Origin of the sequence: Streptomyces sp. NPDC057623 (genome assembly GCF_042800355.1) — a bacterium.
GTDB lineage: Bacteria > Actinomycetota > Actinomycetes > Streptomycetales > Streptomycetaceae > Streptomyces.
In genome coordinates this window covers 281,888-338,055 of sequence record NZ_JBHVGZ010000002.1, presented here as the reverse complement: position 1 = coordinate 338,055, position 56,168 = coordinate 281,888, and the positions used below count along the sequence as shown (strand labels likewise).

Genomic DNA, 56,168 nt, shown 5'->3' with positions numbered 1-56,168 from the left:
TTCCCTGGTCCGCGAGATCGCTGAGGAGCACGCGGACCACGCCGAGCGGCATCTTCAGCAGCGCGGCGATCTCGGCCACCGTGCGCATACGGCGGCACAGTTCGACGATGGCCCGCATCTCCGGCATCACTTTGGTGGTGAGTGATCCGTTCGTCAGTTCCCTGCGCTCCTCGCCGGCCTCCAGCGCGGCCGTGCTGCTGACGAACGTCTCGACGAGCAGGACGTGGCCGAAGCGGGTGCGGCCGCCGGTGAGCGAGTAGGGGCGCACGCGGGCGGGCTTGCGGTCGCCGCCGCGGACGGGGAGCTGGGGCCTGTGCTGGGGGGCGTTGTTCATCGGGTACTCCCTGCCGACGCGGCCTCCAGCGACTTCCGTAGCTCGCTGCGGAGTTCGGGGGTCAGGACATGGCCGGCGCGGCCGACGAAGAGCGCCATGTGGTAGGCCACCACGCTCATGTCGCAGTCCGCGGAGCCGTGCACGCCGAGCAGCGAGCCGTCGCTGATGGACATCACGAACAGGCTGCCCTCCGCCATCGCGATCATCGTGTGCTTCACCCCGCCGAACTGCATCAGCTTGGCGGCGCCGATGGTGAGGCTGCCGATGCCGGAGACGATGGTGGCCAGGTCGGCGGAGGAGCCGCGCGGGCCGGTGGGCTTGCCGGTCCTGGCTTCTCGGGCCTCGGCGTTGCGTTCGTGGTCCGAGGAGAGCAGGAGCAACCCGTCGGAGGAGACCACCGCGACTGACTGGATGCCCGGCACCTCCTCGACCAGATTCGTCAACAACCAGTGCAGGTTGCGGGCTTCACTGCTCAGTCCGAAGGTACTGGGCGCGGTCAACTGCTTGCCTCCTCGACTGTGCCCCCCGTGGCTGCTTCGGATTCTGCTGTCGGGACCTTGTTCTGGCCCGTGTGTTCGGCGATCTCCGCCTGTACGTCGCGGTGTCCCGCTTCCGCTCCCCTGCGGAAGCCGCCGAGTCTCCGGCGGAGGGCTTCGGCGTCGACGGTGCCGGTCCGCTGGCGCGGGGCCTGGGCGGGGGCGGTGATCTTCGGAGTGCGTTTGGGGAGGCCCTTGTCGGTGAGGGGGTCCTCCGGTGCGTCCGGGACGCGTTCGTGTTCCGCCTCGGCTTCGCCTTCGGCGGGGATCTCGTTCCCACCCGGACCGCCCGTGCGGGCGTCGTCGTCGGGTGCGGGCGGCCCCAGTGGGGCGTCCTCGCCGTCGGCGAGCTCGGCGGCGGACTCCGCGGTCGTGGGCTCGGCGCCCTCCGGACCGGCAGCCGTCGGCCCCCCGGCCGTCGGCCCCGGCTGTGCCGGGATCAGGAGTTCCATCGTGGTCTCGGCAGGGTGCTCGCGCTCCTGCTCGACCTCGGGCACGGCCGGCGGGCTGTCCTGCGCCGTCTCCCGTACGGCCTTCTCCGCCAGGGCCACCAGCGGGTCGACGCCCTTGGCGCGGCCGTGCAGGACGTTGGAGTTGGCCTCCGCGTCGGCGCCGGGGAGGGAGAAGGTCTGGGAGCCGGTGGCGTGCGGTGAGGCCGAGGGGACCGCGGCCGCGGGGGCGGCGGCCAGGAGGCCCTTGGGCAGCACCGCGACCGCCGCGATGCCGCCCTGCTTCTGCTCGCGGAGCTGCACGCGGACGCCGTGGCGGTGGGCGAGGCGGGCCACGACGTAGAGGCCGAGGCCCAGGCCGTCGTCGCCCTCCTGGTCGTAGGTGTTCTCGGGGTCGAAGTCGGCGAGGCGGGAGTTGAGGCGGGTCAGGCGCTCGCCCGTCATCGCGATGCCCTCGTCCTGGACGGAGAGCATGACCTCGCCGCTCTCCAGCAGCCAGCCGGAGACCTCGACGGGCAGGTCGGGCGGGGAGAACGCCGTCGCGTTCTCCATCAGCTCGGCCAGCAGGTGGGAGAGGTCGTCGGCGGCGAAGCCGGCCACGTGGGCGTGGGGCGGGAGCGCGGCGATGCGGACGCGCTCGTACCGCTCGATCTCGCTGACCGCCGCGCGGACGACGTCGACGAGCGGGACCGGTCCCGCGTGCTGCTGGACATGCTCGGTGCCCGCCAGGACGAGGAGGTTCTCGCTGTGCCGGCGCATGACCGTGGCGAAGTGGTCGAGCTTGAAGAGCGTGGAGAGGCGCTCGGGGTCCTGCTCGCGCTCCTCCAGGCCCTCGATGACGGCGAGCTGGCGCTCGACGAGGCCGAGGGTGCGCAGGGCGAGGTTGACGAAGGTGTTGCCGATGCTGTCCCGCAGGCGGTCCAGCTGGGCGGCGGAATCGGCGAGTTCGGTGCGCAGCCCTTCGCGGGCGTCGGCCATCTTCTGGCGCTGGCCGACGAGGTGCTTGCGGTCGGACTCCAGGGTGGTGATGCGCTCGTGGAGGGCGACGGTGTGGGCGTGCAGGGCGTTGACGGAGTTGACGACCTGGGCGAACTCGTCCTTGCGGCCGTTGAACTTGACGGGTTCCTCGGCCGCCGGGTCCTCGGCCCGGGCAAGCCGGGCGGAGCCGAGCCGCAGGACGGCGAGGGGCCGGGTGAGGCTGCGGGCCATGCCCGTGGCGACGCCCACGGCGAGCAGCATCAGGGCACCGAGGATCGCGATACGGATCTCCAGCGCGGTGACGTCGTCGTCGCGCAGCAGCTCCAGGTCCTTGGTGCGGCGGTCGTAGAGGGCGGACTCCACGCCGCGCATCAGGTCGACGCGGGCGGAGAGGGCGGCCTCGGCGCGCTTGGTGTCGGTGGCCAGGTCCCGGTCGGAGAGCGTGGCCTGGTCGGTGAGGGCGGCCAGGTACCGGTCGGCGGTGTTGACCTCGTGGCCGGTGACCGTGGAGTCGTACGAGGTGCGCGCGGTCTTCGGCGCGGTGTCGCGGAAGTCGGCGAGGGCGGCGTCGGAGCGCAGACGGGCCTGCTGGGCGGCGGCCGCGAGGGCGGCGCGCTGCCTGGCGTCGGCGTCCGAGGAGGTCTCCCGGGTGCTCGCGATGCCGGTGACCGGGTCGACGACGGTCTCGGTGGTGGTCGGCACGCTGAGGGCGGCGAGCAGCAGCCCCCGGGCGGCGGCGGCCTGCTGGACGGCGGAGTCCAGCTCGGCGAGCGCGTAGGCGCCGGCGCCCGCGCGGGGCGGCGTCTGTGCGGCCAGGCGGTCGGCGAGCCGGTGGAGTTCGGTGATGACGGCCGAGTAGGCGGTGTGTGCTTCCAGCGCGCTGCTCTGGCCGGTGAGCGCGCCCCTGCGCAGTGCCGCGATGCCGTCGAGGTCGTCGCGCAGCGAGGCGGGCGTGATGGGGGTCCCCCCGCGCGAGTCGGGCGAAGCCGGTTCGAGCGTGGGGGAGTCGGCGCGCAGTTCCTCGACCTGCCGGTCGACGCGGACGCTGCGCTGCTCGCTGGGCGCCTTGGACTTGGGGCGACCGGCCGCGATGTACGAGGTGACCTCGTCGCGTTCGTCGGCGAGGGAGTGGGCGAGGGTGAGCGCGTCCTCGGTCTGCTCGGCGAGCGTCACCAGCTCCTGGGAGTCGTGCAGTTGCCCGGAGGCGGCGACGACCGAGGGGACGCCGGCGCCGGCGATGGCGGCGGCCACGACGGCCACGGCGACGATCAGCCGGTTCCGTACGTGTGTCGGGCGCCCCTTGCCGGCGGGTGCGGCGTCGCTGGTGGCGCCTGTCGTGGCACCGGGAGCGGGCTGCGCGCCCCCCGTGGAGGGCGTCTGCTTGCCTGAGCGACGTGGCCGCATCTTCTGCACCGGTGCTCGCATTCCTGACTCGTGATACCCATGGGTCCGGATGACGCTCCGTCAACTACCGCCGACCTTGCGTACACCCCTCCCCCAAGCTCTCGACTTCGCTCGAGCAGGGGGTGTCCTCACCGGTCCCCGACCCTCCCAGTGCCGGTGGGCAACGGCCGCGCATCACCTGACCCGCCACCCGAAGGAGTGAACCCCGGAGGGGAGTTGGCGGGCAAGTTCCTCCGGCGCGTGCACGCGCTGCGCCCGGCGGGCCGGTTGGACGTCTGCGGCGGGCGGTGGCAGTATTCGCCGCCACGTCTTCCCGGAGCCATTCATTCCACCCCAAATCAGACGCCTGACCTGCGCGGCCGCACCCTTTCGGCAGCTGATGCGACCCCTTCGCGAACCTTGTGAAGGGCTCGTGCAGACTGGCTGAATGCGAACAGAGCTTGTTTCGGAGCCCGGTGATCCGGCCCGCCCCAACGAGGACTTCGCGAGTGTCGGCCTCCCCGTCTCGGGACAGGGCGGCGTACTGGTGGTCCTGGACGGAGTGACCCCGCCGAGGGGCGAGACGGGCTGTCTGCATTCGGTCCCCTGGTTCACCGCGCGGCTCGGCGGAGCCCTGACCGAACTGACCGTTTCACTCCCCGATGTTCCCCTCGCCGACGCGCTGAGCGCCGCCCTCACGCGTACCGCCGAGGCTCATACACAAACCTGTGACCTTTCTCACCCACGCACCCCACAGGCAACGGTGGTTCTGGCCCGCTGGTCGGCGGAGACGGTGGAGTACCTGATCCTCTGCGACTCGGCCCTGCTGCTGGAGTCGCCCGACGGCACGGTCACCGCGTACCTGGACGACCGGCTGGCCCGCCTCCCGCGTGCCTCGCTGGCCACGGACGCCCTGATCGACGCTCACATCCGCAACAAGGAGGGCGGCTTCTTCACGGCCGCCGCGGATCCGTCGGTGGCGGCGCGGGCGGTGACGGGGGTGCTGCCGCGCGGGGAGGTCCAGGCCATGGCGGCGCTGACGGACGGGGCGACACGCTGGGTGGAGAAGTTCCGGGAGGGGGACTGGGGGGACTGCTTCACCTTCCTGCGGAAGGAAGGAGCGCGGGCTCTGGTGGACCGGGTACGGATGCTGGAGCGGGCCGACGCGCAGGAGCGGACCTGTCTGGGGCGGAGCAAGACGCACGACGACGCGACGGTCGTGTACGTGGAGGGGTGAGCGGCGGGCGTCGCTCGCTCCGGGGCGGCCCGGGAGCCCGGGGAGCCCGCTCCTCCGGCTTCCCCCTCTTCCCGGCTTCTCCCCTCTTCCCGGCGCCCGTCTCATCCCGGCGCCCGTCTCTTCCTCTACTTCTCCATCCCCCGGTTCAGCTGGTTCAGCAGCCGGGCCAGCTCCGCGACCTCGCGCGGGTCCCAGTGGGAGAGTTGCTCGACGTAGCTCGCCCGCCGCGCCTCCCGCACCTTGGCGACCCGGCCCCGCCCCTCCTCCGTGAGGTGCACCAGCCAGGCCCGCCCGTCGGCGGGGTCGGGCTCGCGGGCGACCAGGCCCAGATCCTCCAGGGCGCGCAGCTGGCGGGACATGGTGGCTTTGCCGACGCCGATGTAGGCGGCGAGTTCGGTGGCCCGCAGCCGCGTGGACTCGTCCAGGCGTACCAGCAGCCCGTACGCCGCCGACTCCAGGTCCGGATGGACCTCGCGGGCCATCTCGCCCTGCTTGGCCCGGGCGCGCCGGAACAGGACCGTCAACTCGCGCTCCAGATCGAGGAACTCGGGCCGGCCCAGGCCGCCACCGGGCGCTCCCACAGAGGGGGCACCCTCGGACTCGACTCGCCGTCCGTCCCCGTTTCCGTCTTCCCGCACGTCAGCCCCTGCCTCGAATTTCCCGGTCCGGAGAGTTTCCGCCGACCGTCGTCATTGCCGCAGCTCCGCCAGTATTTCGCAGGCTTGGACCAACGGCAGCCTCCGGACCCCCTTCCACCTGCCCTTCTGCGTGCCTGGCTGCTGTGACCAGGCACTCCTATGGCATGCCCACGCCATGACCACGACGGTCGCGGCGCGCGTTTCCCCAACGAGCGTCACCGAGCCCGCGGAGGCACGCTATGCCCGTGCACAGACCCGAACCGCCCCGCCCCCGGCGCCCGCACCTCGCCGGGCTCCTGCTCACCGCCGTCCTCTCTCTTCTACTCGCCACCCAACCCTCCCCCGCCTCCGCCGACGACACCCCGCCGGCGAGCGACACCCCGCCCCGCGGCTCCGCCCACATGGGCATGGGCGTCCTGGCCCATGACGGCACCGACGGCGTCCCCGACGCCGCGCTGGCCGCCGAGACCGAGGGCGTCGACGTCTCCAGCCACCAGGGGAACGTCGCCTGGCCGACCCTGTGGGACAGCGGAGTGAAGTGGGCCTATGTGAAGGCCACCGAGGGGACCTACTACACCAACCCCTACTTCACCCAGCAGTACACCGGCTCCTACGACGTCGGCATGATCCGCGGCTCATACCACTTCGCCACCCCGGACACCACCAATGGCGCAACCCAGGCCGACTACTTCGTCGACCACGGCGGCGGCTGGTCCCGCGACGGCAAGACCCTGCCGGGCGCCCTCGACATCGAGTGGAACCCGTACGGCGACGCCTGCTACGGCAAGACGCCCAGCGCGATGGTCGCCTGGATCCGCGACTTCCTGACGCGGTACAAGGCCCGCACCGGCCGCGACCCCGTCATCTACACGGCCACCAGCTGGTGGAAGCAGTGCACCGGCAACCACAGCGGCTTCGCCTCCGCCAACCCGCTGTGGATCGCCCGGTACGCCTCGGCCGTGGGCGAGTTGCCGGCGGGCTGGAGTTACCACACCGCCTGGCAGTACACGTCCTCCGGACCGACCGTCGGCGACCACAACAGGTTCAACGGGACGCTGGACCGGCTCCAGGCCCTGGCGGACGGCTGACCCACGGCCGCACAGACGGCACGGCGAAGGCCCGGGCCCCTCACGGGGCCCGGGCCTTGTCCTCCGGCCCCCGCGGGCAGAGCCCGCTGATGGACCAGGTCGTCACGCCGCGACCGGAACCTCCGGCGCCGCGCCGTTGGTGGCCGGCGACAGTGCCAGTTCCAGGACCTGGCGGACATCCGTCACGGCGTGGACTTCGAGCTTGTCCAGCACCTCGGCGGGGACGTCGTCCAGGTCGGGCTCGTTGCGCTTGGGGATGACGACGGTCGTGACGCCTGCCCGGTGGGCCGCCAGCAGCTTCTGCTTCACGCCGCCGATGGGCAGGACGCGGCCGGTCAGGGAGACCTCGCCCGTCATCGCCACGTCCGTGCGGACCAGGCGCCCGGACAGGAGCGACGCGAGAGCCGTCGTCATCGTGATGCCCGCGCTCGGACCGTCCTTCGGCACCGCACCGGCCGGGAAGTGGATGTGCACGCCCCGGTCCTTCAGGTCGGCGACGGGCAGCTCCAGTTCCGCGCCGTGCGAGCGCAGGAAGGACAGGGCGATCTGCGCGCTCTCCTTCATCACGTCACCCAGTTGGCCCGTCAGGGTCAGGCCCGCCGCGCCCGTCTCCGGGTCGGCCAGCGACGCCTCCACGAACAGCACGTCACCGCCTGCGCCGGTCACCGCCAGGCCCGTCGCCACGCCCGGCACCGCTGTACGGCGCTGCGCGGGGTCCTGGGCGGACTCGGGCACGTGGTGCGGCCGGCCGATCAGTGCGCGCAGGTCGCCGTCCGCGATGGTGAACGGCAGCTTGCGCTCGCCCAGTTCGTGCTGGGCCGCGACCTTGCGCAGGAGCCGCGCGATCGACCGCTCCAGCGTGCGGACGCCGGCCTCGCGCGTGTACTCGCCGGCGAGCTTGCGCAGCGCGCTCTCGTCGAGCGTCACCTCGTCCTTCGCCAGGCCCGCCCGTTCCAGCTGACGCGGGAGCAGGTGGTCGCGGGCGATGACGACCTTCTCGTCCTCGGTGTAGCCGTCGAGGCGGACCAGCTCCATACGGTCGAGCAGGGCCTCCGGGATGGCTTCCAGGACGTTGGCGGTGGCGAGGAAGACGACGTCCGACAGGTCCAGTTCCACTTCCAGGTAGTGGTCGCGGAAGGTGTGGTTCTGGGCCGGGTCCAGGACCTCCAGGAGCGCGGCCGCGGGGTCGCCCCGGAAGTCGGACCCCACCTTGTCGATCTCGTCGAGGAGGACGACCGGGTTCATCGACCCTGCCTCCTTGATCGCGCGCACGATCCGGCCGGGCAGCGCGCCGACGTACGTACGGCGGTGGCCGCGGATCTCGGCCTCGTCGCGGACGCCGCCGAGGGCGACCCGGACGAACTTCCGGCCCATGGCGTGCGCCACGGACTCGCCGAGCGAGGTCTTGCCCACGCCGGGCGGGCCGACGAGCGCGAGCACGGCACCGCCGCGCCGCCCGCCGACGACGCCCAGGCCCCGGTCGCTGCGGCGCTTGCGCACCGCCAGGTACTCGGTGATGCGCTCCTTCACGTCCTCGAGCCCGGCGTGCTCGGCGTCGAGGATCCGCTTGGCGCCCTGGATGTCGTACGCGTCCTCGGTCCGCTCGTTCCACGGGAGTTCGAGGACGGTGTCCAGCCAGGTGCGGATCCAGGAGCCCTCCGGGGACTGGTCGCTGGACCGCTCCAGCTTGTCGACCTCCTTGAGGGCCGCTTCCCGCACCTTCTCGGGCAGGTCGGCGGCCTCCACGCGGGCGCGGTAGTCGTCGGACTCCTCGCCGTCCTGTTCGCCGTTCAGCTCGCGCAGTTCCTTGCGGACGGCCTCCAGCTGACGGCGCAGCAGGAACTCGCGCTGCTGCTTGTCGACGCCTTCCTGGACGTCCTTGGCGATGGTTTCGGCGACGTCCTGTTCGGCGAGGTGGTCGCGCAGTTGCTGGGTGGCGAGCCTGAGGCGGGTGACCGGGTCGGCGGTCTCCAGCAGCTCCACCTTCTGCTCGGTGCTCAGGAAGGGCGAGTAGCCGGAGTTGTCGGCGAGGGCGGACACGTCGTCGATGGCCTGGACGCGGTCGACGACCTGCCAGGCGCCGCGCTTGCGCAGCCAGGCGGTGGCGAGGGCCTTGTACTCCTTCACCAGTTCGGCGACCTGTCCGGGCAGCGGCTCGGGCACGCTCTCGTCGAGCCGCGCGCCCTCGACCCAGAGTGCGGCTCCCGGTCCGGTCGTCCCGGCGCCGATCCTGACGCGGCCGCGACCGCGGATCAGGGCGCCCGGGTCGCCGTCGGCCAACCGGCCGACCTGCTCGACGGTGCCGAGCACGCCGGTGCCGGCGTAGGTCCCGTCGATGCGCGGCACCAGGAGCACCTTCGGCTTCCCGGGTTGCGCACGGGCGGCCGCCTGGGCGGCCTCCACCGCGGCGCGTACATCGGCGTCGTTCAAGTCCAGCGGGACCACCATCCCGGGCAGCACGACCTCGTCGTCGAGCGGCAGCACGGGCAGGGTGAGCGGTGTGGACGTCGAAGCCATGATCTCCCCTTAGGCAGTCAAGTTGAGTTATGCCGACTCAATGCACGGGGAGGCCCGAATGTTCCCGGGTCTCGGTTCGCTGTGAGTGATCAGCCGCCTCACACCCGGTGACCTCGGCTTTCGTGAATAAACGGTTGCCGCGGGTCGATCCTTCCCGCACCGTCTCCCCGTGACAGATACAGAGATCCTTCTCGCGGCCTACGACGACCAGATGCGCGGCGCGCCCCCGACTCCGCCCGTCGGCGTGACGTATGAACAGGACGGCCCGCTGCTGCGGATCGTCGGCGGATTCCGCGGCCTCGTCAGCGGCCCGCGCTCCCTCGGCGTGCGCGGCGCCGAGCTGGACCGGCTCATCGCGCGGCAGCGTGACTTCTTCGCGGCGCGCGGCGAGGCGGTGGAGTGGAAGACCCGCTCCCACGACGACCCGGCCGACCTCACCGACCGGCTGCGCGCGGCGGGCTTCGTGCCCGAGGACCAGGAGACGGTCCTGGTCGGACGTGCCGCCGACATGGCCGTACGGCAGCCGGTCCTTCCCGAGGGCGTGACGCTGCGCCGCGTCACGGCGGACGCGGACATGCGCCGGATCGCGGCGATGGAGTCGGTGGTGTGGGGCCAGGACTGGAGCTGGCTCGCCGAGGATCTGACCGGCCGGGTCGCGTCCGCCCCGGACGAGATCTCCGTCCATGTCGCCGAGGCGGACGGCGAGGTCGTCTCGGCCGCGTGGCTGGTGTTCCGGAAGGGGACCGCGTTCGCGAGCCTGTGGGGCGGGTCAACGCTGGCCGAGTGGCGGGGCCGCGGTGTCTACCGCGCGCTGGTCGCCACCCGCGCGGCCCTCGCCGTCGCCCGCGAGGTCACCTATCTGCATGTCGACGCCTCCGACGACAGCGCGCCCATCCTGCGGCGGCTGGGCTTCGCGGCGGTGACGACGACCACCCCGTACGTGTGGTCACCCCCGGCCGGCTGAGACCGGCTTCGCGTGCACGGCGCGCCGGCGCCGCACCACCGGCCACATCGCGATCCCGATGACCAGGGAGATCAGATGCCCCCAGTTGGTCAGCGGATCCGTGAGGTTCAGCAGGTCCTGGACCAGCATCGCGCCGAACAGGACCAGCACCGGCCACCGCAGCCACGGCCGCAGCAGCCCGGCCAGCGCGCCGGTGCTCGCGGCCACGCCGAAGCTGATGCCGTAGTCGAGGCGGTACAGGGAACTGTCGGGCAGGTGGCCGACCAGCACCGCGAGCCCCACCGGGACCTCGGTCGCGAGGGTGGCCAGGACATGTCCGCCGAGGAAGACGGCGGCGGTGCGCGCGCCGCCGATCCGCCGCTCCAGGGCGGTGAGCACAAGCAGGAAGCCGAGCGTGTACGGCGCCAGGAAGCCGCCCGCGATCCACAGCGCGCTGGCGAGCAGCACCAGCACGGGTGTCCGCACGAGGTGCGCGACATCGGTGCTGGAGCCCTGGTGCAGGGCGTGGACGAGGTCGGGGTCGGCGTACGTGGCGATCAGTGAGGTGACGGCCAGTACGGCGGCGTAGGCGAGGGTGAACGGGGTGCCGGTGGGGGTGGGAAGCAGGCGCCAGGGGCGGAAGGCGCGGATCGCGGGCGCGGGGGCCCCGCTCGCCGTGGCCTCGGTGAGCACCGGGGGCAGGGGCGGCAGCACCGGGGGCAGGGGCGGCGGCGCGGGCACCGTGGCGGCGCCCAGCGGTCCGCGCTGCCGTGGCATCCCGTCCAGCAGTTCGGCCACCTCGGGCGCCGGAGTGGAGCCCGTCACATCCCCGACCGCGGTCCGTTCCAAGGTGAGGCGCTCCTTCCGTTTATCCCACCCTCGGACCACCGCCCCGCCGTGTCTGTGATCAGCGCCACACCGAGGCCGATTCTCAGCAACCTCTCAAGAAGTTCTCGCGTCTCTATTGGGTTTCGCACCCTGAGAGGCCGGGGCCGCCGCGGGCAGCCCCGCCCCGTGACCCCAATTCCCCGGCCGCCCCGGCCCGGACCTGCCAGGATGGCCGGATGCCCGCTTCGTACGACATCCCCGAAGTCCTGGACCGTCGCGAGGGCCCGCACGGCGAGATCGTGCTGCGACGGCACGGAGAGCTGCTCCAGATCATCGCGAACGGCTGCTTTCTGATGGACACCTCCGACGGCCGCTCGGAGCGGCTGCTGATCGACGCGGCGCTCGGCGCGCTGGACGGGCGGCCGGCGCCGGAGGTACTGATCGGCGGGCTGGGCGTGGGGTTCTCGCTCGCACATGCCGCCGCCGATCCGCGCCCGGGACGGATCGCCGTCGTGGAGCGTGAGCACGCGATTATCGACTGGCATCGTGACGGCCCGTTGTCCGACTTCTCCGCCTCGGCCCTCGCCGATCCGCGCACCGAGATTCTGGAAACGGATCTCGTGGCGTACGTACATGAGACATCCGCCACGTATGACGCCCTGTGCCTCGACATCGACAACGGCCCCGGCTGGACGGTCACCGAGGGCAACGACAGCCTGTACTCACCGGCCGGACTGGCGGGCTGCGCAGGGGTGTTGAGGCCGGGTGGGGTGCTTGCCGTATGGTCCGCCCAGCCGTCTCCGGAATTCGAAGAAACCTTGTGTAATGCCGGATTCCAACAGGTGCGTACCGAAGAGATCCCCGTTGCCCGGGGCGTTCCGGACGTCGTACATCTCGCCGTACGACCTGGATAGCCGTGGCACGGTGACTCCCCGTACTCTGCTCACCTGACGCGGATCATTCAAGCGTCAATCGCAAGCATGCGCAGGCATAGCCAGATAGCGGGATCACCCCACGGATTCCGGAAAGCAACTTTGGGGCGGGCGATGGAGCAGACACACACCTCCCACAACGGCACGGCGGCGACCCCTGGTGCACAGCGCCGGGTCCTCGTGGTCGAGGACGATCCGACCATCGTGGACGCCATCGCGGCCCGTCTGCGCGCCGAGGGTTTCCTCGTGCAGACCGCGGGCGACGGTCCGGCGGCCGTCGACACGGCGGAGGCATGGCAGCCCGACCTGCTGATCCTCGACATCATGCTGCCGGGCTTCGACGGCCTGGAGGTATGCCGCCGGGTGCAGGCCCAGCGGCCGGTGCCGGTACTGATGCTGACCGCGCGTGACGACGAGACCGACATGCTGGTCGGGCTCGGGGTCGGCGCCGACGACTACATGACCAAGCCGTTCTCGATGCGGGAGCTGGCGGCGCGCGTGCATGTGCTGCTGCGCCGCGTCGAGCGGGCCGCGCTGGCCGCCACGACCCCCCGGTCGGGCATCCTTCGGCTCGGCGAGCTGGAGATCGACCACGCGCAGCGGCGGGTGCGGGTGCGCAGTGAGGACGTTCACCTCACCCCCACGGAGTTCGACCTCCTGGTGTGCCTGGCGAACACCCCGCGCGCGGTGCTCTCGCGTGAGCAGCTCCTCGCCGAGGTGTGGGACTGGGCCGACGCCTCCGGCACCCGGACCGTCGACAGCCACATCAAGGCGCTGCGCCGGAAGATCGGCGCCGAGCGGATCCGCACGGTGCACGGCGTGGGCTACGCCCTGGAGACCCCGACGCCATGAGCGACGGGCCGGCGCGGAGAGGCCCCGGGGAGCCCTGGGGCGGCGTAAGTCCGTTCTCGATCAAGACCAAGCTGGGCGCGCTGGTCATCATCGCGGTGCTGATCACCACCGGCCTGTCGATGATCGCCGTGCGCACCCAGACGGAGCTGCGCTTCATCACGGTCTTCTCGATGATCGCCACACTGCTCATTACGCAGTTCGTGGCGCATTCGCTCACCGCGCCGCTGGACGAGATGAACGCGGTGGCCCGGTCCATCTCGCACGGCGACTACACCCGCCGGGTACGCGACAACCGCCGGGACGAGCTGGGCGACCTCGCCGGGACGATCAACCTCATGGCCGACGAGCTGGAGGCCCAGGACCAGCAGCGCAAGGAGCTGGTGGCGAACGTCTCGCACGAGCTGCGCACGCCGATCGCGGGCCTGCGGGCGGTCCTTGAGAACGTCGTCGACGGCATCGCCGAGGCCGACCCCGAGACGATGCGTACGGCGCTGAAGCAGACCGAGCGCCTCGGCCGGCTCGTGGAGACGCTTCTCGACCTGTCCCGCCTGGACAACGGCGTCGTACCGCTGCGCCTGCGGCGCTTCGAGGTGTGGCCGTACCTGTCCGGTGTGCTGAAGGAGGCCAACATGGTCTCCTCGGCGCGCGGGGGCATGGCGTCGGGCTCCGGCAGCCACACCCGTACGGACGTCCATCTGCATCTCGACGTCTCCCCGCCGGAGCTGACCGCGCACGCCGACCCGGAGCGCATCCACCAGGTCGTCGCCAACCTCATCGACAACGCGATCAAGCACAGCCCGCCGCACGGCCGCGTGACGGTCAAGGCGCGGCGCGGGGCACACGCCGAGTCGCTGGTGCTGGAGGTCCTGGACGAGGGGCCGGGCATTCCGAGGTCGGACTGGCACCGGGTCTTCGAGCGGTTCAACCGGGGTGCCGTGAGCCGGCCGCACGGGCCGGGCAGCGACGGCGGTACGGGACTGGGGCTGGCGATCGCGCGCTGGGCCGTCGATCTGCACGGCGGCCGGATCGGAGTGGCCGAATCCGAGCGGGGTTGCCGGATTCTTGTCACACTCCCGGGGCAGCCATCCGTACCAAGTTGACGTAAAGTTCGAAGCGGAGCGCCAAGATCCACGTCTGTCCTGGCTGACGGACACGTGTGATCAGCGAGAGCCCCACGCCGTAGGCGTGCCGGGCGATGATCGCGCCATCCCACATGAACCGGAACCTCGCTTGTTTCCCGCCATTTCCAGGCCCGAAACACGCTTTCCGGTGTGACTTACACGACGATGACCTTGCTCAGCCTGACCTTCCCGGCCATGGGGGCGTAGCCTTGATTCCCGCTGTCCATCACCTTGTGAAGCGGAAGAGGGCGGTTGCCGCCGTGTCGCCACAGTCCCCCAGTAACTCGAGCATCTCGACCGACGACCAAGCGGGCAAGAACCCCGCTGCCGCGTTCGGTCCGAACGAGTGGCTCGTCGACGAGATCTATCAGCAGTACCTCCAGGACCCCAATTCGGTAGACCGAGCCTGGTGGGACTTCTTCGCCGACTACAAGCCGGGGGCGCCCGCCGCCTCGGCTCCGGCGGGTACTGCGGCCGCGGGGGCCGCAGAGACCACCACCACGGCTCCGGCCGCACCGGCTGCTCCGGCCACCCCGTCGGTCCCCGCGCCGGCCCCGAAGCCCGCTGCCGCCGCTCCGGCTCCGGCAGCCGCCCCGGCCCCGGCGAAGCCCGCCGCGCCCGCTCCGGCCGCGAAGCCGGCTCAGCCGAAGAAGGCCGAGCCCGCTGCCGCCGCTGCCGGCGGTCCCGAGCTCGTGACGCTGCGCGGCCCCGCCGCCGCGGTCGCGAAGAACATGAACGCCTCGCTGGAGGTGCCCACGGCCACGTCCGTGCGCGCGGTCCCGGTGAAGCTGCTCTTCGACAACCGCATCGTCATCAACAACCACCTGAAGCGCGCCCGGGGCGGGAAGATCTCCTTCACGCACCTGATCGGCTACGCGATGGTGCAGGCCATCAAGGCCATGCCGTCGATGAACTACTCCTTCGCGGAGAAGGACGGCAAGCCGACCCTGGTCAAGCCCGACCACGTCAACTTCGGCCTCGCCATCGACCTGGTGAAGCCCAACGGCGACCGTCAGCTGGTCGTCGCGGGCATCAAGAAGGCCGAGACGCTGAACTTCTTCGAGTTCTGGCAGGCCTACGAGGACATCGTCCGCCGCGCTCGCGACGGCAAGCTGGGCATGGACGACTTCACCGGCGTGACGGTCTCCCTGACCAACCCCGGTGGCCTCGGCACCGTCCACTCGGTCCCGCGTCTGATGCCCGGCCAGTCGGTCATCATGGGCGTCGGCTCCATGGACTACCCGGCGGAGTTCCAGGGCACCTCCCAGGACACCCTGAACAAGCTCGGCATCTCGAAGGTCATGACGCTCACGTCGACCTACGACCACCGGGTGATCCAGGGCGCCGCCTCCGGCGAGTTCCTGCGGATCGTCGCGAACCTCCTCCTCGGTGAGAGCGGCTTCTACGACGACATCTTCGAGGCGCTGCGCATCCCCTACGAGCCGGTTCGCTGGCTCAAGGACATCGACGCCAGCCACGACGACGACGTCACCAAGGCCGCCCGGGTCTTCGAGCTGATCCACTCCTACCGGGTCCGCGGCCACGTCATGGCCGACACCGACCCGCTGGAGTACCAGCAGCGCAAGCACCCCGACCTGGACATCACCGAGCACGGCCTCACCCTGTGGGACCTGGAGCGCGAGTTCGCCGTCGGCGGCTTCGCCGGCAAGTCCCTGATGAAGCTGCGCGACATCCTCGGTGTGCTGCGCGACTCGTACTGCCGCACCACCGGCGTCGAGTTCATGCACATCCAGGACCCCAAGCAGCGCCGGTGGATCCAGGACCGCATCGAGCGCGCGCACACCAAGCCGGAGCGCGAGGAGCAGCTGCGCATCCTGCGCCGGCTGAACGCGGCGGAGGCCTTCGAGACCTTCCTGCAGACGAAGTACGTCGGCCAGAAGCGCTTCTCCCTGGAGGGCGGCGAGTCCGTCATCCCGCTGCTGGACGCGGTCATCGACAGCGCGGCCGAGTCGCGTCTGGACGAGGTCGTCATCGGCATGGCCCACCGCGGCCGGCTGAACGTCCTGGCGAACATCGTCGGCAAGTCGTACGCCCAGATCTTCCGCGAGTTCGAGGGCAACCTCGACCCGAAGTCGATGCACGGCTCCGGTGACGTGAAGTACCACCTGGGCGCCGAGGGCACCTTCACCGGCCTCGACGGCGAGCAGATCAAGGTCTCCCTGGTCGCGAACCCCTCCCACCTGGAGGCGGTGGACCCGGTCCTGGAGGGCGTCTCACGCGCCAAGCAGGACATCATCAACAAGGGCGGCACGGACTTCACCGTCCTGCCGGTGGCGATCCACGGCGACGCGGCCTTCGCGGGCCAGGGCGTGGTGGCCGAGACCCTGAACATGTCGCAGCTGCGCGGTTACCGCACCGGCGGCACGGTCCACATCGTCATCAACAACCAGGTCGGCTTCACGGCGGCTCCCGAGTCGTCGCGCTCCTCGATGTACGCCACCGACGTGGCCCGCATGATCGAGGCGCCGATCTTCCACGTGAACGGCGACGACCCCGAGGCGGTCGTCCGCGTTGCCCGTCTGGCCTTCGAGTTCCGCCAGGCGTTCAACAAGGACGTCGTGATCGACCTCATCTGCTACCGCCGCCGCGGTCACAACGAGTCGGACAACCCGGCCTTCACCCAGCCGCTGATGTACGACCTGATCGACAAGAAGCGCTCGGTGCGCAAGCTCTACACCGAGTCCCTCATCGGTCGCGGCGACATCACCCTGGAAGAGGCCGAGCAGGCGCTCCAGGACTACCAGGGCCAGCTGGAGAAGGTCTTCACGGAGGTCCGCGAGGCCACATCGCAGCCGGCCGCCGCGGAGCCCTCGGACCCGCAGGCCGAGTTCCCGGTCGCCGTGAACACCGCGGTGACCTCGGAGGTCGTCAAGCGGATCGCCGAGTCCCAGGTCAACATCCCCGACCACATCACCGTCCACCCGCGTCTGCTGCCGCAGCTCCAGCGCCGGGCGTCGATGGTCGAGGACGGCACCATCGACTGGGGCATGGGCGAGACCCTCGCCATCGGCTCCCTCCTGCTGGAGGGCGTCCCGGTCCGGCTGTCCGGCCAGGACTCGCAGCGCGGTACGTTCGGCCAGCGCCACGCGGTCATCATCGACCGTGAGACGGGCGAGGAGTACACGCCGCTGCAGTACCTCTCCGAGGACCAGTCGCGGCTGAACGTCTACAACTCGCTCCTCTCCGAGTACGCGGCCATGGGCTTCGAGTACGGCTACTCGCTGGCCCGCCCCGAGGCGCTCGTGATGTGGGAGGCGCAGTTCGGCGACTTCGTCAACGGCGCCCAGACGGTCGTGGACGAGTTCATCTCGTCGGCCGAGCAGAAGTGGGCCCAGACGTCGGGCGTCGTCCTGCTCCTGCCGCACGGTTACGAGGGCCAGGGCCCGGACCACTCGTCCGCCCGCCCGGAGCGCTTCCTCCAGATGTGCGCGCAGAACAACATGACGGTCGCCATGCCGACGTCGCCGTCGAACTACTTCCACCTCCTGCGGTGGCAGTCGCACAACCCGCACCACAAGCCGCTGGTCGTCTTCACCCCGAAGTCGATGCTGCGTCTGAAGGCCGCGGCCTCGAAGGCGGAGGAGTTCACGACCGGGCAGTTCCAGCCGGTCATCGGCGACTCCTCGGTCGACCCGGCCGCCGTCAAGAAGGTCGTCTTCTGCGCGGGCAAGGTCTACTACGACCTCGAGGCCGAGCGGAAGAAGCGCGGCGTCACGGACGCTGTAGCTGCCGAGACGGCGATTATCCGCATCGAGCGCCTGTACCCGCTGCCGGGTACCGAGCTCCAGGCCGAGATCGCCAAGTACCCGAACGCCGAGAAGTACCTGTGGGCCCAGGAGGAGCCGGCGAACCAGGGTGCGTGGCCGTTCATCGCGCTCAACCTGATCGACCACCTGGACCTGGCGGTCGGCGCCGAAGTCCCGCACGGCGAGCGCCTGCGCCGGATCTCCCGTCCGCACGGGTCGTCCCCGGCGGTGGGTTCGGCCAAGCGCCACCAGGCCGAGCAGGAGCAGTTGGTGCGTGAGGTGTTCGAGGCGTAGTCCTCGGGCGGTTCAGCCGAACCTCAGGGCCCGGTGCCGAGTTCATCCTCGGTGCCGGGCCCTTTCGCCTGCCCGTGGGGGTGGTGGAGAGCGTGCGCGGTGGAGTCGGCTGATCAGATCGGCTGCGGCTCGAAGTCCCAGTACGGGCGCTGTCGTTCGAGGATGTGGCGGGTCTGGGGGTGGTCGGCGCCGAGCCGTGAGGTCAGGCGGGCCACCGTGTCCTGGTACAGCGCCTCGGACTCGTCCCGTTCGCCCAGCTCAGCCAGGTCCAGTGCGAGCCCGGCCCGCAGGCTGATGGTGAGCACATGCGCGTCGCCCAGGACGCGCGCGGAACGGTCGGCGGTCTCCCGGCCCAGCGCTGCCGCCGCCTCGATCTCTCCTACGCCGGTCAGGGCGGCGACCTCGTTCTTGGCGCAGCCGATGGCCCAGGGGTGGTCCCGGCCCACCGCCCGCCGCATCTGACGGGCGGTCTGCCGGGACACCTCCAGCGCGGCCCGGTTCTCGCCCATGTCACGCATGACGGTGGCGACGTTGTCCCGCGCGCCGATCGCGTACGGGTGACGGTCGCCGAGCTGGGCGGCGTAGTGGGTGGCGGTGGCTTCTGCCAGGTCCCTGGCCTCCTCCGTACGCTCCAGGTCGCGCAGCAGCATCGCGTAGTCGCAGGACACCATCAGGGTCTCCGGGTGCAGCACGCCCCGGCGGCGGATCAGCTTCTCGCGGACGCCGCGCAGCATGGCGTGCGCGAACTGGAGGTCTCCGACCCGGCGGGCGCACAGGGCGAGGTTGTGCTCGGCGAGCAGGGTCTGGCTGTGGGTACGGTCCAGGACCTGGCCGTGGACACGGGAGTTGTGGCCCTGGATGGTCAGGGCCTCGCGGTAGCTGCCGAGCAGCCGCAGCATCCAGGCGGTGCGCAGCGAGGAGTTGAGGGTGAGGGCGTCGCGTTCGCCGAGTAACTCCAGGCGGGCCTCGTAGATCCTGCGGTGCAGGGCGAGCGACTCGGTGTAGTGGCCCTGGAGGCCGAGGGCGACGGCGAGGTTGCTGCGGACGGCGAGGGTGCGCGGTACCTGTGCGCCGCCGAGTTCCGCGGCGGCGCTCGCGGCGGCCTCCTCGAACAGGGCGCGGGCCTCCGGGTAGCGGCCGAGCGCCATGAGGGTGCCGCCGAGGCCGTCCTTGGCGCGGATCACCTCGATCGGCCGGACGTCGGGGGCGCGTTCGAGCCGCCCGAGGATCTCCCGGCCGACCGTCTCCGCCTCCGCGTACTTGCCCGCTCTGCGCAGCATGTTGGCGAGCTGGTGGACGGCCACGAGCACCGAGCGGTCGGTGTCGCCCGAGGTGGCCCGCCAGTGCTCCACGGCCTTGCGGCTGAGCAGCCATCCGTCGTGGTACTCGCCCCGCATCCGCAGGTACTCGATGCAGTTGAGGACCAGTTCGCGCGCGTCGTCGTCGTCCGACTCCAGGGCCCCGGAGGGTTCGAGGTGCGGGATGAGGGCGGCGTAGCGGGCCCAGTTGCCGGCCGAGGAGGAGTCGCGCGGGTCCGCGGAGACGAGGACCTTGCGGGCGGCGGCCGAGTAGCGCTCGGCGTCGGCGGGCGACTGGATGGACCGTACGAAGCGGTGGAAGAGGCGGTGCATGCGCAGGGTGCCGACGGTCTGGGTGTCCATCCGCGGCCCGGGTTCGTACTCGATCCGCATGGAGGTGATCTCGGACAGCCGGCGCAGGGCGGTGTTCCAGCTGCTGGGCTCGGCGATCAGCTCGTCCAGTTCGGCGGGCAGGTCGCCGTGCCGGGCGGTCTGGAGCAGCCGTACCGGCACCACGTCGTGCGAGAAGCAGACGAGCAGGTTGAGCAGCTGCCAGGCGGACTCCGAGCCGTCGCGCAGGGTGTTGACGAGCTTCGCCCAGGCGACCTCGAAGCTCTCCGGGTACTGGCCGGAGGCCATGACGCCGAAGCGGTCCGGGCGGCCGTCGCGGATGTCCCGGATGTAGTCGTCGACCGGCACGGTCGGGTTGATGTCCAGCCAGGCGGCCGTCTGGTCGAGCAGCAGGGGCATGTCCTCCACGGCCTCGGCGAGGCGCGCGGCCTGGTTGTCGCTGAGACGTTCCGTGCGGCGCCCGGCGAAGGCGACGCTCTCACGGCGTTCGAAGACGGGCACGGCGATGTTCTCGGCGTGGGCGCCCCACTCGCTGCGGTGGGTGGTGACGAGGATGTGGCCGCGGCCTTCGGGCACCAGGTCGATCACCCGCTCCGGGTCGCCGGCGCCGTCCAGGACGAGCAGCCAGGGCCGGGCGGTGTGGTCGAGTTCGCGGCGGACGGCCGTGATGGTGGCGGCGAGGTCGCCGGAGTCCCGCAGGTCCAGGGCGGGTGCGAGGTCGGCGAACTGCTGGCGGGCGGTGACGCGCTGGGCGGCGTTGATCCACCAGACGATGTCGTACTCACCGGCGAACCGGTGGACGTACTCCAGGGCCAGCTGGGTCTTGCCGAAGCCGCCGGGGCCGAGCAGCGCCACGGCGGCGCCGTCGGGTCCGGCGGCGGAGAGGGCGCCGTAGACCTTCTCCAGCAGTTCGGTGCGGCCGATGAAGCGGCGGTTGCGGCGCGGGACGTGCCAGACGTCCGGCGGATCGTCGGGGAAGCGGGGGCCTCGGCGCAGGTCGATCAGGACGCCCGGGGCGGGTATGCCCGCGCACTCCAGGACCCGGCTGCGCGCGACCTCGGGCCGCAGACCGCGCAGTTCGACGGGGGCCAGGGCGATGACGGCCTCGGGCATGGGCCGGGCGGTGATGCTCACGGCGGCTATGCGGTCCTGGTAGGCCGGCAGCACCTGTCGCAGGGCCTCGGCCCAGGCGTCGAACCGCTCGTCGCCCAGTCGCTCGTGCCAGTCGTCGATCACGAGCAGGACGCGTCCCGGCGCGCTGAGCAGGCTGGTGAACGCCTCGGCGGTCGGCGGTCGGCGCAGCGGGTTCCACCTGATCAGCGTGGTGCCCCGTCCCGCGGCCCGGATCTGGTGGTCGATCCACTTGGCCCAGGACTCGCTCTGTCCGGCGAAGACCACCGTGACGTGTCCGAGTTCCGCCGCCATCTCGCCGTATCCCCTCGACTGAACCTGGTCACGACTGTGCACAGGTTATTCAATTGTGCGTCAAATCGGTTCCAGAGGTAATGAGTTGAGCATTGTTCCAGTCACCGGGCCGGGCGGGACGTCCGCTCCAGCCGGTGCGCGACGTGCCGGACGAGCCGCTCCAGGTCGGCGCAGTAGACACTGGGATGCCGGAACCCGGTCCCGGGAGCGTACCGGTGCACGTAGTTCCCGCCCCCGCACACCTTCCCCACGGGGCAGCCCAGACACTCCTCGGCCAGCGCCCGCTCCCCCAGCTGCCGTGCGGCGACGCCGGGATGGCGCAGGGCCTGGTCGAACGGGTGCCGGTGGACGTCGAGCCCGGTCTCCGAGGCGCCCGCGTACGCCGACCTGAGTGAGTCGACCTGCTCGATGGCACCGTCCGTCTCGACCACGACGGCCGCCATCGGTGACAGCCCCACGGCCTCGGCGCGGCTGGGAGAGCCGAGCAGCAGCCCGGCGATCTCCTGGAACAGCCGTACGCGCGTGCTGAGCCGTCCCTCGTCCCACCAGGCGTCGAAGACGGTGGCGAGCCAGTCGCCGTAGGGCGTGGGGTGGGGGCGGTGCCTGCCCGGGGGCCGGCTCGTCGTACCCGGGGGCGGCTGGGCCCAGTTGGCGTGCGGGAGGAGGAAGTCGACGCCTGGCGGGTGCAGCGCGAGGAGCGAGCGGTAGACGTCCAGGGGGTCGGCGGCCAGGTCGATCGTGCAGAGGATTCCGGCGTACGACTTCGGTCGCGCCGCGAGCCGGCGCGCCGCCGCGTGGGCGGCGGGCCAGGCGGGGCGCCCGGCGTGGTCGGTCCGGCGGGCGTTGTGCGCGGCTCGCCCGCCGTCGAGGCTGAGGCCGACCCGGATGTCCGCGTCGGCGAGGCGGTCGAGGGCCTTGGCCGTCAGGAGGGTGCCGTTGGTCTGGACGGTGGCGGTGACCCGGCAGTCGACGGCCTCGCGTACCGCGGCGGCGTAGGCGAGGACGGGGCCGGGGCCGGTGAGGAGGGGCTCGCCGCCGTGGAGTTCGATGCGGACGGTGTCGAGGCGGTGGGCGCGGACGTGCTCGGCGATCCGGTCCGCGGCGCGGCGCATGGTGCGCTCGGAGACGCGGGCCGGGCGGTCACGCCAGCCGTGGTCGGGGCCCTGGTAGAGGTAGCAGTAGGTGCAGTCGAGGTTGCACCGGCCGTGCACCTTCAGCACGAACTGCCGGAAGGGGACCGGCCGGTGGGCCGTGGTGTCGAGGAGGGCGTGCGGCCACGGCGGGTGGGGGCGGGTCGTCATGGGGCGTCTTCGTAGTGGGCGACGACGGGGTTCTCCCCCTCACGGGTACGGAGTTCGGCGAGGATCGCCGCCAAAACCGGGTGGTCGGTGTGGTCGGGTGGCGCGATCTCCGGGAGGGGTATGTGGGTGTCGTCGGTGGGGAGGGTCACTCGTCGGCCGTTTCGGGGGACAGGCGGGAGATGCGCGAGCTGAGGAGGCGGATGCTCTCCCGGTCGGCCGTCCGGCGCAGGGCACGCCGGTAGTCGGCGAGGGCTTCGTAGGCCCTGCCCATCTCCTCTCGCGCCCGGCCCCGGACCATGAGGGCCCCGGCGACCAGCTCGCCGTCATCCGCCTCCTCGGCGAACTCGACGGCCTGTCCGCACAGGTCGATCGCCGTGTGCAGATGGGCGAGCGCGTCCGTGCGCTCGTACAGCAGCCGGGACACGGCTGCCCGGCTGATCAGACCGTGCGCGAGGAGCACCGGCTTCTCGGAGCCGCGAACGGCTTCCGCGAACAGCCAGTCGGCCTCGTACAGGTCGGTCAGCACACGGGTCTGGAGGTAGCGGTGGTGGTAGGCGCGGCCCAGGTTCCAGCGCCGCCACGGCAGCCGGGGATCGTCCGGCAGGGACTCGTCGACCGCCTGGCGCAGATGGTCCACGCTCCTGGCGATGTCCACGGCCTCCGCGCTCAGGACGGACCTGGCGTAGAAGGCCAGGCCGAGGTCGGTCAGCACCACCGGCCGCCGTGGGTCGTCCTCGTCGAGCAGCGGTACGGCCTGTCCCCAGGCGTCGACGGCGCGGTACAGCTCGGCCGGGTCCGCGGACTGCTCGTAACGGTCGCGATAGATCTTCCCGGCCCGCACCAGACCGTCGAACCGCAGCTCCTGGTCGTCGCCGGCGGCCTGGAGGGCCTGCTCCACCGCGTACAGCAGCAGCCCCTCCTCGCGCTCGGTGTGCGGGATCTCGACGGCGACCGCCACGTCCAGCCAGATCCGGCAGCGCTCGGCGGCCGGCAGGGCGCGCTCGTCCCGGACCGCCTCCATGAGGTCCTCGGCGGCACTCGCGGCGGCGTCGGCGGCGACCCCGTCGTGGCCCTCGCGCTCCCGGGCCAGTTCGAGCCACAGCCGTCCCCGGGCCACGAGGGCGAGCACGGCGCCGGACAGCTGGAACCACACACTCGCCGCGTCGACGGCCCGCCGCAGCTGGAGCAGGCGCCAGTCCGGGGTGTAGGGCCCGACGTCCCCCAGCGCCCGCCGCACGCCGGTCAGCGCCTCCGCGGCGGCACTCCTGCGGGCCCGTGCCGCCGCCTCCGGGTCCTCGTCCGCCAGCACCGCGCCGAGGTTGAGGTCGGCCAGGTACAGCAGGACGTCCCGCGCCCGCTCCGTCGCCCGCGCCGGTTCGCCCCGGGCCCAGTCCCGCAGGCTCCGCGGAATCCCGTCGAAGTCGGCCCCGCTCTCCGGCACCTCCTGCGCCTGGGCCCAGCACACCAGTCCGAGTACGAGCCGTCCGCGCATCGTGACGGCCTGCCCGTCGAGCGCCTCCCACGCCTCCAGCAGGTCCTCGCCCACGCGGCGCACCCGCCACCGGGCGAGCAGCGCGTGGGCCAGTTCCTCGCCGGCGGCGATCCGCTCACCGCCCGACCCCGTGACCGCGACGGCCTGCCGTGAGTACTCCACCGCGGCGTCGAGTTCGCGGGTGAGGCCCTCGCCGTCGAACCGCGCGAGCGCCTGCCGGCCCAGGTCGAGCAGTTCCGTCGCGCTCTGCCCGGCGGCCATGGCTCCCGCGGCCATGGCTCCCGCCACCGCGGGCAGCCGCGCCCCCAGATCCCTCAGCACCTCGGCCGACACCTCGGCGAACGCCCGCAGCCCGGCCGGTTCCCGCTCCCCCGAGGGACCGGCCGGCCCCTCCCGGTGCGCGCCCGGCGGCACGGCGCCCCGCAGAAACGCCCCGGCCAGCGCGGGGAAGTTCCGCGCGCTGCGCCCGAACTTGCGCTCCACGTACTCGGAGCAGTGCTTGAACAGCAGCTCCACCTCGCCGACCGTCAGCCGGGACCGCAGCTCGCTCGCCACCCCCGGCAGGAAGTCGTAGCGGACGGCCCGTGGATCGTCCGCGTCCTCCCGGCGCCGCAGCAGCCCGCTGAGCAGCACTTCGGACAGTACGTCCGGCCCGCTTCCGGCCAGCATGGCGTGCTGGACGAGCTGCATCACCGGCAGGTACAGCGGCACCGCGGACAGATACACGGCCAGTCGGCGCGCCTCGGACGACGCCGGACGCCAGAACGCGCGCACGCGCTCCGCACCGCTGCGTTCCTGCGCCGCCCGCACCGGTGCGGCGGACGCGGGATGGCCGGCCCGCACCCAGGCGGCCGCGGCGGACAGCGACTGTCCCGTGGCGCCGGACACCAGTCGCGCCCAGCCCTCCACCGACTCCCGCCGCGGCGCGAGCACGGGGACGGGCAGCGCCCCGAAGGCCACCGGCTCCTTGTCGGGCCGGAACAGCAGCGACCCGGCGGGCCCCTCACGCCGGTGCAACATGCCCCGCCGGGCGGGCAGATGGGTGCGCAGCCACATCCGCTGCGGCAGCGGCTGCACGACGGCCACGGGCGCGGTGGTGGCCCAGCGGTGCAGCAGCCGCTGCATCTGCCCGCTGCGCCACATGGGTCCGGCGCAGTCGCTGAGGAGCAGCGTGACGCGCCGTCCGGTCGGGTCGCTGAGCTGCTCCGGTGCGTGGAGGACGGCACCGGGCTCCGGGGTGGCCGCGCAGCCGGGCAGTCCGCCCGGCGCCTCGTGCAGATAGCGCACCTGCACCTCACGGAAGGCACCGGCGCGGGCGCAGACCTGGCGCATCTCGTCGAGGGCCTGCTGCCATACGACCGTGGAGGTGGAGACGTCCATCAGGAGCAGCAGGCGGGCCTCGCGGCGCCGGTCGGTGCGCAGGACGGGCAGGACGAGGCCGGACTCGGCGGCGCGTTCGGCGGTGGCGTGCTCGTCGAGGGTGCGCGGGACGGGGCGCACGGGGGCGCGGTAGCGCTGGAGGGGCCGTAACCCCCGTTGCAGGGCGAGGGGTTCGGGCAGGGCGGGTGCGGCGGGGACACGGACCGGGGTCATCCGGACGTCGGTGTCGTCGCCGCCGGGTCCGGGCGCGAACAGGCGGGCGCTGTCCGGCTGCAGCAGGCCGTCGTCCCCGGCGGGCGGGCGGGGGGCCCGGGGCGGGTGCGGGGGCGGGGTGCCGGTGCCGACGGCCGCTCCCGGACCGGAGGGGGGAGGCCCTCCCGCCCTGTCGGCCTGTGCCGGGGCGGACGGCAGCCAGCGGGCCAGCCACAGCGCGTCCGCCAGCTCCTCGACGCCGGGCGGGATGCCCGCGTCCCGCATACGCGCGACCAGCGCCGTGAGCACGGGGCTCACGCCGCTGGCCGGGATGCCGGGAGCGGGGGGCGTCATCGGCTACCGGGGCCCTCGGTCGAGGGGCTGCATCAGCAGTTCCGAGATCTCCTCGCGCCGCCGGTCGGCCTCCCGGGCGGCGTGCTGGGCGAGGAAGATGGCGTTGAGCAGCTGGTCGGTGGGGCGCAGCGCGCCGTCGGCCTCGGACCTGGTGAACTGGTCGACGAGGTCGCGGTTGGCGTCGTAGGCACCCTGCCCGAAGTGGGCCTGGACGAGGGCGGCGAGCCTTTCGTCGCGCGGGGCCTTGAGATCGAGCGGGATGCAGCGACGCAGCAGCGCGGCGGGGAACTCGCGCTCGCGGTTGCTGGTCATGATGACGAACGGGAAGGCGTGACAGTGGACCTGACCGCCCGTCACCGTCACCCGGCGCCCGTCGTCGGTGAGGACCCGCACCTGAGGGTCGCGGTCGGCGATGCGCTCCAGCTCGGGGATGGCGAAGCGGCCTTCCTCCAGGACGTTGAGCAGGTCGTTCGGCAGGTCGATGTCGCTCTTGTCCAGCTCGTCGATGAGCAGTACCCGGGGCTTGTCGGCGCCGAGCAGAGCGGTGCCGAGCGGGCCGAGCTTGATGTACCGGCCGATGTCCCCGGCGCCTTCCTCACCGGGCAGCTGGGCGTCCTGGAGGCGGCCGATGGCGTCGTAGGTGTAGAGGCCGTCGCGCAGCTCGCTGCGGCTGACGATCGGCCACTCCAGGACGCGGCCGAGGTCGAGCTCGTAGGCGACGGAGTGGGCGAGCGTCGACTTGCCGACACCCGGTTCGCCGGTGACGAGGAGCGGGCGGCGCAGATACAGGGCGGCGTTGACGAGTTCGAGGGCGTCGGGGTCCTGGACGGGCAGCGGGACGGCCCGCTCGCCGAGCCTGCGGTGGGTGGCGGAGTCGAGTTGCGGGACGTCGTAGTCGACGGTCGGGGCGTCGAACTTCCGCCAGGGCGGTGGTTCCGGCAGCGCGTCGATCCTGGCCGGATCCGGCTGCCCGACACCCCGGTAGATGAACCACTCGCTCATGGTGCGCTCCTCGTCGACGGTCGGCGGTAGTCCACGTCCTGGCCGACGGGAGCGTCGTGCGCCCGCAGCGGGCCCCTGAAAACATACCCGCAACTGCCTTGGTACACCTGAGATTTCGGCCAGCCGTGGATGCTGTTCACAGGGGCGCGTCCACCGTCTCGGTCTCCTCGGCCGGCAGGGGCCGGCGCGGGTCGTCGTAGAGCAGGGCGAGCGGTTCGGCCCAGGTGCTGCCGGGGCGCTGCTCGCTGATGTCCTGCCGTACGTGCCGCAGCCGGTCGGGGAGTTCGGCGAGGGAGCCGAGCGTTTCGAGGAACTTCTCCACGCGCGCGTGGAGCGTGTCGCACTCCGGCAGACAGGCGCCGCGCTCCGGGTGCGGGCCGATGTGCCAGAGGGCCACGGCGTGGCCGCTGCTCAGCGCGTGCTTCATGGCGACGTTCCCGGTGCCCTGTCCGGCCGGGCGGCACATCACGGGGATGCGGTGGCGCTCGGCGGCGCGGTAGCCCGAGGGGTCCACGGCGCCCGGCGGGGGCATGCGCCAGCCCTCGAAGCGCCGCCCGGCCGTCATGCCCTGCCAGCGGTCGCGCCAGAGGTTGTCCGGATATCCCCGGCGCTCGAGAGCGCGCAGCACGAGGCGACGGCGTGCGCCCAGGTGACCGGGGTCGTTCAGCGCGGCGATGTCCGCGAACCGCCAGCGGTGCACGGCGGTGTCGAAGTGCTCGGCGGGCAGTCCGACTTCGAGCGGTACGGGGTGGCCCTCCCGGTCCTTGGACTCCAGCAGTCCGCCCAGCGGGACGCGCAGCGCCTGGACGAGTTCGTCGGGCCGGCAGCCGTGCACGGAGGGGTCCGTCTCGTGGACCTCGGGCAGGCCGTCGCCGTCGTCGTACCAGATCTGCCAGAAGAACCGGACGGGCTGCGCACCGATCACCGGGTCCAGCAGCAGGGCCACGACGGGGCCCTCCCCCGGGCCGGGGTAGGAGATCACCACGCGCTCGGGGCCGGTGCCCCCGGAGGGCGGCCGGAGTTCGTCGGGCAGGGCGACGTCCCTGGCCAGCGCGTGCAGATGGCGGCGGGGGTCGTGGCGCAGGCGCTTGGTGATCCAGCCTGCGAGGAGGGGACTGCCGGTGTCCCGCGCGCAGGCGTGGGCCTCGACGAGCCTGAGGTAGCGCAGGAAGGTGAGCGGGTCGAGCGGGGCGGTGCCCTCGTAGAGCAGGCCGTGGCCGTCGCGCCAGGTCCGCAGCTCGGGCGTGCTGCCGGACCACTGGCTGCCGCTGCGCGCCTCCTTGGCGATGAGCTTGACGGTGGGCTCGTCGGGCGGCGGCGGCAGCGCGGCGAGCAGGGCGAGCGCCTTGCGGCGGTCGCGGGGCGTCCAGACCGCGCCCTGGTCGGCCGTCGGCCCGCCCTGGAGGTCGATCCAGTTGTCCCCGCTCTCCGACATCGGCTCCTCGCCGTGCCAGCGGTCGTGGGCGGCCATGACCGTGCGGTATGTCTCCCCGAACCGGCGCAGCGCGGCGATGGCCACCGCCTTGCCGCCGTCCTTCTCCCTGCGCCGCGACTTGATCAGCCCTACGACGGCTCCCGTCGCCGGGTCGAACAGCGGACCACCCGACATCCCGCTCGGGAGGTCGATGTCGGGCTTGATGATCAGCCCGTGTGTGTCCTCCTGGCCGTTGATCACGGCGTCCACCACGCGGAAGTGGGCCTCGGGCGGCCCGGGGTAGTAGCCGCAGGCCTTCAGGGCCCCGAAGTGGCGGGCGGCGCGGTCGGTGAGCCACACGCACTCGTGCGGATGCTCACCGACCAGCCGGACCAGGGCCAGGTCCTCGGCCAGCGGGACCTTGGGGCTGCGCGGGTCGGTGATCAGCCACTGCGCGAGCCGGGCCTCGGCGTCTACGCCCTCGCCGCGCACCCGGAACACGACCGTGCGGTCCGCCGCGAGGTACGGGCGCAGCACATGGGCGGCGGTCAGCACCCAGCCGGGCGCGACGAAGAAGCCGCTGCCCCACAAGGGGCTGTCCTTGCCTCCCGCGGGGAGCAGATGAACGGTGGCGGCCCTGACCAGCTCGAAGAGACGATCGTCGCGCTCGCTCATGTGCCGACCGCTCTCTCGTCGCCCTCCCCCGCGCCCCCACGGTCGAACTGCCAGGTGAGGGTGACCTCCAGGGACGCCTTGGCCTCTCCGCGTGCGAGCACGGCGACCGCCAGGCCCTCCTTGGCGGTCAGCTCCACGCCGAAGGTGATGGATGCCTCGTCCGGCCCGGCCGACCGGGCCGCGTCGAGGACGGTGCCGCCGACGGCCTTGATCAGGTCCTGGAGCTGTTCGACCTTGGCGACGGCGGTCTCGGTGAAGCCGACGTCCTCCTGGTCGTCGTAAGGGTCGGCCGCGCCGATCCGGGCGGTGATCACCTCGCCGTTCGGCAGTTCGATGTCCTGGATGTGACTCATACCGCTCCCCCGAAGAGCCGAGCCGTCAGGTCAACCGATCCTGGACGGCGCCCACTTGAACAGCGACGAGGCTAATACCCAGGTTGGTTGCAGGAGTATGCGGGACGGGGCCGGTCGGCCGGACCGGTCCGTCGGAGGGGCCCTACTCGTCGTCCTCGTCGTCCAGGCGTGCCAGCCACGTCGCCAGCCGCTCCACCGGCACTTCGAAGTCCGGGTTGAGATCGACGAACGTCCGCAGCTGCTCGGCGAGCCACTCGAAGGTGACCTCCTCCTCGCCGCGCCGCTTCTCCAGTTCTTCGATGCCACGGTCGGTGAAGTACAACTCTTGCTCCTGATACTGACGGGACTGGCCCTTGGGCCACTGCCGGACTGACCCTCGGGGCCTGCTCCCTCAGGGTATGCCGCACCGGGCCGGCCTTTCCCCGGTGTCAGTCGGGTACGTGTGTGACGTCGTACGCCAGCGCCAGCGCGCCGTGCGCCAGCAGTACCGCGCCCGCCGCGATCCAGCCGCCACTGTGCCGTCGCAGACCCCAGATCGTGAGGGGCAGGCCGGCCGCGACCTGGGCCAGGGCGAGGGTGGGGGTGGGGGCCCGGGGACCGCCTGCCCAGGGCAGCCAGGGGCCGAGGCGGCCGCCCTCGACGGCGTCGAGTTCCGCGCGCAGGGCGTCACGCCAGCCCGACCACTCGATCAGCCGGATGTGCGGCTGGACGCGGGCGGCCGCCTGGAGGCTGTCGGCGTCCTCGCCGGGCGCGAGGCCGAGGGGCAGCGACACGCCCGCGCGCGTGAGGACGGCGATCAGGCCACGCATGCGTGCCCATGCGTCGGCCGCGGAGTCGGGGCGCGTCAGCTCGTCGAGGGACTGCACGTCCAGGACCGGATCGAGACCGAGCCGGCCGGCGAAGGTGCGCATGGCCTCGTCCTCGCCGGCCGGGGTGCCGTTGGCGAGCCAGACGTAGCCGACGGGGCGGCGGAAGCCCGCGGCGAGGGTGTATCCGGCGTGGTCGGCGTCCCACCACAGGGCGAGGACGGGCCAGGGGGCGCCGACGGCGAGGGCGGTGGCCCAGCCGGTGAGAACCTGGTCGACGGGTTCGCCGCGTTCGAGCCACGGTCGCCCCTCGGGGACGAGCACACTCCACTCCCCGCCGGCCGACGCGAGCAGCATGTCCTCGCGCAACAGCCGGGCGGCGGGGGCGACGGACTCGGGCTCCGCGCGGCAGAGCAGCAGGGCTCCCGGGGCGGGGCGGGCCTGGCGAGCGGTCCTGGACTGTTCCGTCGACATGACAACACGCTAGGCCGTTTTGTCCCTCTCGGGAGATTTGTGATCACCAGAACGAGTGCCTTGACTTTCGATGTCCACGATATATCGTGTTTCTCATAAGACGCGATATGGCGTGTCGTGTTCAGATCGGCCGTGCGGCCGAGTCCGGTCGCCCAGGAGGTCCGCACCATGTCCGAGTGGTCCGTAGCAGAGTCCGAGAAACTCACCTTCGACGAGCCGGTGAGCGAGCTCCAGGTGCGCATCGCCGGCGGAACGGTCAACGTCGTGGGGACGGACGAGGGTTCCGCCCGCCTGGAGATCTCCGAGATCGAGGGCCCGCCCCTGGTGGTGACCCAGCGAGACGGCACCCTGACCGTGGCGTACGAGGACCTGCCCTGGAAGGGCTTCCTGAAGTGGCTCGACCGCAAGGGCTGGCGCCGCAGCGCGGTGGTCTCCCTGGCCGTACCGGCCGACACGCGCGTCGAGGTGGGCGTGGTCGGCGCCGGCGCGGTGATCTCCGGGATCCACGGCCCGTCCGTCGTCAAGGGCGTCACCGGCGACACGACACTCGTCGGCCTGTCCGGCCCGGTCCGCGCCGACACGGTCTCCGGGAACGTGGAGGCCCAGGCCGTCACCGGTGAACTCCGCTTCAGCTCCGTCTCCGGCGACCTCACGGTCGTCGACGGCTCCGGCCCCTCCGTGAAGGCCGACTCCATGAGCGGCTCCATGATCGTCGACCTCGACCCGGAGGGCCCGACCGACGTCCGGCTGACCAGCGTCTCGGGCGAGATCGCCATTCGCCTGCCGGCCCCGGCGGACGCGGACGTCGAGGCCAACACCGCGAGCGGCAGGATCTCCAACGCCTTCGAGGGCCTCCGGGTGCACGGCCAGTGGGGCGCCCACAAGATCACCGGTCGCCTCGGCGCCGGCACCGGCAAGCTCCGGGCGACCACGGTCTCCGGCTCGATCGCGCTGCTGCGCCGCCCGCCGAGGGAGGAGGAGCCGTGGGAGGCTCAGGCCCGGGAGGAGCCCGAGCCGTCGGCCGAGGACGCGACGACCGACCCGCTGCCCCGCGCCCCTCACCTCTCGGGGGACAATTCCGTCTCCGGCCAGAGCGACGACCCGACGGACACCCCGCCCGGCACCCCACCCCACGCCCCGGCCGACGGCACGACCGACAAGAAGGTGCTCTGACATGCCTCCCGTCTTCGCCCACGGCCGCCTGCGCCTCTACCTGCTGAAGCTGCTGGACGAGGCCCCGCGCCACGGCTACGAGGTGATCCGCCTCCTCGAAGAGCGCTTCCAGGGGCTGTACGCACCGTCGGCCGGCACCGTCTACCCCCGGCTGGCCAAGCTGGAGGCCGAGGGCCTGGTCACCCACACCACCGAGGGCGGCCGCAAGGTGTACGCCATCACGGACGCGGGCCGCGCCGAGCTGGCCGACCGCTCCGGCGAACTGGCCGACCTGGAGCTGGAGATCAGGGAGTCGGTCGCCGAACTGGCCGCCGAGATCCGGGCCGATGTCCGCGGCGCGGCAGGCGACCTGCGCCGCGAGATGCGGGCGGCGGCGTCCGAGGCCCGCCAGGGCAACAGCACCAGGCCGGACGCACCCTTCTCCGACCTCTCCGACTACACCGACAAGGAGGCGTGGCGCGCCGCCAAGGAGGAGATGCGCCGCGCCAGGCAGGAGTGGAAGGAACAGGCCCGGCGCGCCAAGGACGAGAGCCGCCGCGCCCGCGAGGAGGCCCAGCGCGCCCGGCGGCAGGCCAAGGAGGCCCAGGACCAGGCCCGGACCGAGGCCCAGGAGGAGGTCCAGCGCATCGCCCGCCGGGTCCAGGAACACGTACAGGACCACTTCGTGCGCGGCGACTGGCCGACGGGTGTGCGGGAGGGCCTGACGGAACTGGCCAAGGAGTTCGGCGACTTCGGCAAGAACTACGGCAAGGAGTTCGGCCGGGACTTCGGCTTCGGCCGCCAGGACACTCCCAAGTCACCCCAGCACCACCCCGACTACTCCGACACCCCCGAGGACTTCCCCGCCGACTACGAACCCGCCTGGGCCCACGAGCCCTCCACCGACGACCCGGCCCGGGACCTGGACCGCCTGCTCGACCGCTTCCGCGACGACATCCGCGACGCGGCGAGGGACCACGGCGTGACACCGGACCAGCTCCGCGACGCCCGCCGCCACTTGTCGTCGGCGGCGGCACACATCGGAGCGCTGCTGCGCACGCCGAAGGCATGACGCAGCCCCTGGGCAGTGCGACTCACGCCATGACCGCACTGCCCAGCCCCGCACTCCGCAACCGGCACCCGGCACCCGGCACCCGGCACCCGGCACCCGGCACCCGGCACCACGATCCGCTCGGGCGAGCCCACCTCACCCGGCCTTGGCCTCTCCCTCGCCGTACAGCACCCGCGTGACCGCCTCGTACGTCACGCCCTGATCGGCGAGAACCTCGGCGGGCACCCCGGGACGGCTGGTCAGCGCCAACAGAATGTGCTCATCGCCGATGTGCTGATCCCGACGGGCGACGGCGATACGCAGCGCCCGCTCCAGCACATCCTTTGCCCCACGGCTGAACGACCGCCGCCCGGACCACCACCCCTTGTCCTTCGGATCCCCGGCCAGCACCCCGACCCCGTGCGCTTCCTCCACCCGGGCGACGATCTCCGCGACATCGATCCCCAGCCCGGCCAGCGCGTCGGCCTCGGCCTGCGACATGCCGCCCCGCCGCCGGGCCTCGCCCAGCGCCCGCCGCACGGATTCCAGCCACCGTCCACCCCCGAGCGAAGCGAGCGCGAACGAGGCCCGACCGCCCTCCCGATCAAGCAGGGCGAGCAGCAGGTGCTCGGCATCAACGCGCTGCGCCCCACCCCTCTCGGCGTGCTCAACCGCCCCGGTCACCACCGCACGGGCATCCTTCGTGAACCGCTCGAACATCAACGCCTCCCGTACTTCTTGTGCACGGCCTGCCTGCTCACCCCGAGTTCCGCGGCGATCTCCTGCCACGACCACCCCTGATTGCGCGCACTGCGCACCTGCACCGCCTCCAGCTGCTCCAACAGCCGGCGCAACGCCGCAACGGCCCGCAATCCGACCCGCGGATCGCGATCACCGGCCCGCTCGGCAAGATCTGTCGCTTCAGTCATAGCGTCAACATAAGTTGACAAGCAAGCTCCCGTCAACCCACATTGACAACCAAAACGGCGGGCCAAGGGCAAAGCCCCAGACCCGCCGCAAGGCGCAAAAACACACTCAGTCAGTTGGTGAGCACGATCTTCCCGAACTGCTCCCCGGACGCCATCCGCTCGAAGCCCGCACGGGCCCGCTCCATGGGAAGCACGTCATCGATCACCGGCCGCACCCCGGTGGCGGCGCAGAAGGCGAGCAGATCCTCGAGCTCGTCCTTCGTCCCCATCGTGGACCCGACGACCTTCAACTCCAGGAAGAAGATCCGTGTGAGCTCGGCATGCGAGGGCCGGTCCCCACTCGTGGCACCGGAAATGACCAGCGTGCCCCCGGGCTTCAGCGACTTCACAGAGTGCGACCAGGTGGCGGCACCGACGGTCTCGATCACGGCGTCGACCCGCTCCGGCAGCCGAGCCCCGGACTCCACGGCCTCCACGGCCCCCAGCTCCACGGCCCGCTTGCGCTTGGCCTCGTCCCGGCTGGTGGCGAAGACACGCAGCCCCGCGGCCTTCCCGAGCACGATGGCAGCAGTGGCCACCCCGCCCCCGGCCCCCTGCACGAGCACGGAGTCCCCCGGCCGTACCCCCGCGTTCGTGAACAGCATCCGGTACGCGGTCAGCCAAGCCGTAGGCAGACAGGCCGCCTCCTCGAAGGAGAGCTCCTTGGGCTTGGGAAGAACGTTCCACGTGGGCACGGCGACCTGCTCGGCGAAGGTCCCCTGGTACCGCTCGGTGAGAATGGACCGGGGCTCCCTGGGCCCCACCCCGTGCCCGCTCTGTCCGATCACGGAGTGCAGGACGACCTCGTTGCCGTCCTCGTCGATCCCGGCGGCATCACAGCCGAGGATCATCGGCAACCGTTCCTCGGGCAGACCCACGCCCCGCAGGGACCAGAGATCGTGATGGTTGAGCGAGGCGGCCTTGACGTTGACGGTGCTCCAACCGGGGCGGGCCTCAGGGGCCGGACGCTCCCCCAACTCCAGTCCGGAGAGCGGCTCGTCGCGGTCGATTCGGGCGGCATAGACAGCGAACATGACCTCGACGATAGGCTCCCCCGCCGACCGACGGAACCACAGCCCCCTGTGAGACACACCCGCTTGACGAGCCACACAACATGCGATGGCCCCCACGGTCCCGCGCACGGCGGCAAGCGGCCGAGCGCGTGAATCTCGCGCACCCCCACGGGCCCGGCGGCCGCGTACGGCGGCAAGGGGACGCGTCGGGGGGTGTCCGCCCGCAGAGTCCTGTGTCAAGGCTCGGCACCTCCTGGCAATACGCCAGCCCACCGGACCGAGGACGGACACCCCCCGACGCGGCCCCGACCCACAAACCAACCGAACCGCGCTACACGCACCCCCACCGAACCCGCACAGGCGCCGCAGGCATCCACCCCCGAACCCGCACCCGCACCCCCACCCACCAGCAACAGACCACCACAAGCACCCACCCCCACTCCACCCGAACGGCCGCACCGCACCCCCGGACAAAGAAGATGGCCCCGCCCATCCCGGGCGGGGCCACACAGCTCACCACGGCGTCACCGCCGAGCGACCCCCTCCGCCCGAGCCGCCGCGGCGACCGCGGCCGTAACCGCCGGCGCCACCCGCTCGTCGAACGGCGACGGAATGACGTAGTCCGCGGCAAGGTCGTCCCCCACCACAGCCGCCAACGCCTCAGCCGCCGCGATCTTCATGCCCTCGGTGATCCGGGACGCCCGCACCTGAAGCGCGCCCGCGAAGATCCCCGGGAACGCCAGCACGTTGTTGATCTGGTTCGGGAAGTCGGACCGCCCGGTCGCCACGACCGCCGCGTACTTGTGCGCGACGTCGGGGTGCACCTCGGGGTTCGGGTTGGCCATGGCGAACACGAACGCGCCCTCGGCCATGGAGGCGACCGCTTCCTCCGGCACCGTACCGCCGGACACGCCGATGAAGACGTCGGCGCCCTCCAGAGCCGCCTCCAGCGACCCGCTGATGCCCGCCTTGTTCGTGAACCCGGCCAGCTCGCGCTTGACCGACGTCAGGTCGTCCCGGTCGGCCGACACGATGCCCTTGCGGTCGGCGACGGCGACGTCCCCGATACCGGCCTCGACCAGCATCTTCGCGATGGCGACACCAGCCGCGCCCGCCCCCGAGATGACGGCCCGCAGATCCCCGAGCCCCTTCCCGGTCAGCCGCGCAGCGTTCCGCAGCGCGGCCAGCGTCACGACGGCCGTGCCGTGCTGGTCGTCATGGAAGACCGGGATGTCCAGCCGCTCCTGGAGCTTGCGCTCGATCTCGAAGCACCGCGGCGCCGAGATGTCCTCCAGGTTCACGCCACCGAAGGACGGCGCGAGCCGCACCACGGTCTCGACGATCTCGTCGACGCCGGTGCAGGCGAGAGCGATCGGAACGGCGTCGACGCCGCCGAACTGCTTGAACAGAATCGCCTTCCCCTCCATCACCGGAAGGGAGGCCTCGGGCCCGATGTCACCGAGCCCGAGAACGGCCGTGCCGTCGGTCACCACGGCGACGACGGACGACTTCCACGTGTAGTCGTGCACGAGCTCCGGCTGCTCGGCAATCGCGCTGCACACCTTCGCGACGCCGGGCGTGTACGCCAGGGACAGGTCGTCCTTGTCCCGGACCGGCACGGTGGCCTGCACGGCCATCTTGCCGCCACGGTGCAGCGCGAACGCCGGATCGAAGGAATCGAGGGGCTCGACCCCGCCGTCCTGATCGGTATTGCCGCCGCTGCGAGGATTGACGATCTCCGCTGCCACTTTGTCTGACCCCTTAAGTGTTCATGGTTTGAGGGTGGGACCACTCCTGGTGAGAAGTGGGCGGGGACGCGTATGACCCTGCTCGTTGATACGTGCGACGTACGACGTACGGGCACATACGCGACGGGCGCGCCGCACACGCGCCCTGAGCCCCGGATGAGGGGTGTAAAGAACCTTCTTACCGGACGGACGCCGCCGACGACGAGTCCAATACGTCCAAGATCACATGACAGGAAGGGAAACACGCACGCGGACAACACGAATCGGACACAAGCCGATGACGGCCCCGGTGTGATTCGTGGCCAAATAAGCGGACAATCAACGATGTAAACCGTAAGCAACGACCGTCACCCGCAAACCCGACCCACAATCAGTCCGCCATCAGTGCGTAACCCGGGACAGACCGAAGATCTTCCGGCCGGAAGGGCAGATTCCCGCAGAAGGTGCGGCCAGGATGTCCGACCTGAGGCGGTTCGGAAGTCACCCGTTATCCGATTTTGACATCGCGGGCGCCCTGAATGCCTAAGTCCGAATGGCAAGATGCCGTAATCACACGAGGTCGCGGCACTCGAAGGTGTGTGCTCTCGTCGACCTACGAAACCAAGGCGCCGGCCGAACTCTTCGGCGGGCGCCCGCCCCATCGGCAACTCCACCCATCCGCCGGAGGAACCCACCATGACCGCAAGCTCCACCCGTCGTACGACCGCCACGCGCTCCCGGCTGGCAGCGGTCGGCTCGATCGCGGTCGCAGGCGCCCTGATTCTCACCGGTTGCGGTGACCAGACGAACGACAGCGGCGGCGACGGCACGAACGAGACCGGGAAGTCGAGCGCCGCCCCGCTGTTCGACAAGCTGCCCAAGAAGATCCAGGACGCGGGCGTCATCAAGGCCGGCACGAACGCCGAGTACGCCCCGATGGAGTTCCAGGAGGGTGGCAAGATCGTCGGTGTCGACCCCGACATCGCCGCCGCGCTCGGCGAGAAGCTGGGCGTGGAGTTCCAGTTCACCTCCGGCTCCTTCGACGGCCTGATCACCGCCCTGAACTCCGGCCGCTACGACGTGGCCATGTCCTCCATCACGGACACCCCGCAGCGCCAGGACGGCCTGGACGACAAGGGCAAGAAGCTCGGCCCGGGTGTCGACTTCGTCGACTACTTCACGGCCGGCACCGCCGTGTACGTCCAGAAGGGCAACCCGAAGAAGATCAACTCGATCGCGGACCTCTGCGGTCAGACGGCGGCCGTGCAGCGCGGCACGACGTACGAGAAGGCGTTGCAGACCCAGTCCAAGGCCTGCACGGACGGCGGCAAGAAGAAGATCAACATCGAGTCGTTCGAGAACGACACCGAAGCCCAGACCCGCGTGAAGTCGGGCGGCGCGGTCGCCGGCGTCAACGACTACCCGGTGGCCGTGGACCTGGCCCGCAAGTCCGGCGGCGGCAACGACTTCGAGGTCGTCGGCGAGCAGGTCGACGCCGGCCCGTTCGGCATCGCGGTGAACAAGGAGAACAAGCAGCTGACCGCGGCCCTCGAAGAGGCCGTCAACGCCATCATCGAGGACGGCACGTACAAGAAGATCCTCGCGAAGTGGGGCGCCGAGTCCGGCGCGATCGACAAGGCCGCGATCAACGGCGGCAAGTGACCGTCCCGGGCAAGCACTGAAGGGCAGTCACAGTGACTGACAAGTTCGACAAGGAGCCGGCCGACGCGAAGCCGTCGGCCGCCGTCTCCAAGGAGGGCGGGATCCCGCCCGAGGCGATCAAGGCCATCCCGGTACGGCACTACGGCCGCTGGGTCAGCGGTGTCGTCGTGCTGGCCCTGGTGGCCCTGCTCGTCAACGCCTTCGCCACCGCCGAGAAGATCCAGTGGAACGCCGTCGGCGACTACGTCTTCGACCCCACGGTCCTCGCGGGCGCCGGCCGCACCCTGCTGATCAGCGTCCTGGCGATGGTCATGGGCGTGGTCCTGGGCGTGATCCTGGCCGTGATGCGCCTGTCCAAGAACCCGGTGACGAGCTGGGTGGCCTGGGTCTACATCTGGTTCTTCCGCGGTACGCCGGTCTACGTCCAGCTGCTGCTGTGGTTCAACCTGGCGCTGATCTTCCCCGTGCTGAATCTCGGTCCGATCTACAAGGACGAGATGGTCGACGTCATGACCCCGTTCATGGCCGCCCTGCTGGGTCTGGGCCTGAACGAGGCGGCGTACATGGCGGAGATCTGCCGAGCCGGCCTGATGGCCGTCGACGAGGGCCAGACCGAGGCGTCGCACGCGCTCGGCATGAGCCACGCGAAGACGCTGCGCCGCATCGTGATCCCGCAGGCGATGCGGGTGATCGTGCCGCCGACCGGCAACGAGTTCATCAACATGCTGAAGACCTCGTCGCTGGTGTACGCGGTGACGTACAACGAACTGCTGCGCGCCACCTCCACGATCGGCTCCACGTCGTACGCCGTGATGGAGATGCTGTTCGTGGCGTGCATCTGGTACCTGGTCATGACCAGCGTGTTCAGCGTCTTCCAGTACTACCTGGAGCGTCGTTACGCCCGGGGCTCGACGCGGAACCTGCCGCCGACGCCGTGGCAGAGGATCAAGGTCAACATGATGGCCTTCAGCCGCGAAAGGGGTGGCGCATGACCGCCATGGTGAAGGCCGAGGGCGTCCACAAGTCCTTCGGTCCGGTCCAGGTCCTCCAGGGCATCGACCTGGAGGTGAAGTCCGGCGAGGTGTTCTGCCTCATCGGCCCCTCCGGCTCCGGCAAGTCGACGTTCCTGCGGTGCATCAACCACCTGGAGAAGATCAACGCCGGGCGGCTGTACGTCGACGGTGAGCTGGTCGGCTACCGCCAGAAGGGCGACAAGCTGTACGAGCTCAAGGACAGCGAGGTCGCGCTCCAGCGCCGGGACATCGGCATGGTGTTCCAGCGGTTCAACCTGTTCCCGCACATGACGGCGCTGGAGAACGTCATGGAGGCGCCGATCCAGGTCAAGGGCGTGAGCAAGGCCCAGGCCAGGGAGCGCGCGAGGGAGCTCCTCGACCGCGTCGGCCTCGCCGACAAGGCCGGGAACTACCCCGCCCAGCTCTCCGGCGGCCAGCAGCAGCGCGTGGCCATCGCCCGGGCGCTGGCGATGGACCCGAAGCTGATGCTCTTCGACGAGCCGACCTCGGCCCTCGACCCGGAGCTGGTCGGCGACGTCCTCGACGTCATGCGCGACCTCGCCGAGTCCGGCATGACGATGGTCGTCGTCACCCACGAGATGGGCTTCGCCCGGGAGGTCGGTGACAGCCTGGTCTTCATGGACGGCGGCGTGGTCGTCGAGTCGGGTGACCCTCGCGAGGTCCTGACGAACCCGCAGCACGAGCGGACGCAGGCGTTCCTGTCCAAGGTGCTCTGACGGTACGACGGTGAAGGGGCGGTACGAGATCCTCGTACCGCCCCTTCACCATGTCGCACCGGCCCTCTACGGCAGCAGCGAGGGCGCCGTCACCACGTCACGCCCGGCAGCATCCCGGTCCCGGTCAGACCCACCGCGACCACGGCCGCCGCGACCCCGGTGGCCACCCCACGCCGGCGCCACCGTATCCGCGCGGCCCGCGCGAACACCTCGTCCGCGGCGGGCCCCGACGGCATCGGGCCCGCAACGCCGCGAGCCCCCTCGCCGTGTGGCTCTTGACCGTGCTCTCCCGCATGCCGAGCAGTTCGGCGGTGTCGGCGACGCTGAGGTCCTCCCAGTAGCGCAGCACCAGCACCGCCCGCTGCTTGGGCCCCAGCTGAGCGAGCGCCGCCCGCACCATGACGCCGGTGTCGCGGTCCACCGACCGCCCCGGCACGTCCGGCACCTCGCCGTAGGTCAGAGGCGCCGGCGCGCACCGAGGACGACCTTCACCAGCGTCGTCTGGACGAGGTCCTCGGCCTCCTCGCGGCTGCCGCACAGCAGATAGGCGCTGCGGAACAACGCCCTGCGTCTGCCCTCGACGAAGGCGTGCAGAGCCGCGTCCGCACCCCGCGTCAGGACGCAGAAGGCGCGGCACGAGTCGTCGTACGGCGTCGTCGGGGCCCGCTCCCGGCTACTTCACCGCGAGCAACAGGGTGTCCGAGGGCGAGCACCAGACCGGCCGGGCCTCCCCGAACCCCTTCTCACGCAGCACGCGTGCGTGCCACTCGGCGGGTGGCGCGTCGCCCTCGGCGTGCTCGCCGTAGATCTCGAAGCGTTTGGCCGTGGGTGCGGCGAGGACCGGGTCCTGCGCCGCCAGCTGCCACCACTCGGACCAGTCGAGGGCGCCGTCCACCTTGGCCTGATCCATGCGGGCGTGGCGCAGCGCGCGCTCCGCCTCGTTGATCCGCGGCGTCGATTCGTCGATCATGTGGTCCGCGTTCAGGAAGACACCGCCGTCGCGGACCAGCTCCGCGACCTGACCGTAGAGGGCCGCGAGGGGTTCACGGTGCAGCCAGTGAAGGGCCGTGGCGGTCAGGACGGCGTCGTAGGAGTCGTACGGCAGCTTCGCCGGCCAGTGGGGGTCCTTCAGGTCGGCCGTGACGAAGGAGACCCGCCGGTCGTGCGCGAAGGTGCCCTCGGCGATGGCGAGGAGGGCGGGGTCGAGGTCGACGCCCGTGCTGGTGGCCCCCGGGAACCGCGCGAACAGCCGGGCCGTGATACTTCCCGTGCCGCACGCGAGATCGAGCACGCGCGGGGCGGGGCCGAGGAGGGCCTCGACCATGTCGAGCATGATCCGGAAGCGTTCCTCGCGGTCGGGCATGTACCACTCCTGCTGCCGGTCCCAGCTCTCCTGCCAGGCGGCCCAGTCGGCTCCGGTCGTGGTGGTGATGTCCGTATCCGTCATCGAACCCCTCCATAGCGCACGTCACGTAATACCCTGGAAGCACGATCAGCTGTTACTCGACCGCACCACGACGATAGAACGCCTCCGTAAGGACTACAAGTGGAACTGGCCTATTACTCGGATTACGCCGTACGACTCGTCAACAGCGAGGACCCGGCCCGGGGCAAGGACTCGCTGACCTCGGTCGAGGCCGTCCGCGATCTGTTCGGCGTCAGCCAGGAGGCGGCCCGCCGCGCCACCGACGGGGACGTCACCCGCTTCCGCTCGGTGCGCGCACGGCTGAGGGCGGTCTTCGAGGAGGCGGACAGGGGGGAAGAGGCGCTGGCGGTGAACCTGCTGAACGCCCTTCTCCTGGAGTTCCCTGTGAGCCCGCAGATCTCCGGCCACGACTTCCGGGACGACGACGGCCGCCCCCTGTGGCACATGCACCTGGCGGACCATCCGTCGAACGCGACCGCCGGCTACGCGGCCATCGCGGCGATGGGCCTGGCCTTCCACCTCACCGAATACGGCGTGGACCGCCTGGGCCTGTGCGAGGCGGCCCCGTGCCGCAACGCCTACCTGGACACCTCCACCAACCGCTCCCGGCGCTACTGCTCGGACCGCTGCGCGACCCGCGCCAACGTGGCCGCCTACCGCGCCCGCAAACGCCTGGAGGCCGACCGGTCGGCGAAGACGGGCCGCACGGCCGACAGCGCCCAGCGCGCCACCGCGAACGGCGAGCGCTGACCCGGCTTGCGCGGCCGGTAGCGCAGCCGGACCCGGCCCAGGATCAGCTCGTCGGGCACGACGCCGTAGTCGGTGCTGTCCCCGCCGGCGTACGCGTTGTCACCGAGCACCCACCAGCCGCCCTCACGCCGCTCCGCGGCCCGCTTGACGACAAGCAGGTCCTGCTGGAACGGGTGCCGCAGCACCACCACGGCCCCGGGCCTGATCCGGCCCCGGTGCCACACCACGAGCAGGTCGCCGTGATACAGCGTGGGCACCATCGACGGTCCCGTCACCTCGGCCCACCCGAAGGGCTGAGCGGCCCGCCCGCGCTCGGCGTCCTGCGACAACTCCGGCATCCCCGGCACCTCCCCGGTACTGTCCTCCACCAGTCTCAGTCTGACCCTGGACTTTTGTCCTAAGCCCATGGGGGCACCCGCGAAAACCCGTCTCGCAGGGAGTAATGTCCCACCTGAGAAGACGATCACGAGGAAGGAATGCTCCATGCTTTCCCGCCTGTTTGCCCCCAAGGTCAAGGTCAGCGCACACTGCGACCTGCCCTGCGGTGTGTACGACCCGGCCCAGGCCCGCATCGAGGCGGAGTCGGTGAAGGCCGTGCAGGACAAGATGGCCGCCAACGACGACCCGCACTTCCAGGCGCGTGCCACCGTCATCAAGGAGCAGCGCGCCGAGCTCGCGAAGCACCACGTCTCGGTGCTCTGGAGCGACTACTTCAAGCCCCCGCACTTCGAGAAGTACCCGGAGCTGCACCAGCTGGTCAACGACGCCCTCAAGGCCCTCTCGGCCGCCAAGGGTTCCACCGACCCGGCCACCGGTCAGAAGGCTCTGGACTACATCGCCCAGATCGACAAGATCTTCTGGGAGACCAAGAAGGCCTGATCCTCGATCATGCTGTTTGACCTGCGATTTCCTTGGTCGTCTGGTCAACCTGTCCGCACCCGGCCCGCAGGCCGCCGAGATCGGCGTCCTCGACGGTCCGGGTGCGGTCTTCTTCCGCCCCCGACGCCAGGTCAGAGTTCCCGCGCCCCGTACACCGCGCTGTCGGCTCCGACGGAGAGGGCCCAGTAGCGGTCGCCGTAGGACCAATGCCACCACTCGGTGGGGTAGTTCACCAGACCCGCGGCGGTCAGGGCGGTGCCGAGCACGCTCCGGTTGGCCCGTGCCTCGGGGCCGATGTTGTCGGCGTCCGTGTAGCAGGCGCCGTCACTGTCCTCCGGGTTCGCGTTCAACGGGGTTCCCATGTCCAGTTCGCGCCCGTCGGCGGAGATCAGAGTGAGGTCCACCGCGGCGCCGGCACTGTGCGGGGCGATCTCCGGGGGCGACACATAGCGGCTCGCGGCCTCGCGCACCCGCGGCGGCGACCAGTGCGGGTTGTCGGCGCGCAGTTCGTCGGCGTACTCCTCGAAGTAGTCGCGCTGGAGCGCGGGCGGCCGGTACCCCTCGACGAACAGCAGGCGGATGCCGTCCGGGAGCAGCGCCTGAGCCTTCAGGAGACGCAGCAGAACCCCTTCTCGCAGATGGGCGAACGCCCCTGCCCGATCGGCCCTGCGCGAGTCCACGGCGAGGTGCTCGTGGAGCCGGACGTCGACGAGTGGTTCGCCGCGGTCGGCCACCGGGATCGCCGCGATCTTCGGATCTGACATCAGCACGATCTCGCTCATGCACTGATCATTGCCTACGAGCCCGCTCCGCGGTCACGTCCGATCGCGGCCTCGCGGCGCGGGCCGCGGGACCGAGCAGCCCCGTTCCACACGGCACTTCACGCTCCGCGTCGGACACAGAACGCCAATTCCCGGCGAATGCCACCCATCCGACGCCCGACGGGCCCAAGGTTCCCTGCACGCCCGGTGATTGTGCTCACGCGGCAACCGGTGGCTACGGCCGATCCCGTGCCGTAGGTTTTTGCGCGTCCACCCCTCGTCCCACCTGCGAGGCGAGTGGCACACGGGGGAAGGTGAGCGACGCTCGGATCCCGGCTCGGCCTCCGCGGTCGAGGCGTGCTTCGGCGTGCTCCGCGACAGCGGGCGAGTGGGGACCACATCAGGGGACCGCATCACCCGGCGGCCGGACCGGCCCCCGCCGGATGGAACGCCGATCCCCTGGAGAAACCCCTGCGCCGCCGCCTGCCTCTCTGGCCCGTCCCGCTGCTGTGGACCCTCGCCCTCGGACTGTGGGGGCTGTCCCGGCAGCACAGTGTCTGGCGGGACGAGGCCGCGACCTGGCAGGTGGCCCGTCGGTCCGCCGCCGACATCTGGCACATGCTGGGGCAGGTCGACGTCGTGCACGGGCTCTACTACCTGCTGATGCACGCGGTCTTCGAGTGCTTCGGCGCCGGCACCACTGCGCTGCGGCTGCCCTCCGTGCTGGCCATGGCGGTGGCGGCGGCCTGTGTGGCGGTCATCGGCCAACGGCTGGCCGGGGTCTGGGCGGGCCTGGCGGGAGGGCTCGCGTTCGGGCTGCTTCCCGCCGTGCAGTTCTATCTCCAGGAGGGCCGTCCGTACGCGCTGATCACGGCCGGCGCCGGGATCGCGACCCTGTTGCTGGTGACCGTCCTGGAGGGCCGTGGCCGAGCGGTGCACTGGGCCGCGTACAGCGGCACACTCGCGGTGTGCGGCCTGCTGAACTGGCTGTCCCTGCTGATCCTGCCCGCCCACCTGGCGACCCTGCTCTGGGTGCGTGTCCGGCGCCGGACCTGGACATGCTGGGCGGTGGCCGCGACCGTGGCCGTGGCGGCCGTACTGCCGTTGATCCTGTTCAGCCGGAGCCAGGCCGCCCAGGTGTCGTGGATACCGCCGCTGACCTGGCACATGATGATCGGCCCGGCGGTCCTGCTGGCGATCGGCGGACTCGGCGCCCTGCTGGACCGGCCGCACATCGGACGGCTGTCGGTGGCGGCCGTAGGGGTGCCGCTGCTGGCCGTACCGCAACTCGGCCTCATCGGGGTCTCCCTGGTCCGGCCGCTCTTCCTGGACCGCTACGTGCTGTTCAGCATGCTCGGGCTGGCCCTGCTGATCGGCACCGCGCTGGCCACGGCCGTACGGGCGGCCGGGCCGCGGTTTCCGCGAGCGGCTCCCTGGATCGTCCCGCTCGTGGTCACCGTGGCGGTCGTCGCGCTGTTGCCGCAGTCGCTGGCCAAGCGGGCTCCGTCGAGCCGGGTGGACGACGTCCTGGCGGTGGCGGCCGATGTGCGGCGGCTGAAGCAGGACGGGGACGCGGTGGTCTTCGTACCGGCGGCCCGGCGCGACACGGCACTGGTCTCCCCCGACGACTTCGCCGGGCTGAAGGACGTCGCCCTGGCGGAGGACCCGGTGACGTCGGGGACGTTGAAGGGCGAGGAGGCGGGTCCGGCCCGGATACGGAGCGCGATGCTGGCCCAGCGGCGCATACTGCTGGTCACCGATGTGCCCGCGGTGGCGCGGCCCGTGTCGGCCGAGCGGGACAGGACGAAGACCGCGGTGCTGAAGGAGCACTTCACGGTGGTGGCGGACGTACACGTCCGCGGGCGGCGCGTGACGGCTTACGAGCGGCTCTGAAGAGGCCCGGCCGGTTCTCCGGCCGGGCCCAGTGGCCCCGTGGGTCGCGATCCGTCAGTGGAACCTCAGTGGAACCGCGGCACGATCAGATATATCCCGTACACCACCACCACCGCGCAGGCGACGAAGCACAGCCCGGCCTGCGCGACGCCCAGGGCGGAGGTGCCGCCGCTCTCCTCACGCGCCCCTTCGTGGCGGGCCAGGCCCAGCACGCCGAGGGCGAAGACGACGACCACGGCCACGGTCACGGCGAGGCTCACCGCGGCGACCTGGCCGAGTGCGCTCCAGTCGAGGTTCATGATGCGAACTCCCCTTGTCTCGTACGGCCGCCTCCAAGCGGCCACGTCTCGAACGGCCGCGGCCCAAGTGGCCACGGCTCGGGCAGCCACGGCTCAGGCGGCCGTGCCGACCTTCGTCGGCTCCGTGCCGCGGACCGTGACCTCGTGGGTGTCGTTGACGTTGTGCGCGGACACCGGGTTGCGCCGGGAGACGAACACGATGCCGGCGGCCACGGCCGCGCCGACCAGGGCGACCACGGCCGTACCGACGTTGCCGCCGTGCTTGACCACGCTCGCCGAGACACCGCCCACGAGTGCGGCGGCGGGCAGGGTGACCATCCAGGCCACGACCATGCGCCCGGCCACGCCCCAGCGGACCTCCGCCAGGCGACGGCCCAGGCCCGCGCCGAGGATGCTGCCCGAGGCGACCTGCGTGGTGGACAGCGCGAAGCCCAGGTGGGCCGAGGTGAGGATGACCGTGGTGGAGGCGGTCTCGGCGGCGAAGCCCTGCGGGGACTGGATCTCCGTCAGCCCCTTGCCCATCGTGCGGATGATCCGCCAGCCGCCGAGGTAGGTGCCGAGGCCGATGGCGAGTCCGGCCGAGGCGATCACCCAGAGGGGCGGGCCCGCGTCATGGCCCAGCGCACCCGCCGAGATCAGGGTCAGCGTGATGACGCCCATCGTCTTCTGCGCGTCGTTGGTGCCGTGCGCCAGGGACACGAGCGAGGCCGAGGCGATCTGGCCGACGCGGAAGCCCTTGGTGACGGACTGGCTGCGGGCGCGGGCGGTGAGCCTGTACGCCAGGTAGGTGGCCAGCAGGGCCGCGACCCCCGCCACGATCGGCGAGGCCACCGCCGGGATCAGCACCTTCTCGACAACCTTGTCGAAGTGCACGCCGTGCGCCCCCGCGCCCACCCAGACGGCCCCGATCAGCCCGCCGAACAGCGCGTGCGACGAGCTGGAGGGCAGCCCGACCAGCCAGGTGAGCAGATTCCACAGGATCGCCCCCACGAGCCCGGCGAAGATCATGCCCGGGGAGACGAGTGTGTCGTCCACGATGCCGCCGGAGATCGTCTTGGCGACCTCGGTGGACAGAAAGGCACCGACGACGTTCAGGACGCCGCTGATGAGTACCGCCGTCTTCGGTTTGAGCGCCCCCGTGGCGATGGACGTGGCCATCGCGTTCGCCGTGTCGTGGAATCCGTTGGTGAAGTCGAAGGCCAGGGCCGTCACGATGACGACCGCCACCAGGAACGTGATGTGGTCCATTCCCCAATGCAAACAAGCGCGGGCCAATTCGCGGCGAACCGATGGCAAAGCGTGTCCCTGGAGTCGGCGCGCGGTTGGTAAGGGTCCTGCGAAGCCTGAGTGGCGGACCCGGAGGGCGCCGTACACCCACGCCGGGCGGCCGAGCCCGTGACCGCCTCGCCGGATCTACGATCGCCGCATGAGCATCCGCTGGACGTACGCCTTCGTCGACCGCCCCGCCGCGTCCTTCTCCCGGGCCCACGCCTTCTGGGCCGCGGTGACGGACACGCGGCTGTCCGAACTCCGGGGCGAGCGGGAGGAGTTCGTGACGCTGCTGCCGGGCGGCGGCGCCGACGCCTGTGTGAAGGTCCAGGGCGTCGACTCGGGCGCCGGTGGCGCGCATCTCGACTTCGCCGTGGACGACGTACCGCACTACGTGAAGTCGGCGCTTCAGCGGGGCGCGGAGATCGCCGCCGAGCACGAGGGGTGGGCCGTGCTGCGCTCGCCCGCCGGGCAGTTGTTCTGTGCCGTGCCCTGGCACGGGGAGGCGGTACGGCCACCCGTGGTGCGCGGCAGCCGGCTCGACCAGGTCTGCATCGACGTACCGCCTTCCCTGTACGACGCGGAAGTCGCCTTCTGGAGTGCCCTGCTGGCCGGGTGGGCGTCGGTGCCCGGCTCCCGCCCCGAGTTCCATGTGCTCAGGCCGCCGGCCGGGCTGCCCGTCCGCATCCTGCTCCAGCGGCTCGGCGCGGAGCCTCATGGCGAGGAGCGGCCCGCCTCCGCCCATCTGGACCTCGCCTGCGCGGACATCGCGGCGACCCGCGCCCGGCACGAGGAACTGGGGGCGGCCTTCGTCGCCCGGGGTGCCCACTGGACGGTGATGCGCGATCCGGCGGGCGGGACGTACTGCCTGACAGGACGGGACCCGGAGACGGGCGGCCTGCCCGAACGACGCACCTGAGCGGGCCCGGCGACGGTTCGGCGGCGTCCCGTCACCCCCACGGCTCCACGTCCACCACCGCGTCCACCGGAATGGGCCCGTACACATGGGGGAACTCCTCGCCCCCGGGCTCCGGCGCCTCGTACTTCAGGGGCGCGTCGAGTCGCGCGGGGTCCACGACCAGTACCACGAGCTCGTCGGGGCCGTCGTAGGAGCCGTACAGGAAGGCGGCCACGGGTGCGAGTTGAGCGCGGGTCGAGCAGTGGATGAAGCCCTCCTCCCGGAGGGTGCGGCCACGGGTCGACATCTCGTACGTGCCGCGCTCGCGGGCCGCGTCCCACAGGGAGCGCTCGGTGATGTGGAGGATGAACGTGTGTTCGGGCATGGGTCCACGCTACGGCGTCAGCCGTGCCGCCCGCGCGCGCAGATAGCGCTGCTCCGGCAGGCTCAGGGCCTTGGCTGCGGCGGATTCATAGGCGGCGCGGGCCTCGTCCTGCGCGCCCGCCCGCTCCAGTAGGTGCCCGCGCACCGCGTCCAGGCGGTGCCCGGCCCCCAACTCGTCCTCCAGCGCGTCCAGTTCGGCGAGTCCCGCGCGCGGCCCCTGGACCATGGCCACGGCGACCGCGCGGTTGAGGCGCTCGACGGGCCCGGGGACGAGGCAGACGAGGAGGTCGTAGAGGCCGAGGATCTCCTGCCAGTCGGTCTCCTGCGCGGAGGGTGCCTCGTCGTGGACGGCGGCGATGGCGGCACGCAGTCGGTAGGGGCCGGCGCGGCCCCGGGAGAGGGCGCCGGTGACCAGGGCGACGCCCTCGTCGATCGCGGCCTTGTCCCAGCGGTCGCGGTCCTGTTCGTCCAGCGGGACGAGTTCGCCGTGCGGGCCGGTGCGCGCGTCGCGGCGGGCGTCGGTGAGCAGCAGCAGCGCGAGCAGGCCGGCCACCTCGCCGTGGTCGGGGAGGAGCCGCTGGACCTCGCGGGTCAGCCGGATCGCCTCGCCGGCGAGTTCCCGCCGCTGGAGAACCGCGCCCGACGTCGCCGTATAGCCCTCGTTGAAGATCAGGTACAGCGTCTGGAGCACCGCGGGCAGCCGGTCCTCCCAGTGGTCGGGGCGCCCGAAGCGCACCCCGCGGACCTTCTGCTTGGCCCGGCTGATGCGCTGGGCCATGGTCGCCTCGGGGACCAGGTACGCGCGGGCGATCTCCGCCGTGGTCAGGCCGCCGACGGCGCGCAGGGTGAGGGCGATCTGGGCGGGCGGGGTCAGGTTCGGGTGGCAGCAGAGGAACAGCAGGGTGAGGGTGTCGTCCTCGCGGGGTGCGCGGTCAGCGCCCGGCGGCGGGGCGGTGAAGGCGTCCCGGGGCGACAGCGCCGCGACCTTCTCCTCCCGGGCCCGGCGCGCCTCCTCCGCGCGCAGGGCGTCGGTCAGCCGGCGCGCGGCGACCTTGATCAGCCAACCGCGCGGATTGTCCGGGACACCGGCCCGCGGCCACTGCTCGGCCGCCGCGACCAGGGCCTCCTGCACGGCGTCCTCGGCGGTGTCGAAGTGGCCGTACCGCCGCACCAGCGCGCCGAGGACCTGCGGCGCCCGGCGGCGCAGCAGGTCCTCTGTCTCGGGTGTGACGCTCATGTCGGGTGTGGCGCTCCCGCGGGGCTCGTACGGCTCAGACGTCCCCGGAGCCGTCGTCGATGGGCCGGATCACCACCGGGTAGGCGGGAGCTCCGGCGGGCTGGGGACAGCTCAGGACGCGCTCGGCGATCTCCGTGACCCGCTCCAGGCTCGCGCAGTCCAGCACCCAGTAGCCCGCCAGCAGTTCCTTGGTCTCGCTGTACGGCCCGTCGGTGATGACCGCCTTGCCGTCGTCGCCCAGGGTGACGTGCCGGGTCTTCGCGGGTTCGGCCAGCCCCTGCCCGTCGACCATCTCGCCGGTCTCGGCGAGGTCGTTGTTGAGGTCGCTCATGAAGGCGTACATCGCCTGGACGTCCTCCTGGCTCCAGGCCGCGGAGTGCTCGGACGCCTTGCCCTGCATCGCCTCGTAGTCCGCCTGCGTGCCCTGCACCATGACCAGGTACTTCATCAGTCCGCTCCTTCGGTTTCCGTCGGCTCGGGCCACCGGTCTCGGCGGCTCTCACAGGGGACGTCGGAGCCGCGCCGGAATTCTCGACACGAGGTTCAGGAATTTTTCGCGGTGGGTGGCTCGGGCTGTTCGTGGTGCTCGTGTTGCCGTCCGTGCCCCCCGTGCTCGGCGTCGCCCTCGGCGTACGCGCCGCACTCGGGGTTCCGGCACGGTCCGGCCACCCAGGTGGGGACCCAGGCGCCCAGGGTCTTGTGGCGCTTGACGACCGTCTCGACGGGCTGTCCGCAGTCGGGACAGTGGAGCTCTTCGCTGCCCATGTCCTCAGAGTAGGGCGGGAGACCGCTCAGCGCTTCCTGCTGTACGTACGAACCACGGCGCCGTTGCCGAACGTCCGCACCCCGCCCAGGGTGAACTCCGTGACGGCGAAGTCCGAGCCGAACATCGGCATGCCCGTGCCGTACACGATGGGGTAGGACTTGATGACGAGCTCGTCGATCTCGTCGATCAGTTCACCCGCGATCTGCGAGCCGCCGCACAGGTAGATACCCAGGTCGCCGTCCTCGGCCTTGAGTTCGCGCACCTTGGCGACCAGGTCGTCGCCGATGATCTCGACGTTCGGGTCCGGCGACTCGGTCAGGGTGCGTGAGGCGACGTATTCGCGCAGGTGGGCGTAGGGGCTGGTGACGCCTTCCTTCAGGGCCAGGTCGTAGCTGCCCCGGCCCTGGATGATCGTGTCGAAGCCCTTGTTCTCCAGGCCTTCGAGGCCGAACGCCCGACGGCCGTGGGTCGGCAGGGTCTCCGGATACTCGTCCTTGAGGAAGGCCAGGTACTCCTCGTCGACGAAGGCGAGCATCGCCGACCCGTCTCCGCTCGGGTCCCCGATGAAGCCGTCGAGCGAACAGGCGATGAAGTAGGTGAGCTTTCGCAAGCCGGTCTCTTTTCGTAGAGGTTAACCACTTCGATTGTAGTGCTTCAGTTGTAGTGCATCACTTGTAGTGGTCGCAAGCGCATTACCGGGGCCGGGTGAAAGTGAGAGAGGGGATTCCGCCGCCGGGCGATCGGGAGCGCCGGGCCGTCCTCGTCGACGCGGGCTTGGAGGTGCTCGCCCCGCGAGGGCGCGCTCGGGTTCACCTTCTTCCGCACGATGGACGCCGAGGCAGGGGGGCCGGCCGACACCGCCGACCGGCGCGCGGAACCGCGCCGTCCCCCTTCACCCGGTCCATGCGCGGCGGCCTCGGGAGGCCATGGAGTTGCACCGCGTGGACCGGTCGCGGTGACGGTCGTGCCCGGGAAGCAGGTCGCGGGCTACCTGGGCTCAGCCGCGCGGCTCGCGCCACATCGGCCACATCCGGGGGCCGTCCGGGAGGTCGAGGGGCTGCCCCTCCAGCTCGAAGCCGAGGCGCTCGTACAGCTTCCGGCTGCGTTCGCTGGTCGCCTCCAGATAGGCGGGCAGGCCCTCCCGGTCACAGCGGTCGAGGGCCGCGTTGATGAGCGCGGTGCCGTGCCCCTCGCCCTGGCGCTCGGGCGTCGTGGCGATCATCCACAGGTACGCGTGCGCGCGGCCCACCGGGTGGATGCCGTCCGTCAGCCGGCCGATCAGCTCTATGCGCTCGTTCTCCGGGTCGACGGCCTCCCGCAGGCGCGCGGGCCCTTCGTCGTCGTGGTCCTGCTCGTCGGCCGGTACGGACAGCCACATCGCGCACGCCGTGCCGTCCTCGGTGAGGTCGATACGGCCCTCGGCGCCCACGATGTCGGCGAACGCGGCCATGAGCCTGGGATGGGCGGTCCGGCGGTACTCGGCGCCGGGGAACACCCAGCCGCTGACCAGATCGTCCTGGAAGGCCGCGTCCAGCAGCCGGACCACCAGCTCCCGGTCCGCTTCGCCCGCCGTCCGAATCGCCACGCCCATTTCTCCCCGCCCCTTCGCGTCAACTGGGCTTGATCGTAGGGCGATGCGGGCGCGCGTGGCGTCCGTGAGCCGAGTTTGTCGAGATCCGATCGGCGCACGCGGGGGCGAGCCCCGCACACCGTGGGGATGTGCGGGACCCGCCGGTCCGGAGCCGCTCGGCGGCCGTACGGGGTCAGGAACCGTACGGCCCCGAGGGCTCCGGGGTCTTCTCAGTCGTCGGCCTGAGCCGCTTCGGGCGTTACGGCCGTCGGTCGCCGCGTCCTCGTTCACCGCGGTTCAGTTGCTGCGCCGTGTCACGAACTCGGCCAGTGCCAGCAGTCCGCCCGCCTCCTCCGGATCGGGCACCGCGCGGGCCAGTTCCTGTATGGCGTGGGCCATCCGCTCGGCTGCCTGGGTCTGCGCCCAGTCGCGACCGCCCGCCCGCTCGACGGCGAGCGCGGTCCGCTGCAAGTCCTCCCCGGCGTAAGGCGCTTCGTACAGCGCGGCCAGTTCCGCCGCCGCCGGACCACCGGAGGTCAGCGCGGCGACGACCGGCAGGGACTTCTTGCGGGCGGCGAGGTCCGCGCCGGCCGGCTTGCCGGTGCGGCTCGGGTCGCCCCATATACCGATCACGTCGTCGATGAGCTGGAAGGCGAGCCCGGCCTCCCGGCCGAACGCGTCCAGCGCGTCCACGTCCTCGTCCGCCGCGTTCGCGTACAGCGCGCCCAGGGCGCAGGCGCACCCCAGCAGCGCACCGGTCTTGGCCTCGGCCATGACCAGCACCTCGTCGAGTCCGACCTCGCCGGGACCCCGCTTCTCCATCGCCGTGTCGGCCTGCTGGCCTGCACACAGCTCGACGACACAGGTCGCGAGGCGGACGGCGGCCGCGGAGGACGCCGGGTGCGGGTCCTCGGCGAGCAGCCGCAGGGCCAGCGCCTGGAGGGCGTCCCCGCCGAGGATCGCGTCGGCGTCGCCGAACACGGTCCAGGCGGTGGGCCGGTGCCGCCGGGTGGTGTCCCGGTCCATCACGTCGTCGTGCAACAGCGTGAAGTTGTGGACCAGTTCGACCGCCACCGCCGCCCGTACGGCCGCCGCCCGTGCCCTCGGTCCGCCGAGCGCGGCGGCCGCGGTGAGGACGAGCGCGGGACGGATCGCCTTGCCCGCGCTGCCCGCCGCGGGAGTGCCGTCCGCGTGCTCCCAGCCGAAGTGGTAGCGCGCGATCCGCCGCATGGAAGGCGGCAACGACTCCACGGCGGCGCGCAGTTCGGGGTCGACCGTCGCCCTCGCGCGCTCCAGGATCACCGCCGCCTCGGGCCCGTCGAGTGGACCCGGACTGCCGTCCCCGTCGGTCGCGATGGGCGTCCGCCTTTCGAGCGTCTCGGTGGACGGCCGCGCCCCTGCGGGGCGCTGCTGCGTCTCCGTCATGAACTCACCCATGGCATCGCCTCGGAGAGTCTGCGGACAGTGGCCCTTCCGCTACGGCTGGGCGCCTACCCGAAGGGTCTACCCAAGCGCGGGACACCGGACACGGCGCACCGCCGGCGAGAGGTCGGGCGGAGGGGGCCCGGGCGGGCAGGGTCACCGCCAGCGCCCGATCTCGACGTTCTCCAGCACGCCGAGGGCGTCCGGCACCAGGACCGCGGCCGAGTAGTAGGCGGTCACCAGGTACTTGATGACGGCCTGTTCGTTGATGCCCATGAAGCGGCAGGACAGGCTCGGCTCGATCTCGTCCGGGATGCCCGCCTGCTGGAGCCCGATGACGCCCTGCTCCCCCTCACCCGTACGCATGGCGATGATCGAGGTCGTACGGGCGTCGGTGACCGGGATCTTGTTGCACGGGTAGATCGGCACACCGCGCCAGGTGGGGATGCGGTTGCCGGCGATCTCGATCGTCTCGGGAACGAGCCCGCGCTTGTTCAGCTCACGCCCGAACGCGGAGATCGCGCGCGGGTGGGCGAGGAACAGCTTGGTGCCGCGCCGCCGGCAGAGCAGCTCGTCCATGTCGTCGGGGCTGGGTACACCGTCGTGCGGCTGGAGCCGCTGGTCGTACTCGCAGTTGTTGAGCAGGCCGAACTCCCGGTTGTTGATGAGTTCGTGCTCCTGGCGCTCCTTCAGCGCCTCGACCGTCAGCCGCAGCTGCTGCTCGGTCTGGTTCATCGGCTGGTTGTACAGGTCGGCCACGCGCGTGTGGATGCGCAGCACGGTCTGGGCGATGCTCAGTTCGTACTCACGGGGCCGCGCCTCGTAGTCGACGAAGGTGTGCGGGATGTCCGGCTCGCCGCTGTGACCGGCCGCGAGGTCGACCTCCTTCTCGCCGTACTTGTTGGTGCGCTGCGAGGGGATCGCCCGCAGCTGCTCCAGGTGCGCGCTCAGCGACTCGGCGCGCTCCGCGACCCGTTCGACGTCCTGGCGGGGCAGCACGAGCACCGTGCAGGCGGTGACCGCGCGGACCGTGTACTCCCAGATGGCGTCGGAGTCGAGCAGTGCCTGCTCACCGAGGTAGGCGCCGTCGGCGAGGACGCCCAGGGACTCGTCCTCCCCGTAGGGGCCGGTGCCGAGCTTCTCCACCCTGCCGTGCGCCAGCAGGTACACCTCGTCGGTCCGGCCGCCGAACGAGGCGATCACGGAGCCCGCCGTGAACTCCCGCTGCTGGCAGCGCTGGGCGAGCTCCGAGAGCACGTCCTCGTCCTCGTACGACCGCAACGCCGGCAGTTCGGTCAGCTCGGCCGGGATGACCTCGACACGGTCACCCGTCTTCACGAACGTGATGCGCCCGTCCCCCACGGCGTAGGTCAGACGCCGGTTCACCCGGTACGTGCCGCCCTGCACATTCACCCAGGGCAGCATGCGCAGCAGCCAACGGGAGCTGATCTCCTGCATCTGGGGTGCGGACTTGGTCGTGGTGGCCAGGTTCCGCGCGGCCGCCGTGCCGAGACTCTGCTGCGGCTGGCCCTGCTCGCTGCGGACCTCTTCGCCTACCGACATAAGGAATTGCCCTCCCGGTCATGCCCCGACGCCGCTCTGGCGCCGCACATCGCGATCTCCACGACCGAGCCTTGCATTACTGAGGGTGCCGGTGCTATTACCCGAAAGAGCGGGAATGGATCACCGTCGACTGGGCAAATAGGGGGACCTTGTCCAGTCGTCACGCCGACTCGCGCGAACACGACGGTCGTCCCGAACGCGACACGCCGCTTGTCCGAAACCCATCGCACCCCGTGCGAGGCGAGGAGTCCCCTCTGCCCGTTCTCGGTAAAGCACCGATACGAGGCGGCCGCGCACGGCGGCCGGCGTCCGGCGTGAAGGAGGCGGCCATGGCCTCACCCATGTCCGCGAGCAGGTTCCTGGAGAGACTTGAGGCGGAGGGCGCGACGGTCGTCGAGGTCGGCGACTAGGAGCACCACAACCGCAACCATGTGGGCCCGTGGGGCCCCGTCCACGGCGTGATGATCCACCACACGGTGACCAAGGGCAGCGCGCACACGGTGGAGCTCTGCCGCAACGGCTACGAGGGGCTGCCGGGCCCGCTCTGCCACGGCGTCATCACCAAGGACGGCAGGGTCCACCTGGTCGGCTACGGCCGCGCCAACCACGCCGGTCTCGGCGACGACGACGTCCTGCGCGCGGTCATCGCGGAGACGGCCCTGCCTGCCGACAACGAGGCCAACACCGACGGCAACCGCCACTTCTACGGCTTCGAGTGCGAGAACCTGGGTGACGGCGAGGACCCGTGGCCGGAGCCCCAGCTGGAGGCGATCGAGCGGGTCTCGGCGGCCGTCTGCCGCCATCACGGGTGGACGGAGCGCTCGGTGATCGGGCATCTGGAGTGGCAGCCCGGAAAGGTGGACCCGCGCGGGTTCACGATGGCGTGGATGCGCGAACGGATCCGGGAGCGCTTGCGGTAGAGCGGCCGGGGCCACGGGGCCGGGCGACAATGGCCAGGTGACCAGCCCCGATCTCACGGCCCTGCGCCCCCGGCTCCCCTCGCCCGTGCAGGAGTCCGCGGACGAGCGCTTCACGCGGCACGGCGTCCGTCTGCTCCTCAAGCGCGACGACCTGATCCACCCGGAGCTGATCGGCAACAAGTGGCGCAAGCTCGCGCCGAACCTGACGGCCGCGGCAGGCCGTACGGTCGTCACGTTCGGCGGCGCCTACTCCAACCACCTGCGCGCCACCGCCGCCGCGGGCCGCCTCCTCGGGATCCCCACGGTCGGCGTGGTCCGCGGCCAGGAGCTGGCCGACCGCCCCCTCAATCCGTCGCTGACGCATTGCGTGGCCGACGGCATGCGGCTCCATTTC

General features: G+C 71.5%; 49 protein-coding genes and 2 pseudogenes (2 of these 51 running past the window's edge). 18 read left to right on the top strand and 33 right to left on the bottom strand.

From position 1 onward, the window contains the following. The 3 genes in view from ACFU95_RS03685 to ACFU95_RS03675 are tightly spaced (each overlapping or abutting the next) and all read right to left on the bottom strand, a layout consistent with a single transcriptional unit that may run on beyond the window. A protein-coding gene (locus ACFU95_RS03685) for a DUF742 domain-containing protein (RefSeq protein ID WP_383821149.1) crosses the window boundary here: on the bottom strand, window positions 1–334 show its 5' portion. The gene continues 95 nt to the left of window position 1, outside the view; the window shows 334 of its 429 coding nt (coding positions 1–334); its start codon is at window positions 332–334; the stop codon falls past the left edge of the window. Next, window positions 331–834 carry a roadblock/LC7 domain-containing protein gene (locus tag ACFU95_RS03680; protein ID WP_383821146.1) on the bottom strand — a complete coding sequence of 168 codons (504 nt, stop codon included), beginning with the start codon at window positions 832–834 and terminating at the stop codon, window positions 331–333. The genes ACFU95_RS03685 and ACFU95_RS03680 overlap by 4 nt, the downstream gene beginning before the upstream one ends. Next, window positions 831–3,710 (bottom strand): nitrate- and nitrite sensing domain-containing protein, encoded by a 2,880-nt coding sequence (locus ACFU95_RS03675; protein WP_383821143.1) that lies wholly within the window; start codon window positions 3,708–3,710, stop codon window positions 831–833. Before ACFU95_RS03675 ends, ACFU95_RS03680 begins: the two co-directional genes overlap by 4 nt. 418 nt (window positions 3,711–4,128) lie before the next feature. On the opposite strand from ACFU95_RS03675, the gene ACFU95_RS03670 reads away from it, so the two are divergent. Next, window positions 4,129–4,917: a protein phosphatase 2C domain-containing protein gene (locus ACFU95_RS03670; RefSeq protein WP_383821140.1), complete on the top strand. Its 789-nt coding sequence runs from the start codon at window positions 4,129–4,131 to the stop codon at window positions 4,915–4,917. A 125-nt stretch (window positions 4,918–5,042) separates the two neighbouring features. Here ACFU95_RS03670 and ACFU95_RS03665 read toward each other — a convergent pair whose 3' ends face one another. After that, entirely contained in the window at window positions 5,043–5,555 is a 513-nt protein-coding gene (locus ACFU95_RS03665) for a MarR family winged helix-turn-helix transcriptional regulator (RefSeq protein ID WP_383821137.1), read from the bottom strand. Window positions 5,556–5,794: 239 nt separating this feature from the next. On the opposite strand from ACFU95_RS03665, the gene ACFU95_RS03660 reads away from it, so the two are divergent. Then, entirely contained in the window at window positions 5,795–6,643 is an 849-nt protein-coding gene (locus ACFU95_RS03660; RefSeq protein WP_383821134.1) for a lysozyme, read from the top strand. A 102-nt stretch (window positions 6,644–6,745) separates the two neighbouring features. On the opposite strand, the gene lon is transcribed toward ACFU95_RS03660, so the two are convergent. Further along, window positions 6,746–9,160 carry an endopeptidase La gene (gene lon, locus ACFU95_RS03655; RefSeq protein WP_383821131.1) on the bottom strand — a complete coding sequence of 805 codons (2,415 nt, stop codon included), beginning with the start codon at window positions 9,158–9,160 and terminating at the stop codon, window positions 6,746–6,748. A 169-nt stretch (window positions 9,161–9,329) separates the two neighbouring features. On the opposite strand from lon, the gene ACFU95_RS03650 reads away from it, so the two are divergent. Further along, window positions 9,330–10,124, top strand: a complete 795-nt coding sequence (locus tag ACFU95_RS03650) for a GNAT family N-acetyltransferase (protein WP_383821128.1) — start codon at window positions 9,330–9,332, stop codon at window positions 10,122–10,124. Here ACFU95_RS03650 and ACFU95_RS03645 read toward each other — a convergent pair. After that, window positions 10,107–10,952, bottom strand: coding sequence for a rhomboid-like protein (locus tag ACFU95_RS03645; RefSeq protein ID WP_383821125.1), 846 nt, complete (start codon window positions 10,950–10,952; stop codon window positions 10,107–10,109). The two genes, ACFU95_RS03650 and ACFU95_RS03645, sit on opposite strands and share 18 nt — an antisense overlap. A gap of 215 nt (window positions 10,953–11,167) precedes the next feature. Here ACFU95_RS03645 and ACFU95_RS03640 point away from each other — a divergent pair, with 215 nt between their 5' ends. From ACFU95_RS03640 to ACFU95_RS03625, 4 genes are all read left to right on the top strand, one after another. After that, on the top strand, window positions 11,168–11,845 hold the full coding sequence (locus ACFU95_RS03640; RefSeq protein ID WP_383821123.1) for a spermidine synthase: 678 nt from the start codon (window positions 11,168–11,170) through the stop codon (window positions 11,843–11,845). A gap of 132 nt (window positions 11,846–11,977) precedes the next feature. Continuing rightward, window positions 11,978–12,715, top strand: a complete 738-nt coding sequence (locus ACFU95_RS03635) for a response regulator transcription factor (RefSeq protein ID WP_003997964.1) — start codon at window positions 11,978–11,980, stop codon at window positions 12,713–12,715. Next, complete coding sequence (locus ACFU95_RS03630; RefSeq protein WP_383821120.1) at window positions 12,712–13,815, top strand: sensor histidine kinase; 1,104 nt, start codon at window positions 12,712–12,714, stop codon at window positions 13,813–13,815. The genes ACFU95_RS03635 and ACFU95_RS03630 overlap by 4 nt, the downstream gene beginning before the upstream one ends. 281 nt (window positions 13,816–14,096) lie before the next feature. Next, entirely contained in the window at window positions 14,097–17,897 is a 3,801-nt protein-coding gene (locus tag ACFU95_RS03625) for a multifunctional oxoglutarate decarboxylase/oxoglutarate dehydrogenase thiamine pyrophosphate-binding subunit/dihydrolipoyllysine-residue succinyltransferase subunit (RefSeq protein ID WP_383821117.1), read from the top strand. A gap of 113 nt (window positions 17,898–18,010) precedes the next feature. On the opposite strand, the gene fxsT is transcribed toward ACFU95_RS03625, so the two are convergent. From fxsT to ACFU95_RS03580, 9 genes are all read right to left on the bottom strand, one after another. Next, window positions 18,011–20,971: an FxSxx-COOH system tetratricopeptide repeat protein gene (gene fxsT, locus ACFU95_RS03620; protein ID WP_383821114.1), complete on the bottom strand. Its 2,961-nt coding sequence runs from the start codon at window positions 20,969–20,971 to the stop codon at window positions 18,011–18,013. Window positions 20,972–21,072: 101 nt separating this feature from the next. Next, window positions 21,073–22,272, bottom strand: coding sequence for an FxsB family cyclophane-forming radical SAM/SPASM peptide maturase (locus ACFU95_RS03615; protein ID WP_383821111.1), 1,200 nt, complete (start codon window positions 22,270–22,272; stop codon window positions 21,073–21,075). Next, window positions 22,269–22,421, bottom strand: coding sequence for a hypothetical protein (locus tag ACFU95_RS03610; protein ID WP_383821108.1), 153 nt, complete (start codon window positions 22,419–22,421; stop codon window positions 22,269–22,271). Before ACFU95_RS03610 ends, ACFU95_RS03615 begins: the two co-directional genes overlap by 4 nt. After that, window positions 22,418–25,690: an SAV_2336 N-terminal domain-related protein gene (locus ACFU95_RS03605; protein ID WP_383821105.1), complete on the bottom strand. Its 3,273-nt coding sequence runs from the start codon at window positions 25,688–25,690 to the stop codon at window positions 22,418–22,420. Before ACFU95_RS03605 ends, ACFU95_RS03610 begins: the two co-directional genes overlap by 4 nt. Window positions 25,691–25,693: 3 nt before the next feature. Next, window positions 25,694–26,692, bottom strand: a complete 999-nt coding sequence (locus tag ACFU95_RS03600) for an AAA family ATPase (RefSeq protein WP_383821103.1) — start codon at window positions 26,690–26,692, stop codon at window positions 25,694–25,696. A gap of 136 nt (window positions 26,693–26,828) precedes the next feature. After that, entirely contained in the window at window positions 26,829–28,781 is a 1,953-nt protein-coding gene (locus tag ACFU95_RS03595; RefSeq protein WP_383821100.1) for a trypsin-like peptidase domain-containing protein, read from the bottom strand. Continuing rightward, window positions 28,778–29,134 (bottom strand): CU044_2847 family protein, encoded by a 357-nt coding sequence (locus ACFU95_RS03590; RefSeq protein WP_383821097.1) that lies wholly within the window; start codon window positions 29,132–29,134, stop codon window positions 28,778–28,780. Before ACFU95_RS03590 ends, ACFU95_RS03595 begins: the two co-directional genes overlap by 4 nt. Before the next feature lie 142 nt (window positions 29,135–29,276). Continuing rightward, window positions 29,277–29,456 (bottom strand): DUF6104 family protein, encoded by a 180-nt coding sequence (locus tag ACFU95_RS03585; protein WP_003992906.1) that lies wholly within the window; start codon window positions 29,454–29,456, stop codon window positions 29,277–29,279. Between the two features lie 106 nt (window positions 29,457–29,562). Further along, window positions 29,563–30,414, bottom strand: coding sequence for a hypothetical protein (locus ACFU95_RS03580; RefSeq protein WP_383821094.1), 852 nt, complete (start codon window positions 30,412–30,414; stop codon window positions 29,563–29,565). A gap of 168 nt (window positions 30,415–30,582) precedes the next feature. Between ACFU95_RS03580 and ACFU95_RS03575 the strand changes: the two genes are divergently transcribed. After that, a complete protein-coding gene (locus ACFU95_RS03575) occupies window positions 30,583–31,587 on the top strand; it encodes a DUF4097 domain-containing protein (protein ID WP_383821092.1) in 1,005 nt (334 codons plus the stop codon). Between the two features lies 1 nt (window position 31,588). Beyond that, window positions 31,589–32,638 carry a helix-turn-helix transcriptional regulator gene (locus tag ACFU95_RS03570; RefSeq protein WP_383821089.1) on the top strand — a complete coding sequence of 350 codons (1,050 nt, stop codon included), beginning with the start codon at window positions 31,589–31,591 and terminating at the stop codon, window positions 32,636–32,638. Window positions 32,639–32,773: 135 nt separating this feature from the next. Here ACFU95_RS03570 and ACFU95_RS03565 read toward each other — a convergent pair whose 3' ends face one another. From ACFU95_RS03565 to ACFU95_RS03550, 4 genes are all read right to left on the bottom strand, one after another. Beyond that, window positions 32,774–33,337: a Clp protease N-terminal domain-containing protein gene (locus tag ACFU95_RS03565; protein ID WP_383821086.1), complete on the bottom strand. Its 564-nt coding sequence runs from the start codon at window positions 33,335–33,337 to the stop codon at window positions 32,774–32,776. Continuing rightward, on the bottom strand, window positions 33,337–33,546 hold the full coding sequence (locus tag ACFU95_RS03560) for a helix-turn-helix domain-containing protein (RefSeq protein WP_003997975.1): 210 nt from the start codon (window positions 33,544–33,546) through the stop codon (window positions 33,337–33,339). The genes ACFU95_RS03565 and ACFU95_RS03560 overlap by 1 nt, the downstream gene beginning before the upstream one ends. A gap of 110 nt (window positions 33,547–33,656) precedes the next feature. Next, a complete protein-coding gene (locus ACFU95_RS03555; RefSeq protein WP_383821083.1) occupies window positions 33,657–34,619 on the bottom strand; it encodes a zinc-binding dehydrogenase in 963 nt (320 codons plus the stop codon). A 503-nt stretch (window positions 34,620–35,122) separates the two neighbouring features. Next, on the bottom strand, window positions 35,123–36,346 hold the full coding sequence (locus ACFU95_RS03550; RefSeq protein ID WP_383821082.1) for an NADP-dependent malic enzyme: 1,224 nt from the start codon (window positions 36,344–36,346) through the stop codon (window positions 35,123–35,125). A gap of 675 nt (window positions 36,347–37,021) precedes the next feature. On the opposite strand from ACFU95_RS03550, the gene ACFU95_RS03545 reads away from it, so the two are divergent. Genes ACFU95_RS03545 through ACFU95_RS03535 form a run of 3 tightly spaced genes read left to right on the top strand, consistent with a single transcriptional unit; the run spans window position 37,022 to window position 39,737 of the window. Continuing rightward, window positions 37,022–37,987, top strand: a complete 966-nt coding sequence (locus ACFU95_RS03545) for an ABC transporter substrate-binding protein (protein ID WP_383821080.1) — start codon at window positions 37,022–37,024, stop codon at window positions 37,985–37,987. Between the two features lie 32 nt (window positions 37,988–38,019). Next, window positions 38,020–38,979: an amino acid ABC transporter permease gene (locus tag ACFU95_RS03540; RefSeq protein ID WP_383821078.1), complete on the top strand. Its 960-nt coding sequence runs from the start codon at window positions 38,020–38,022 to the stop codon at window positions 38,977–38,979. Continuing rightward, complete coding sequence (locus ACFU95_RS03535; protein WP_383821076.1) at window positions 38,976–39,737, top strand: amino acid ABC transporter ATP-binding protein; 762 nt, start codon at window positions 38,976–38,978, stop codon at window positions 39,735–39,737. Before ACFU95_RS03540 ends, ACFU95_RS03535 begins: the two co-directional genes overlap by 4 nt. A gap of 238 nt (window positions 39,738–39,975) precedes the next feature. On the opposite strand, the pseudogene ACFU95_RS03530 reads toward ACFU95_RS03535, so the two are convergent. Together ACFU95_RS03530 and ACFU95_RS03525 are read right to left on the bottom strand one after the other, a co-directional pair. Then, window positions 39,976–40,355: pseudogene (locus ACFU95_RS03530) on the bottom strand (RNA polymerase sigma factor); the annotation flags it as partial. A gap of 55 nt (window positions 40,356–40,410) precedes the next feature. After that, on the bottom strand, window positions 40,411–41,184 hold the full coding sequence (locus ACFU95_RS03525) for a class I SAM-dependent methyltransferase (RefSeq protein ID WP_383821073.1): 774 nt from the start codon (window positions 41,182–41,184) through the stop codon (window positions 40,411–40,413). A 99-nt stretch (window positions 41,185–41,283) separates the two neighbouring features. On the opposite strand from ACFU95_RS03525, the gene ACFU95_RS03520 reads away from it, so the two are divergent. After that, a complete protein-coding gene (locus ACFU95_RS03520) occupies window positions 41,284–41,913 on the top strand; it encodes a CGNR zinc finger domain-containing protein (protein WP_383821070.1) in 630 nt (209 codons plus the stop codon). Here ACFU95_RS03520 and sodX read toward each other — a convergent pair. Further along, entirely contained in the window at window positions 41,817–42,251 is a 435-nt protein-coding gene (gene sodX, locus ACFU95_RS03515) for a nickel-type superoxide dismutase maturation protease (protein ID WP_062718547.1), read from the bottom strand. The genes ACFU95_RS03520 and sodX overlap by 97 nt on opposite strands. 145 nt (window positions 42,252–42,396) lie before the next feature. Here sodX and sodN point away from each other — a divergent pair, with 145 nt between their 5' ends. Continuing rightward, window positions 42,397–42,792, top strand: coding sequence for a superoxide dismutase, Ni (gene sodN / locus ACFU95_RS03510; RefSeq protein ID WP_351404147.1), 396 nt, complete (start codon window positions 42,397–42,399; stop codon window positions 42,790–42,792). A gap of 131 nt (window positions 42,793–42,923) precedes the next feature. Here sodN and ACFU95_RS03505 read toward each other — a convergent pair whose 3' ends face one another. Continuing rightward, window positions 42,924–43,574: a M15 family metallopeptidase gene (locus ACFU95_RS03505; protein ID WP_383821067.1), complete on the bottom strand. Its 651-nt coding sequence runs from the start codon at window positions 43,572–43,574 to the stop codon at window positions 42,924–42,926. Between the two features lie 438 nt (window positions 43,575–44,012). Here ACFU95_RS03505 and ACFU95_RS03500 point away from each other — a divergent pair, with 438 nt between their 5' ends. Beyond that, window positions 44,013–45,446 (top strand): hypothetical protein, encoded by a 1,434-nt coding sequence (locus ACFU95_RS03500; RefSeq protein ID WP_383821410.1) that lies wholly within the window; start codon window positions 44,013–44,015, stop codon window positions 45,444–45,446. A 65-nt stretch (window positions 45,447–45,511) separates the two neighbouring features. On the opposite strand, the gene ACFU95_RS03495 is transcribed toward ACFU95_RS03500, so the two are convergent. After that, on the bottom strand, window positions 45,512–45,745 hold the full coding sequence (locus ACFU95_RS03495; protein WP_383821064.1) for a hypothetical protein: 234 nt from the start codon (window positions 45,743–45,745) through the stop codon (window positions 45,512–45,514). A 93-nt stretch (window positions 45,746–45,838) separates the two neighbouring features. After that, window positions 45,839–46,993, bottom strand: coding sequence for an anion permease (locus tag ACFU95_RS03490; protein ID WP_383821061.1), 1,155 nt, complete (start codon window positions 46,991–46,993; stop codon window positions 45,839–45,841). 178 nt (window positions 46,994–47,171) lie between these two features. Between ACFU95_RS03490 and ACFU95_RS03485 the strand changes: the two genes are divergently transcribed. After that, on the top strand, window positions 47,172–47,933 hold the full coding sequence (locus tag ACFU95_RS03485; protein ID WP_383821059.1) for a VOC family protein: 762 nt from the start codon (window positions 47,172–47,174) through the stop codon (window positions 47,931–47,933). 31 nt (window positions 47,934–47,964) lie between these two features. Here the strand turns inward: ACFU95_RS03485 and ACFU95_RS03480 are convergent, their stop codons facing one another. From ACFU95_RS03480 to ACFU95_RS03445, 8 genes are all read right to left on the bottom strand, one after another. Next, window positions 47,965–48,297 carry a DUF952 domain-containing protein gene (locus ACFU95_RS03480; protein ID WP_383821056.1) on the bottom strand — a complete coding sequence of 111 codons (333 nt, stop codon included), beginning with the start codon at window positions 48,295–48,297 and terminating at the stop codon, window positions 47,965–47,967. Between the two features lie 9 nt (window positions 48,298–48,306). After that, window positions 48,307–49,533 (bottom strand): RNA polymerase sigma factor, encoded by a 1,227-nt coding sequence (locus ACFU95_RS03475; protein ID WP_383821053.1) that lies wholly within the window; start codon window positions 49,531–49,533, stop codon window positions 48,307–48,309. Window positions 49,534–49,567: 34 nt separating this feature from the next. Beyond that, window positions 49,568–49,981 (bottom strand): YciI family protein, encoded by a 414-nt coding sequence (locus ACFU95_RS03470; RefSeq protein ID WP_383821051.1) that lies wholly within the window; start codon window positions 49,979–49,981, stop codon window positions 49,568–49,570. A 95-nt stretch (window positions 49,982–50,076) separates the two neighbouring features. Further along, window positions 50,077–50,298 (bottom strand): hypothetical protein, encoded by a 222-nt coding sequence (locus ACFU95_RS03465; RefSeq protein WP_383821048.1) that lies wholly within the window; start codon window positions 50,296–50,298, stop codon window positions 50,077–50,079. Window positions 50,299–50,324: 26 nt separating this feature from the next. Further along, a complete protein-coding gene (locus ACFU95_RS03460) occupies window positions 50,325–50,909 on the bottom strand; it encodes a dihydrofolate reductase family protein (RefSeq protein WP_383821046.1) in 585 nt (194 codons plus the stop codon). A gap of 387 nt (window positions 50,910–51,296) precedes the next feature. After that, window positions 51,297–51,890: a GNAT family N-acetyltransferase gene (locus tag ACFU95_RS03455; protein ID WP_383821043.1), complete on the bottom strand. Its 594-nt coding sequence runs from the start codon at window positions 51,888–51,890 to the stop codon at window positions 51,297–51,299. Between the two features lie 276 nt (window positions 51,891–52,166). Then, entirely contained in the window at window positions 52,167–53,294 is a 1,128-nt protein-coding gene (locus ACFU95_RS03450; protein WP_383821041.1) for a family 2 encapsulin nanocompartment cargo protein polyprenyl transferase, read from the bottom strand. Window positions 53,295–53,447: 153 nt separating this feature from the next. Then, complete coding sequence (locus ACFU95_RS03445) at window positions 53,448–54,854, bottom strand: family 2B encapsulin nanocompartment shell protein (protein ID WP_383821037.1); 1,407 nt, start codon at window positions 54,852–54,854, stop codon at window positions 53,448–53,450. Between the two features lie 329 nt (window positions 54,855–55,183). Here ACFU95_RS03445 and ACFU95_RS03440 point away from each other — a divergent pair. Both ACFU95_RS03440 and ACFU95_RS03435 read left to right on the top strand, forming a co-directional pair. Beyond that, window positions 55,184–55,774: pseudogene (locus tag ACFU95_RS03440) on the top strand (N-acetylmuramoyl-L-alanine amidase). 37 nt (window positions 55,775–55,811) lie between these two features. After that, window positions 55,812–56,168: the start of a 1-aminocyclopropane-1-carboxylate deaminase/D-cysteine desulfhydrase gene (locus ACFU95_RS03435; RefSeq protein ID WP_383821034.1), read on the top strand. 561 nt of this gene lie beyond the right edge of the window; only the first 357 of its 918 coding nucleotides appear in the window; its start codon is at window positions 55,812–55,814; the stop codon falls past the right edge of the window.

Excerpts from the sequence above, each read along its gene's own strand:
- ACFU95_RS03535 (WP_383821076.1), top strand. The coding sequence starts at position 38,976 with ATGACCGCCATGGTGAAGGCCGAGGGCGTCCACAAGTCCTTCGGTCCG.
- ACFU95_RS03605 (WP_383821105.1), bottom strand. The coding sequence starts at position 25,690 with ATGACGCCCCCCGCTCCCGGCATCCCGGCCAGCGGCGTGAGCCCCGTG.
- ACFU95_RS03640 (WP_383821123.1), top strand. The coding sequence starts at position 11,168 with ATGCCCGCTTCGTACGACATCCCCGAAGTCCTGGACCGTCGCGAGGGC.
- ACFU95_RS03660 (WP_383821134.1), top strand. The coding sequence starts at position 5,795 with ATGCCCGTGCACAGACCCGAACCGCCCCGCCCCCGGCGCCCGCACCTC.
- ACFU95_RS03595 (WP_383821100.1), bottom strand. The coding sequence starts at position 28,781 with ATGAGCGAGCGCGACGATCGTCTCTTCGAGCTGGTCAGGGCCGCCACC.
- ACFU95_RS03580 (WP_383821094.1), bottom strand. The coding sequence starts at position 30,414 with ATGTCGACGGAACAGTCCAGGACCGCTCGCCAGGCCCGCCCCGCCCCG.
- ACFU95_RS03670 (WP_383821140.1), top strand. The coding sequence starts at position 4,129 with ATGCGAACAGAGCTTGTTTCGGAGCCCGGTGATCCGGCCCGCCCCAAC.
- ACFU95_RS03465 (WP_383821048.1), bottom strand. The coding sequence starts at position 50,298 with ATGGGCAGCGAAGAGCTCCACTGTCCCGACTGCGGACAGCCCGTCGAG.
- ACFU95_RS03445 (WP_383821037.1), bottom strand. The coding sequence starts at position 54,854 with ATGTCGGTAGGCGAAGAGGTCCGCAGCGAGCAGGGCCAGCCGCAGCAG.
- ACFU95_RS03615 (WP_383821111.1), bottom strand. The coding sequence starts at position 22,272 with ATGACGACCCGCCCCCACCCGCCGTGGCCGCACGCCCTCCTCGACACC.
- ACFU95_RS03490 (WP_383821061.1), bottom strand. The coding sequence starts at position 46,993 with ATGGACCACATCACGTTCCTGGTGGCGGTCGTCATCGTGACGGCCCTG.
- sodX (WP_062718547.1), bottom strand. The coding sequence starts at position 42,251 with ATGCCGGAGTTGTCGCAGGACGCCGAGCGCGGGCGGGCCGCTCAGCCC.
- ACFU95_RS03575 (WP_383821092.1), top strand. The coding sequence starts at position 30,583 with ATGTCCGAGTGGTCCGTAGCAGAGTCCGAGAAACTCACCTTCGACGAG.
- lon (WP_383821131.1), bottom strand. The coding sequence starts at position 9,160 with ATGGCTTCGACGTCCACACCGCTCACCCTGCCCGTGCTGCCGCTCGAC.
- fxsT (WP_383821114.1), bottom strand. The coding sequence starts at position 20,971 with ATGGCGGCGGAACTCGGACACGTCACGGTGGTCTTCGCCGGACAGAGC.
- ACFU95_RS03525 (WP_383821073.1), bottom strand. The coding sequence starts at position 41,184 with ATGACGGATACGGACATCACCACCACGACCGGAGCCGACTGGGCCGCC.
- ACFU95_RS03505 (WP_383821067.1), bottom strand. The coding sequence starts at position 43,574 with ATGAGCGAGATCGTGCTGATGTCAGATCCGAAGATCGCGGCGATCCCG.
- ACFU95_RS03600 (WP_383821103.1), bottom strand. The coding sequence starts at position 26,692 with ATGAGCGAGTGGTTCATCTACCGGGGTGTCGGGCAGCCGGATCCGGCC.
- ACFU95_RS03475 (WP_383821053.1), bottom strand. The coding sequence starts at position 49,533 with ATGAGCGTCACACCCGAGACAGAGGACCTGCTGCGCCGCCGGGCGCCG.
- ACFU95_RS03570 (WP_383821089.1), top strand. The coding sequence starts at position 31,589 with ATGCCTCCCGTCTTCGCCCACGGCCGCCTGCGCCTCTACCTGCTGAAG.
- ACFU95_RS03565 (WP_383821086.1), bottom strand. The coding sequence starts at position 33,337 with ATGTTCGAGCGGTTCACGAAGGATGCCCGTGCGGTGGTGACCGGGGCG.
- ACFU95_RS03560 (WP_003997975.1), bottom strand. The coding sequence starts at position 33,546 with ATGACTGAAGCGACAGATCTTGCCGAGCGGGCCGGTGATCGCGATCCG.
- ACFU95_RS03555 (WP_383821083.1), bottom strand. The coding sequence starts at position 34,619 with ATGTTCGCTGTCTATGCCGCCCGAATCGACCGCGACGAGCCGCTCTCC.
- ACFU95_RS03455 (WP_383821043.1), bottom strand. The coding sequence starts at position 51,890 with ATGGGCGTGGCGATTCGGACGGCGGGCGAAGCGGACCGGGAGCTGGTG.
- ACFU95_RS03470 (WP_383821051.1), bottom strand. The coding sequence starts at position 49,981 with ATGAAGTACCTGGTCATGGTGCAGGGCACGCAGGCGGACTACGAGGCG.
- ACFU95_RS03545 (WP_383821080.1), top strand. The coding sequence starts at position 37,022 with ATGACCGCAAGCTCCACCCGTCGTACGACCGCCACGCGCTCCCGGCTG.
- ACFU95_RS03495 (WP_383821064.1), bottom strand. The coding sequence starts at position 45,745 with ATGAACCTCGACTGGAGCGCACTCGGCCAGGTCGCCGCGGTGAGCCTC.
- ACFU95_RS03480 (WP_383821056.1), bottom strand. The coding sequence starts at position 48,297 with ATGCCCGAACACACGTTCATCCTCCACATCACCGAGCGCTCCCTGTGG.
- ACFU95_RS03485 (WP_383821059.1), top strand. The coding sequence starts at position 47,172 with ATGAGCATCCGCTGGACGTACGCCTTCGTCGACCGCCCCGCCGCGTCC.
- sodN (WP_351404147.1), top strand. The coding sequence starts at position 42,397 with ATGCTTTCCCGCCTGTTTGCCCCCAAGGTCAAGGTCAGCGCACACTGC.
- ACFU95_RS03590 (WP_383821097.1), bottom strand. The coding sequence starts at position 29,134 with ATGAGTCACATCCAGGACATCGAACTGCCGAACGGCGAGGTGATCACC.
- ACFU95_RS03635 (WP_003997964.1), top strand. The coding sequence starts at position 11,978 with ATGGAGCAGACACACACCTCCCACAACGGCACGGCGGCGACCCCTGGT.
- ACFU95_RS03630 (WP_383821120.1), top strand. The coding sequence starts at position 12,712 with ATGAGCGACGGGCCGGCGCGGAGAGGCCCCGGGGAGCCCTGGGGCGGC.
- ACFU95_RS03450 (WP_383821041.1), bottom strand. The coding sequence starts at position 53,294 with ATGACGGAGACGCAGCAGCGCCCCGCAGGGGCGCGGCCGTCCACCGAG.